This is a genomic window from Leisingera sp. ANG-M7 (assembly GCF_000813965.1).
Lineage (GTDB): Bacteria > Pseudomonadota > Alphaproteobacteria > Rhodobacterales > Rhodobacteraceae > Leisingera.
This window is the reverse complement of sequence record NZ_JWLI01000020.1, coordinates 1-57,162: the sequence shown is the minus strand read 5'-3', so window position 1 is coordinate 57,162 and position 57,162 is coordinate 1. Positions and strand designations below refer to the sequence as shown.

The window sequence follows — 57,162 nt, the reverse complement described above, 5'->3', positions numbered from 1 at the left end:
TCATCCGCGGGAACGAAGGCGAGTTGAAGGCGGTTGCCGACATGATCACCAAAGGGCCCAGCAGATAGGCAAAGAAGATCGCCAGATAAACCCAAAGGCTCAGGCGCATAAAGGTGAAATTCTTCATTTGCCGATATCCCCCATGTTCACCTTGAACAGGCGCATGACGGCCAGAACAAGCAGGATACAGGTGACCAGCAGAACCACCGCATAGGCTGCGCCCTGCGGCCAGTCTGAGTTGTCATTGAACTGCTGGTAGATCAGCTGTGTGAACCACAGGGAGGACGGCCCGCCCAGGATTTGCGGCGCAGCCAGGGCACCCGCCGACAGCATGAACACCATGGTGCAACCCGAAGAAATCCCCGGCTTGGCATAGGGAATGACCACTCGGCGGTGGATCATCGGCCAGCTGGCGCCCATGTCGCGCGCGGCCTCGATCTGGTTGCGGTCGAGGCTCTCGATCACGTTGTAGATCGGGAAGATCATCAGCAGGATGTAGGCGTAGCCCAGGCCTGCATAGAGCGCGATATCATTGCGGATGAAGTCGAAGGGCGTGTCGAAAATACCCAATCCTACCAGCATGTTGTTCAGCACCCCGGTCTCACCGAAGATGATCCGCAGCGCAAAGGCCCGCAGAATCTCGTTGATCCAGTAGGGGATGATCAGCATCAGCGCAAAAATGCGGATGTGATTGCCCTTGGACTGGGCCAGGTAATAGGCGATCGGGTAGCACAGGATCAGGTTGAAGATAGTGACGCAGACCGCCGCCACCAGGGTGCGGAAGAACACCTTGAGGTCCACCGCGTTGTAATCCTGGCTGCCGCCCTCGGGGCCGTAGATCAGGTATTTGTAGTTCTCCAGCGTATAGACGTCCTTGGGGCCGCCAATCTCTGGCGGCGGCAGGTTTGGACGGAACGAGAAGTCGAGCATCGACAGCTGCGGCAGGATGATGAGGCCGATGGTCCAAAACAGGACCAGGCCCAGCATCAGGCTGCCCATGCCGGTGCCGTTGCGTTTGAAGAACTCCCTCAGGAAGCTTGGCATGGCTTGGGCCTCCTTATTCAGCGGCCAGCTCACCAGCCGGAACACAGACGGCGTTCTTCGTCTCGTATTCCAGGGTGATGTTCTGGCCAGTGTGATCGTCAAACGACTGGCCGAGGTTGGGGATGGAGACCTTCAGCTCCTTGCCGCCATCGCCTTCCATGAAGATGTTGAAAACATTTCCTTCGAATTCCTCGTGGTTGACCTTGGCCGTCACGAAATGGTCGCCGGTCGCGCCCTGCGGCGCCAACGCAAAGGCTTCTGGGCGGATGAACATCATGGCGGCGTCGCCTTCCTTCATCTTGCCCTGGTTAGCGGAGGAAATCCGCGCCACCAGATCGCCTGAACGGTTGGTGGAAATCAATGCCTCATTGCCCATGATGCGCTTGACCTTGCCGCGGAAGACGTTGTTTTCGCCGACGAATGACGCGGCAAAAGCGGTCGACGGGTCATTATAGATGGTCTTGCCATCGGCGATTTGGTCAATCACGCCCGCCTTCATCACCGCGATGTTGTCGGACATGGTCAGCGCCTCGCCCTGGTCGTGGGTGATATAGATGAAGGTGATGCCGACCCGTTGCTGGATCTCGCGCAGTTCTGTGCGCATGTGCTGGCGCAATTTCAGGTCCAGCGCCGACAGCGGCTCGTCCAGCAGCAGCACATCCGGCTCTGCGCAAAGCGCACGCGCGATTGCCACCCGCTGGCGCTGCCCGCCTGACAGTTCCGACGGCAGCTTGTCGCCCTGCCCTGGCAGCGCAATCATGTCCAAGAGTTCATCCGCGCGCTTGCGGCGCTCCTTGGCAGAGGCGCCCTTGATCTCCATTGAGAAGGTGATGTTTTCCCAGATTTTCATCAGCGGGAACAGCGCCAGGTTCTGGAAGATCAGCGCGGTCGGGCGCTTGTTCGGCCCGATCCCCTTCATGTCGTTGCCGCCGATCAGCACACGCCCGTCGCTTGGCTCCAGAAAGCCCGAAACCGCGCGCAGGATCGTTGTCTTGCCGCAGCCCGAAGGCCCCAGAAAGGAAAAGAAGTCCCCTCCATTGATGTTCACATTGGCATCGCGCACGGCGACAAAGTCACCGAAACGGATCCAGAGATTCTCGAGATCAACGCCGACCCCAGCACTCATTTGGCTTCTCCCCAGGGTGCAGGCCCCCAATCCGGTGGCACGCCACCGGCCCCGCTAGGCCTGCTTCCTGTTTCTATTCTTTTGTGATTGCGCCGCGCGGCACGTGGCTGACCCCCGGAGGAGCTCCGGGGGTCAAGTGTTTCAGGCGCAGATGTTACGCGCTCTTGAACTTGTTGACGAACTCAGTGCGCACATCGGCGTACCAAGGCGCCTCTGCCGGCCAGGGGTTCAGGTTGGCCAGCGAGTTGCCCGGATAAGCCTCGGCAAAGTTCTTCTTGTACACATCACCGGAGAAACCGTCTGCACCCAGCACCGGCGAGTTGTAGCCGTGGCTGTCGATCGCCTTGCCCGCAGGCTCCTGCTCATAAGCGTAGGAGATGAAGGCATAGACCTGCTCTTCGTTCTGCGCCCCCACTGGCATCGAGATGCCGTCGACCCAAGCCATCGCGCCTTCGACCGGTGCCTGGTAGTGTACTGGCTCGCCAGCAGATTTCAGCGCCAGCGGCGGGCCGTCCCAAGTCTGGCCAACCACAACACCTTCGTTCAGCAGGCCGTTTTTCTGGGTATCCGCATCGTTCCAGATCAGCTTGATGCGGTTCTTGCGCGCCACGCACCAGTCGGTGACCTGCCCCCAAACCTTCCGCATAGTTTCTTCGTCGTCATAGGCCGCCCAGATCGATCCGGGCTCCATCTCGCCCGAGGCTTCCATATAGAGACCCGCACCCAGCATCATCGAATGTGCCCGGCCCATGGTTTTGCCTGCGTTTTCTTCCGACCAGACGTCGCCGTAGGAAGGCGCATCGCCTTCGGGCAGCCAAAGGTCCGTACGGTAAGCAATACCCTCGGTGCCCCAAATATGCGGCAGCCAGTGCACGCCGCCGCCGCCAAAGTTCCAGGCGTCGGTGCCGATCTTGGCCATCGCCGGGTTCACAGCGTCAATGTTGACCTTGCTCATGTCAAACGGCTTCAGCAGTTCCAGCGGTCCCCACTGCAGCGAGCGGTTGTTGGTCGGCGAAACAATGTCGAAGCCCTGGCCCTTGGTTGCCTTCATCTTGTTGATGATTTCTTCGTTCGACCCGATGCCGGTGTAATTCACCTTGATGCCGGTCTTGGCTTCAAAGCCCGAAATAAACTCCGGCGGAAGGTAGTCCGACCACATCAGGATGTTGATCTCGCCGGAAGATGCCAGTGCGCTTTTTGAATAAAGCGGTGCCGCAAGGGCTGCAGCGCCAGCGCTCTTTAAAACGCTTCGCCGCGTCAGCTTACCAGTGTTTGTCATTTATCCAATTCTCCCTTTGGACTGCTAATTGTTGTTCTTGTTGTTTCAACGGTGAAACCTTGCGAAGGCTTGCCCGCCGCCAACAGTGACAGTTTTCAAAAACGATAAGACCAGATAACCCATCAACTTGCGCAACATGGTGCCAGTTTCAGCACAGCTTGAGAACATCCACGACATAAGCGCGATGAGAAACTATCTCTGTAGTAGCACTCTGCGCGCCGCGGGCCGGGCCGTCAACGCTCCTGCGTCTTCAGCCAGCAGAAAGCTTTATTGCGCGGGCAGGTAAAAACATCGTGACACGGCGGGGGCATAGCACCCGGCCCCGCGCCATCGGCTCACCAAAGAGCGGCTGTTTCCTGACTGTTCCATCCGCCGCACATTCCTGCAGTAACTTCTAAAACCGCTCAATTCCGTTTTCGATTTTTTGCTAAGTGCGCCGAGCTATCTTGCCGCAGCAGCCCAGCCGCGGCCTAACTTAGAAATAACAGCCCGGAGGTCTATTCAATGAAGTCGCGCACTAAGGTTGTGGTTATCGGCGGCGGCATTGCCGGCTGCTCAACCCTCTACCACCTCACCCAGGAAGGCTGGAGCGACGTTGTTCTGATTGAACGCAATGAACTTACCAGCGGCACCACCTGGCACTCGGCGGCGCAGGTCACAAATTTCGGCACAAACCAGACCATGGTGGGACTGAAAAGCCATTCTATCGCGCTCTACAAGAAACTGGCAGAAAACCCGGAATACCCAATCAACTACCACCACGGTGACGGAGGCATCCGTCTGGCAAACACACCAGAGCAGATGCAGGGCTACCGCCACTTCACCTCCATGGCGCGCGGCATGGATGTGCATTTCGAGATAATCGATGCCTCCGAATGCGCCCGCCGCCATCCGCTGATTTCAACAGATAACCTGACCGGCGGATTGTGGGATCCGCTGGATGGCGACATCGACCCGGCGCAGCTGTGCCAAGCGCTGGCCTTTCACGCGCGCAAGGCCGGAGCCGAGGTTTACCGCAACACGCCGGTCACCGCCCTCACCCAGCACAAGGACGACACCTGGACCGTTCACACGGAACACGGCGATATCGACTGTGATATCGTGGTGAACGCCTGCGGCTACCGGGCTAATGAGGTGGGTGCGATGATGGGTGTCCACCACCCCGTCGCCTCGATGGAACACCAGTATTTCCTGACAGAGGACATTCCCGGTATCGTCGAGGCAGGTCACAGAATGCCACTGATCCGCTGCCCGATTTCAGACTATTACTGCCGCCAAGAAAAGAACGGATTGCTGATCGGCTTCTACGAGCAGGACTGTAAGACCTGGGGCATGGACGGGATCGACCCGAACTTTGTAAATGCCCTCTGCCCTGACGATCTGGAGCGTGTCATGGATGTGTTGGAGGGCGCCTTTGCCCGCATGCCTGCCCTGCGTGAGACCGGCATCCGCTCGATTGTGAATGGCCCCATAACCTACACTATCGACGGCGCACCTCTGATCGGCCCGATCCCGGGCAAGCGCAACGCCTTCTGCGCCATCGGCCTGCGTGCGGGCCTTGGAGAAGGCGGTGGCCACGGCTGGCTCTTGGCGCAGATGATCGTGCATGGCGAGTCCTGCTATGACACCTGGTGCCTCGACCCGCGCCGTTTCACCGGCCACGCCAACGTTGAGCTGACTGCTCTCAAAGCCATTGAGGATTACCAGAACGAATTCCGCTTCCACTTTCCGCTTGAGCACCGTCCGGCAGGCCGTCCAGCGAAGACCACACCGCTTACCCCCATCATGGCCGCCGAGGGTGCCGAATTCACCGTGGTGAACGGCTGGGAGCGGGTTGAGTACATCAAGCCTTCGCCGGACTTCCATCCCTCGCTCAGCTTCAACTTCGACGAAGCCTTCGATGTGGTCGCCGCAGAGGTGAAGAACGTGCAGGAAAACGTCGGCCTCGCCGAGGTCAACGGCTTCAACCGCTTCGAGATTACCGGCACCGACCGCCACAGCTTCCTCGACCGCATGTTCTGCGGCGCCGTCACCAGACGCGCGGGCCGTGTCGGGCTGGGATACCTCTTGAACCACCAAGGCATGATCAAGGGTGAGGCCACCGTCGCCAACCTCCCCGCCTCGGACCGTGGGCCCAAACGGGTCTGGTACGGCTCTGCCGCGGCCAGCGAATTCCACGACATGGATTGGCTTGCCCAGCATATCCAGCCTGGAGAAGACGTCCAGCTCCGCTCCCTGACCAATGACCAGACCATCCTGGTCCTTGCCGGCCCCCGGGCGCGGGACGTTCTCTCCGCCTGCGCCCGGGGAAACTGGTCCCGTGACGCCTTTCCCTGGCTGTCAGTACGCGAATGCTTCATCGGTTTTGCTCCAGCCACGGTGATGGGCGTCAGCTTCTCCGGCGAACTGGCCTATGAAATTCATATCCCCAATGAGTCGCTCTACGCCGCCTACCTGGCACTGCGGAAAGCTGGCAAAGAACACGGCCTCAAGCTTTTTGGCGCCCGCGCGGTCGAATCTATGCGGATGGAGAAAGGCTTTCTGCACTGGAAGGCCGATCTGATCACCGAATTCGACCCGTTCGAAACCGGTCTGGACCGGTTCGTAAAGCTGGAGAAGGGTGATTTTACCGGCAGGGAGGCTCTGCTGAAACGCCAATCCGAAGGCGCGCGCAAGAAGATGGTCACCCTGAATGTGGACACCACCCATGCCCCGGCCCATGGCGGCGCCTCGCTGATGCAGGGGAACAAGGTTGTGGGCACCGTCACCTCCGGCGGCTGGGGGCACCGGGTGGGTATGAACCTTGCCTATGCGTTTATGGACCCGGAACTGGCCGAAATCGGCAGCACCATGCAGCTAGACCTTTGCGGAGATCTGGTCCCGGCCAAGGTGATCGCCCCGTCGCCTTACGATCCGGGTTTTGACCGCATCCGCGGCTGATCCTTTCCTGAACAGCAAAACGCCCGGGGAACTCCCCGGGCGTTTTGTTTTCGTGGCTGCTCTCAGATCAGCTGCGGCCTTTCCAGGGCACCAGCCAATTCTCTGCCTTGCGCATCAGAATATCGATGCCGTAGCCGATGATGCCAATCAGCACGATGCCCATGATCACGATGTCAGTCAGCTGGAACTTAGAGGCCGCGATGATCATCATGCCGGCGCCCTTTTGCGCCGCAACCAGTTCTGCGGCCACAACCGTGCCCCAGCAAACCCCCATCGCCACCCTCGCGCCGGTGAAAATCTCGGGAAGAGAGTTCGGGACGATCACATGACGCATGATCTGCCATTTCGAGGCGCCCAATGAATAGGCTGCATGGATCTTTGAGATATTCACGCCTGACACTCCGGCCCGTGCCGCAATGGTCATGATCCACAGCGCCGCAAGGAACAGCAGAACGATCTTGCCGGTTTCCCAAATGCCGAACCAGATGATTACTAGAGGAATCAGTGCCAGCGGAGGCACCGGCCTCATGAATTCGACAATCGGATCGAACCAGCCGCGGAACCAGCCGGACAGGCCCATGGCATATCCCAGCGGGATGCCCACAATGGCGCCAGTCACAAAGCCTGCCACAACCCGCAGAAGCGACCATCCCAAGTGCTGCCAAAGCGAAAAATTCTGATAGCCCTCGGATGCGATCTCAAAGAACCGCGCCACCACCGTTTCCGGGGCTGGCAACCAGATAGGATTCATTTGCATACCGCCGTGCGGAGTAAAGCTTATCGCGCCCTTGCCAGTCAGCGTGACGGTTCCATCACCGGTATCCACTGCACTGTCAGCCGCAATCGGCTCGCCGTTAATGGCGACGATTTTTGCACCGTCCCTGCGCTTGGCCTCATCGTTCTTGTCAAACAACAACGTAGTAGACCGCCCTGCCTGTGCCGCCAGCGCGTCATTTACTGCAAAGCCACCGCCTCCCTCGACTTCGAACTTCTCGACGTCCTCGCCAAATCCAAAGACCCGCACGGTGACGTCCGCATCGTCCGTGGCGCCATCGGCGTTTTCCAGCGTGTAGGTGAAGGTGGTCTCGCCGGTGAATGGCCCTGGGACGTGGATCGGGAACAATTTGGAGCCAGTAAATGCCGCCCAAATCACAAAGATCACCAGAACTGAGATAATCGACGCCGCCCGGTCCGGAGTAACCGCGCTTTCGTCGCCGAAGGTCACGGTCTTAAGACTGGTAAAATCCTGCCGCGATTGCATCCCTTTGCGGACAACCTGCACTAGGAAAAAGGCGCCGGCAAACAGCGCGATGTAGAACAGAAGTACACTCATGCCACCTGCTCCGTACGGCCCATGATTTCTTCTTCCATCTCCCAGATCATCGAGAGGATCTCATCCCGGGTCTCGGCAAACCCTTCGGATTTCTTGACGTCGCGCAGGTCGGCATTCACGCCGCGCTCAGCAAAGGGCAGGTTGTATTCACGATGGATGCGGCCGGGCCGCGGCGCCATCACGATCAGCCGCTCGCCCAGCAGCAGCGCCTCCTCCACAGAGTGGGTGATCAGGATGATGGTCTTTCCGGTCTCCTTCCACAGCTTCAGCACCAGACCCTGCATCTTCTCCCGCGTCAGCGCGTCCAAGGCGCCAAGCGGTTCATCCATCAGGATCACATCCGGCTCATTGGCTAGGCAGCGTGCCAGTGCCACACGCTGCTGCATGCCGCCCGACAGCTCGTAAACCGCCTTTTCCTTGAAATCCTGCAGGCCGACGATTTCCAGAAGGTGGTCGGAGATCTTCTCCCGCTCCGCCTTGCCCATCCCCTTCATCCGGGGGCCAAATTCCACGTTGTCGCGCACGTTCATCCATTCGAACAGTGCGCCTTTCTGAAACACCATGCCGCGTTCAGCGTCAGGGCCGGTCACCACATGGCCATTCAGCTCCACTTCGCCTTCGGTAGGGGCCAAAAAGCCAGCCAGAATGTTCAGCAGCGTGGTCTTGCCACAGCCCGACGGCCCGAGTACCGACAGCAACTCCCCCGCCTGCAAGTTCAATGAAACGTCTTTCAGCGCCTGAACAGAACTGCCATTGGGCAGGTCAAAACGCATGGAGACACTTTTGATGTCCAGTCCCGACATCGCTTCCCCTTCCTGTTAGCGCCAGTTTGCAGCCGGCCTGCAAATGCGGATGCGGGCGGCCCGGGATCCGGGCCGTCCGCTTTGGCCAAGTTGTACCAGCTCAGTTCAGCGCCGCTTCCAGCGGATCACTGTTGACGGCACCGTCATAGGAATCCAGCGCCGCCTCAATGCTTCCGGCATTTACGAACACATCCGCTACGCCCTTCATGAAGCTCTGCGCGCCGCCGCCCAGCCATTTTTCGGACAGCTGTTCCTCAGCCGAGGGAAAGCTGAAGGTTGCGATAGTGGCCTCTGCATCAGCCAGATCCATGCCCGCGTCCTTGGCAATCACCGGCAGCATATCATCCTTGTGATCGCCGGAGTTCCACATCGCATTTGCGTCTGCAGTCACTTTCAGGAACTTGCTCAGCAGTGCACTCTCATCCGCGATGAAGCCTGCAGGCGCGCTGGTCACGTCAAATACCAGAATGCCCAGCTCTTCCTTTTCGGCACCGGTCAGCAGCACATTGCCGTGCTCCACCATCCGCCGCAGCGCGCCGCCCCAGCCGCAGACCATGTCCAGGTTGCCCTGTGCAAAGGCCGCTGCGCCATCTGCGGGGGCCATGTCGACAATTTCCATCGAACCGATATCAACGCCGAAATGAGCCATCTGCGACAGGAAGCCATAGTGCGCTGCGGTTCCGATCGGCACGCCAACCTTCTTGCCATTCAGTTCGCCGGCATTTTCCTTGTCGATCTCAAGTGCTTCTGCCACCACGCAGTTGTCATTGTCTGAATAGCTGACTGCCACATCGACAGTCTGGATGTCCTGGCCCGCAGAGGTCGCGACCACAAACGGCGGCACGCCCTGGCTGACGGCAATCTGCACATCACCCGAGGCCATCGCTGCCGACATCGCGGTGCCTGTGTCGAAGGAAACCCAGTTGATCTTGACACCCATCTCTTCTTCATAGGTGCCATTGGCCTTAGCGAACTGGAACGGCATCGGCCACTCCAGGAAATAGGCCACGGTGATTTCGTCCAGGGCTGAAGCCTGTGTCGCGGAGATCGCAGCAGCGGCAGCACAGGCTGTTGAAAGCAGATACTTTTTGATCATATTAATCGTTCTCCCAGTTGTCACACCCGGCCCTTTCTGTGCGGGCCCTAAGGGTTTGATTTTTGCACGGCAAACCATATCCGGGAAGACATTTCGCAGTAGAAGAAAATTACTCTTGCAGTGATAGTAAAACTCAGTTTCGATTTTGCCGGATATGTTGGCGGATTTTTGTGGATAGCTTAAGCAAGCAGCTAGGGAGGACTGCTGATGCAAAAGGGGCTGAGTCTGCGATGGCTGGAAGTATTCCAGCTGATCTCCAAGTCTGGATCGATTCAGAAGGTCGCGGCTGAAACAGGGCTGTCGATCAGCACCGTTTCCAACCATCTGCGCAGCCTGGAAAGCGCGCTCGGCGTTGATCTGGTGGATCACACACGCCGCCCTATGGGCCTGACACCCGCAGGTGTGGTCTTTGCCCGCTATGTCTACGATGGGTTGATGACTCTCCGGCGCGGAGAGGCGGAAATACGTTCCGGCAGCTGGCAGCACGCAACCGATCTGCGGATGGCACTTCTGGATGATTTCGACAATGAAGTCGGCCCGGAACTTTTCCAGTTTCTCTCTACCGCCCTGCCCCGGTGCAGTTTCCGCCACTACACCCGCCCAAGCCACGAGATCATCGAAAAGCTGCAGGCGCAGAAGCTGGACGCTGGCGTTGCGACCCGCCCATCCGGACTGTTGCCAGATCTGATCGAATATCCCTTGATGCGCGATCCATTCATCCTGGTGGTGCCGATGGGCTACGAGGGCAGCATAGATGATCTGACCAAGGCCGATGCGCTGCTGCCTTTCCTGCGCTATTCCCGCGACCACACCATCGGCAAACAGATCGAAACCCAGCTGAGCCGCCTCAAAATCGCGCTGCCCAACCGGTTTGAGCTGGAATGCAATCAGTCCATCATTGGCTTGGTGTCAGAAGGCAGCGGCTGGACCGTCACCACCGCTGCCAGCTACCACCGCGCGCAGCGTTTCCATGAAAAGGTCAAGGTGGTGCGTTTCCCAGGTAAAAGCTTTGCCCGCACGGTCTCATTGTTCACTTCCAGCGTCTACCCTGCGGCCACCTCGCAGCTGATTCACGAGGCCCTGCAAAAGTCCCTGCGCCACCACTTCACCGACCCGATCAGCTCCCGCTTCCCCTGGCTGGCCGAGGAGTTCCGGACGCTGCCCGCTAAAGCCTCTTAGGTGCTGAGCCAATTCGAAACAAACATCCGTGTTTTTCGAAAACTGCCGGTCGCAGCTTGACGGTTTGTCCGCCTGGGCGCTGTTTTAGGCGCACCCCGCGCCGTGCCACCGCAGCACATCCAGCGGCAAGCAAACGGAAAATGAGCTGACCCAAATGGCAATCACCTATCTGAAACAGGCCCAGGCGCGCCCCGCCACTGAAAGCAGCGATATCCGCGACACCGTCGCGGTGATGCTGGCCAATATCCAGCGCGAAGGTGAGGAGGCGGTGCGCCGCTATGCAGAGAAACTGGACCGCTGGACCGGCCCGACCGTGGTGACAGAGGCCCAGCGCCGCGCCGCCTGCAACCGGGTTTCGCAGCAAACCAAGGACGACATCCAGTTCGCCCACGCCAACATTCGCCGCTTTGCAGAGGCGCAGAAGGCCACCATGGGTGAATGCCAGGTGGAGGTGATCCCGGGCCTGATCGCGGGTCAGAAGCAGATCCCGGTCTCAAGCGCCGGCTGCTACGTTCCCGGCGGCCGCTACAGCCATATCGCCAGCGCGCTGATGACCATCACCACCGCGAAAGTGGCTGGGGTTTCGCACATCACCGCAGTGTCGCCGCCGCGCCCCGGCAGCGGCATCCCCGATGCCATAATTTACGCGATGGACCTCAGCGGAGCGGACCTGATCCTGAACCTCGGCGGCGTGCAGGGCATCGCAGCTATGGCACAGGGCCTGTTCAGCGCTCAGCCCGCTGACATTCTGGTCGGTCCGGGCAACGCCTATGTGGCAGAGGCGAAGCGGATGCTGTTCGGCGAAGTTGGCATCGACATGTTTGCAGGCCCGACCGATTCCCTCGTGATTGCTGACCACACCGCGGATGTCGAAACCGTCGCCTGGGATCTGGTCAGCCAAGCCGAACACGGTGCTGACAGTCCGGTCTGGCTGGTCACCACCTGTGAAACCTTGGCAAAGGGTGTGATGGACCGCGCCCAAGCGATGATTGATCAGCTGCCCGAACCCAACCTGTCGGCAGCCCATCGCGCCTGGCAAGAGCGCGCCGAGGTGGTCCTGTGCGATACACGCGAAGAAGCCGCACAAGTGGCCGACCGCTATGCACCGGAACATCTTCAGGTACAGGCAGAAGACCTCGATTGGTGGTTGGACCGCCTCACTGCCTATGGCTCGCTGTTCCTGGGCAAAGAAACGACGGTTTCTTTTGGCGACAAGACCTCAGGCCCAAACCACGTGCTGCCAACCAGCGGCGCGGCGCGCTATACTGGTGGGCTGTCCGTGCACAAGTTCACCAAAACTGTCACCTGGCAGCGCTGCAACGCCGCCGCCTCGCATGAACTGGCGCAGCGCACTGCACGGATCAGCCGGATGGAAGGGATGGAAGGACATGCCATCGCTGCCGAAATGCGGCTGTTGCCCGAGGCCGTTTGAAACCTTGGATAGACGCTGCCCTCAGGACGGCGTCTCCAGCTTCCGGTCCAGATCAACCGGCCCCAGAACAGCATCATCGGGGATGCTCTCCAACCCGGCGACCGAACCGCCATAACGCTTGGCAAACCGCCCGGCGTCTTCCGGCGAGGCAAAGGGCACAACCTCCGGCGCCCCCATGCCGCCCGCGACATTGGAGCCGACCACGAAATGCGCGTCCTTGGCATCAATCCAGTTGTTGGTGCCCGGATGCTCCCAGCTTGCCGCCGCGCCCATGTCGCTGACATAGATCGCAGTGATCTCCGCATCCCGCTCCGGGCTTTTCACATAGGCCGCCAGGTCGCGCACCTGGGCAAAGAACAGCGGAGCCGGAAAGCCGTCCAAGTGGATCTGCCCCTTCGGGCCGCCGTGTTCAGCAACATTCATCTGGCAGAAATAGCTGAGCGCTGCTTCGGTCAGCTCCACCGGAGCTGGCGGTGCCTTGGCTTCCTCTTCCTGACAGGCGGACAAAGCCAAAGCGGCGACAAGAATCAGGCGATTCATGGTTCCACCCTCCGGAACGCGGCACAGGCCAGCAGGAAGCCAAGCGCGGGCCACAGCAGCAGCGACAGCGGGGCAGCCCAGCCGGGCAGCGCGCTGGCAGCCCCAGCCATACCGCTGGACAGCGCCACGCTTTCCGAGGCCGCTACATTCCACAGCCGGAACGCATCTGCCGGGTTTGCGACCATCACCCAGGGAAAGATTTTCTGGGTAAAGACCCCGCCGCTGTCCATCACAACGGCTCCCAGAAGGCCCAGATCATAGAGAACCACAAACACCAGCCACACGCCCGCCGACAGGCCGGCCGCAGCCGTGGCACCGCTGCTGAGAGCCGATAGTGCGTAACCCAGCACCAGGAATACAGCCCCCAGCAGGATCGAGGTCAGCACCAGCCGCCCCAAGGCCATTAGGCTCTCCGCCCCCGCGCCGCCGAACCATGCGGCAACGGCCCCCGCCGCGCCAAATCCGATGCACATGGCAACCGCCAAGGCCGCCAGATGCGCCATCAGCTTGCCCAGCAGAATCTCAGCACGCCCCGCAGGATAGGCCAGAAGCAGGGCAAGGCTGCCGCGGTCACGGTCGCCTGCTACCGCATCAAATCCCATCATCAGCGCCAGGAGCGGAGCGAGGTAGACCGACAAGGTTGTCATCGAGGCCACGGAGACCGTCAGCATGTCTACTCCCAGCGTCCCGGTCGGCGCCGATCCGGCAAAGGACAGCGCCAGCGCAAAGGCCAGCATGATCAGCGTCGCCATGAACAGCCAGCGATTGCGGCGCAGGATCAGCATCTCAGCGCGGGCAATGGCAAAGGCACGTCTCATTTGCGGTCCTCCCCGGAGTAATGGCGATAGAGGTCTTCCAGCCGCGGCGGCACCATGTCGATATCGGCCACCGCATCGCCCATAGCGGCGATCTTGCGCAGCTCGGTCATCTTGTCTTGCGGGCGGCACAGGATCTCGACCGAGGCGCCGTTGATCCGCCGCCCGCCGGTTTCCGTTGCGATCCGGTCAGCGTGCGTGCCGCTGGCCTGCACCCGCAGCTTGACCGGCAGCCCGGCCTGCGCCGACAGGCCTGCGAGCGTGTTGTCCGCCACTTTCACGCCCTTGCGCAGGATGGCGATGCGATCGGTGCGCGCCTCCACCTCCGTCAGCGCGTGTGAGGCGATCAGCACCGCCGCGCCCTGTTCGGCCAGCTCGTTGATGATGGCATAGAGGTCCTGGCGCGAGATCGGGTCCAACCCGCTGGTGGGTTCGTCCAGCAGCGCCAGTTTCGGGCGGCCCAGCAGCACCTGCGCCAGCCCCAGCCGCTGCCGCATCCCCTTGGAATAGGCGCCGATGCGGCGATGCATCGCCTCTCCCAGACCAACCCGCTCCAAAAGGCCATTAATGTCCGCGCGTTCCCCGGCAAGACGGGCGAACAGCGCCAGCTGTTCATGCCCGGTCAGTGCCGGGTGGAAGCTGACTGCTTCGGGTAGAAAGGCGGTGGCAGCCCGCGCCGCTGCACTGCCGGGCGCCGCACCGCAAATGCGGATGCTGCCGCCCTCATGCCGGATCAGGCCCAGCACTGCCTTGATCAGCGTCGACTTGCCCGCGCCGTTGTGGCCCAGCAGCGCCAGCCGCTCGCCGGGCGCGATGTCCAGGTCGATACCATGCAGCACCTGTGTCTTGCCGCGGAACTTGTCCAGTGCGCGGATTTGCAGCGGAGTGTTATCCATCTTGTTCAACCTTTCTGGCGGCGCCGGGCCGCTCTGGGCGCATCAGCGGGTGGCTGTCGATCACCCCGCCGGGCAGCAGCGCCGGGAACGCCGACTGCGACCATCGCACCAGCTGCACCGCGGGCGATCCCATCAAGAGCTTCGCCGCCGGCTGCGTCCACAACACATGGTCCATGCTGTCGTTCGGACGGTAGGGCGTATCGGCGATGCCGTCTCCGTCCACATCAAAACCCGCGAAGTCGGACCAGTAGTTGCCCTGGCCGCCCTCGCTCCACTCCACCCATTTGGTGGAGACAAATTTCACCTGATGCCGGTTGCCGACAAAGGCGTTCCCAACCATCCGGTTGCCGTCGCTGCCTGCGGTGAAGTGAATGCCGATGCCGCAGCCCTCAAACCAGTTGCCGGAAAAATCGTTCTTGTGCGCATTATAGAGGAAGGTGCATTTGTCCTTGGCCCCCTTCACATAGTTGCCCCGCACTTCGCCCTGGTTGGCATAGTTCAGCATCACCCCGTGATCGCGGTCGTTCAGCGACACATTCCCGGTCACCTTGACCCGTTTGGAGAACATCACCGCATAGCCCAGGTGATTGCCGATCGAGACATTGCCCGACACCTCTGAATTGTCGGCATACATGTAGTGCACGGCAAAGCGCAGGTCGCGGAAAGAGTTGTTGGTGAAGGCGTTCTTCTTGGAACTGTTCACAAAGATACCGTCGCGGCCAAATCGGATGTCATTGCCGTCCACCACCGCACCCGGCGCGTTCCAGACATAGACCCCGTTGCCGCGGGCATTCATGTGCCGGTCCAGGCGCCCCTCAATCCTGTTGCCCTGCACCAGGCTGTCCCGGGCGCCGTGAATATCCACACCATAAAGGTTGCCCAGCAGCACATTGTTCAGGATCCGCGGCGCCTTTGCGGTCTTGGTCAGCTTAATGCCGCTGTCGATCTCCTGATGCGAGGAGCCGGAGCCAACAACGATCAGGTTCTGAACGGTCACGCCCGGCCCAGTCACGGTGATTACCGATCCCTTGCCCTGCCCGTCTAATGTGGCTTGGCCCTGCCCGTCCAGAATGACAGGCCGGTCCAGCACCAGGGTTTCGGCATATTCGCCGGGGGCCAGGCGGAGGGTATCGCCATCCGCCGCCTGCGCCAGTGTTTCAGCGATGGCCCCTGCCCGGTTGGGCACATCCCAATCCGCCGCCCACGCGGGCGCCAGGCCGGCAAGGGCCGCAACCAGGAATATGGGCAGGAGCCGTTTCATGGGTTACGCGCTCCGCGGCTCAACCAGCATCCGGCCGCGCATTTCCATGTGCAGCGCGTGGCAGAACCACTGGCAATAGTACCAGTGCACGCCGGGACGCTCCGCCTTGAAGGTGACAGAGGCAGTGGCCAGCGGCCCGACCTCCATCGCGACGCCGAAGTTCGACAGGCAGAAACCGTGGGTCAGGTCGTCGATGTCATCCAGGTTGGTGACATAGACGGTGACCTCGTCGCCCTGCTTGACGGTGAACTTCTCAAGGCTGAAGTTCGGCGCCTGGCTCGACATGTAGACGCGCACTTTGTCGCCATCGCGGATGATGGTGTCCTGGTAGTCGTCCAGATCGACGCCATCCGCCTCGGCCTGCTTGCGCGCGTCTTCCCACATCGGGTCGTTGCGCTGCCAGGTGCTGGCCGGGTTTACCTTGGAGCGATGAACAAGGATCGAGTCATGCGGCTCGGCAAAGGTCGGGCCGTCGTGCACCACTTTCATCTTGTCGCCGGAGATGTCGATCAACTGCTCGTTCTCGGGCTTCAGCGGGCCCACGTTCAGGAACCGGTCCTTGGAGAACTTGTTCATCGAGATCAGCCACTTGCCGTCAGCTTCGGCGGTTTCACCCATGGAGGTGGAGTTGTGGCCCGGCTGATATTGCACATCGACTTTGTCCATGATCGGGTCCACATCGGCACCCGCATAGGCCTCGATCGCCTTGGCGATGTCCCATTTCACCACCTGGCTGTCCAGGAACAGGGTGGTGTAAGCATAGCCGCGGTTGTCGAAGGCGGTGTGAAGCGGGCCAAGGCCCAGCTGCGGTTCCGCCACAATGGCAGAGCGCGGATCGGCGTTGTCGCTGAACAGCGCATCGACCTTCTCAACATCAATGACCGAAACCGTCGGCGACAGCTTGCCGTTGATCATGATGTGCTTTTTGTCGGGTGCAGCGTTCACACCGTGCGGCGAGTTCGGGATCGGAATGTAGCGGGTGAAGTTCTTGCCTGACTCCTTGCGCCCGTCCACGACTTTGGCACCGTTCAGCTCCTGATAGTCGCCCGCCGCAATCGCCTCTTCAATCGCCTTAATGTTGAAGACAACAACGTGATCCAGCTCGCTCTCGGTCATCTCGGCCAGGTTCATACCCATTTCCGAGTTGTAGGAGGTCGAAAAGGCGTATTTGCCCTGATAATCGCAGTCGGTGTTGTCCAGGTTGCCCGAGACGATCACCTGCCAGGCGACTTCCATGGTGTCGCCGTCGATGGCAGAGAAGATGTTCACGTATTGCGATGGATCATCCAGGATCTGGCCATCGTTGATCAGCGGCGCTTCGTGCTCGCCGTTGGCAAAGACATAGCCGGTGCGCGGGAATTTCTGCGGACGCAGGCCATGGATATCCTTGGCGTTCGGGATCTCAATGATCTTGTCGCACTTCATCACGTCGCAGCGCACGCGGGCGACGCGCGTGTTGGCCTTGTCGTTCATGAACAGGTAGCGGCCGTCATAAGTGCCGTCGGTGAACGACATGTGCGGGTGGTGCAGGTCGCCGTTGTCATAGGTGACCTTACCATTGGCAGCCAGGAACTCCTTGGTTTCCGGCAGCAGGCCCTCAGTCAGGATTTTCAGGGACTCATTGGTCTGGCCCCAGCCGGTGGCCGAGCAGCGGTTGAACACCGGCACCCGCATCAGCTCGCGCATGGACGGCACACCCATGATCCGCAGCTCGCCGGTCTGGCCCGAGGACCAGAAGCCGTAGTATTCATCCAGCTCGCCCGGCTCCAGGCCGAAACCCGCCGCCTGCGCAGGCTTTGCGCCCAGCAGAGCAGAGCCGGCGCCGGTGGCCGCCAGAACGGCACCGGAAGCAGTGGCCCCCAGAAGGCCGCGGCGGGTGACGGGCAGTTTGTTTTTCAGGTCTTCAGACATGATGTCCTCCTTCAGGAAACTTTTGTCCTGTTCGCGTTGGGGTGATTGGCAGGCGGGCGGCCCAGAGTGACGTCCGGGGCCGGGCTGCCGGTCTTGGCCCGGCGTTTCAGCTGTTTGATCACAACCGGGCATTTGGCTTCGGATTGGTACAGAACCTGGCAATGCAGGCAGTTCACACATTCGTTCGGGTTGATCTCACCGGTCGGGTGGATGGCCTGAACGGGGCACTCGTTGGCACAGGTCTGGCAGGGGCTGCCGCATTCCTTGTAGCGGCGCAGCCAGTCAAACATCCGCACCCGCGCCGGGATCGCCAGCGCCGCGCCCAGCGGGCACAGGTAGCGGCAATAGAAGCGTTCGATGAACAGCCCGGCCAGCAGCAGCAGCACGGCAAAGACCACAAACGGCCAGTCGCGCACGAATTTCAGGATGATCGCGGTCTTGAACGGCTCCACCTCGGCATAGGTTTCGGCCAGCGGGATCGATACCATCGAAAGGCCGAACAGACCGAGGAAGATCATGTATTTCGCAGGCCACAGGCGCTCATGCAGGCCCCACGGCAGGGTGATCTGCGGCACCTTGAAGGCACGCGCGATCTTGTTGGTCAGCTCCTGCAGCGCGCCGAACGGGCACAGCCAGCCGCAATAGGCGCCCCGGCCCCAGAACAGAAGTGCGGCGGCAACGGCAAACCACTGAATGAAAACCAGCGGATCCAGCAGAAACGCATCCCAGGAAAACCCGCTGCGCAAAGACCCCGCCAGCGCCATCAGGTTCACCACGCTCAGCTGCGCATTGGCATACCAGCCCAGGAACACCAGAGTGATAGTCAGATATCCGATCCGGAACCAGTAGAAGGTGCGCGCATTCGCAGTCGCCTGGAACTGGAAGAAGAACACTCCCGTAAGCACCAAGAGCATCCCCCCCAGCACACCAATCTCCAGCGTACGGTCCTTCCAGATCCGCTGCCACAGCTCGGCTTTCGCGGCTGCTTCCCCGGTCTCATCCTCCACCACCTTGGGCGCAGGCGCGGCGGGCAGCAGGTACTGCTCGGGCAGTTTGTAACCCAGATCAAAGGTCAGGAACGTCCGCTCCAGCGCACCAACGGACCGCTGCACCAGCAATTGCAGGCGGAACGGCTCAGTCGGGTCGAACTCCGCATCTGCCGGGATCTTGAACAGGTCCAGCTCAGTGAAACTCGGGCTGTCAGCCGTTGTCAGCGCCCCAAGCCGTTTGTGCTGTTTGTCAAAGAACCGCACTGAGGCATCGCCCTGAATCAGCTGGATCCGGTCGAAGATTCCGCCCCGCACATAGCCCGAGCCCTTGAAGCTGTAGCTGCCGCGCCCCAGCACCAAAATGGCGTGTTCGCCTTCCTTCAGCCAGGATTGCAGGTTCCGGTACTCCGCCTCGCCCAGCAGCGACTTGCCGACGGAGGGAACGGAAACCAGCGCCATGTGCATGTCTATAAAGGTGTCGTCTGGCGCGCCCGGCTCCGGCCGCTTGATCGCGCGCTGATCGCCAGTGGCCTCAAAGGCCGCGTTGATCTGCCCCACGTCCAGCGTCATCCGCCGAACAGAGCCGTCGCCTGCCAGTGTGGTCCAGTCCGAAACTTCTTCGCGGGCCATATCAACCTCGCGCTTCGGCCCGTCGGCCTGCACCGGTGAAAGGCCGCCCAGACCCAGCGCGCGGGCCACTTTAATACCAGCCCGCACCAGGCTGTCGTCGATCACCATGATCGTGACCGTCGCGCCCGAAATGATGTCGAGGTCGTGGGCATCGCCGCCCGCCGCCGCCTCGGCCTTCAGGTCCAGGCCGGCATAGCTTTCGGTCAGCTTGACCATCTTGGAATTCGGAATGCCAATCAGCACGATCGGCTCGGAGTGCTTGACCAGTTTCACACCAGTCAGAACCGCATCGGTATCAATTGCCGCCACAACATGAATCGGCTTGCCGCTATAGCCAGTGGTGCCGACAAAATCAGAGGTCAGGAAGGCATAGGCAACCGTCTCACCCGCCTTCAGCACCGGTGCCACCGGCACATCGCTGCGCACCGGGCCAAACGCCTCGGCGCCGGGCACCAGGTCTGCAGGTGTTATTTCTGTCAGGAAACTGTCGAGGCTGTCAGCCTCTGCCGCCGCAGCGAAAAACGCGGCGAATGTCATCACAAGGGCTGTCAGCCAGCCCCGGAAGGCGCGTGTCAGGACCATGGCGCCTCTCCTTTGTTTTGAGTGGCTGCCACGGACGCGCGGAAAGCGCGTTCGGATTCTATCTTTGTCACCAGCGGAGGCCCGCGGCCGTCATTCCAGTACTGCGCCGGATTGGGCTGCACAGCGGCGCCCTCTGGCAACAGCACAGCGCAATCTGCCACCCGGCTGACAGCAGGAAGCAACAGGGCTGCCGGCCCGGCCCCAGTTTCGGCCGCGCACAATGCACAGGTGCTGCACTTAGGGCAATCTTGCTGCCCATTGCTGTCTTCACCTGCAACCTGGATCACCACCACGCCGAACTCGCCGCAGATTTCGATCCACTCGCCGCCAGCAGCGGCTTGTGCCGCACCGGGAAAGGCAACTTGAAGAACCAGCATGAGAATGGCGCACACACCCGCCAGCCGCCGGAACAGTCCAGCGCCGAAAGCGGAAGGTATGAGAAAGGTGCGCGGCATCTGTTACAAGAATCTCTTGCTGCATTCGCCGCTGACACTAGAGGGAACTTTAGTGCCGTTATTTGATGTATGTCAGATAAATCAGATTTTCCGGACCAAAATCATCCGGTCCGGAAAACACGCTAAATGCCCGTGTTTTCAGCCTTTCTCAAACCGGCGGAAGGCGAAGGCAATCATCCCGGCGATGGCCATGTAAACCAGTGCCAGCAGCAAAAGCGGCTCGTAGACGATGAATGTATCGGCCCGCACGCGCGAGGATACGGCATAGATTTCCATCACTGTGATCGTCGCCACCAGCGGCGTAGCCTTCAGTTGCAGGATGGTTTCGCCGCCCAAGGTCGGCAGCACATTGCGCACCGCCTGCGGCAGCCAGATCCGCCGGAACATGGTGAAACGCGGCATGCCAAAGGATTTCGCAGCTTCCAACTGCCCCTTGGCAACGCCCGAAAACGCGCCCCGCATAACCTCCCCTTCATATCCTGCATAGGACAGGGTCAGCGCCAGAACCGCATAGGGCCAGGCCTGCCGCAAATAGGGCCACAGTTCAGAGGAGCGGATCCAGGGAAACTGCGGAAACAGCGACCCCAGCCCGTAATAGAGCAGCCATATCTGCAGTAGCAGCGGCGTGCCGCGGATGATGGTGCAGAAGGTGCGTGCCGGAATGGACAGGTACCAGGGTCCCACCGCCTGCGCCAATCCCAACGGCACCGCCAGCAGGAAGCCCAAAACCGTCGAGACCGCCAGGATCCAGATCGTGGTCCAAAGCCCCTCCAGCGCCAGCGGCGCGTATTTCGGGATCCAGTCCCAGCGCAGCGCAAAGGCGCACCAGATCACCAGGGCCGCAAATACCAGCATCATTACAATACGGTGCGGCTGCATCAGATCCTTCAAACCGGTCATCGTGTGCCCCCCTTCAGCGAAGGCTGGCCGCGCCGCGCCCATTTCTCGATCCGGGCAAAGACCGCGCCGGAGCACAGCGTCACCATCAGGTACAGGAACCCGGCCGCCAGAAAGAAGGTGAAATAGGCCCGCGTGCTGCTCGCTGCCTGACGGGTTTCCAGCGTCAGCTCATTGAAGCCAACAACTGCCAGCAGCGCGGTGTCCTTGGTGGCGATCAGCCAAAGGTTTGCCAGCCCCGGAACCGCAAAGCTCATCATCGCCGGGATCGTCACCCGCCGCATGATCATGAAGGCCGGCATCCCATAGGACTTCGCCGCCTCGATCTGGCCCACAGGCACCGCCTTGATGGCGCCGCGCAGCACTTCGGTGGCATAGGCCCCCTGTACCACGCCCAAGACCCAGATGCCGGCCGCAACGCCGTTGATCTCGACCCGGCCGCCGCCCAGACCTTCAGAGATTTTGTTAATGATATCGCTGCCCACGTAATAGAGGATCAGGATCAGCACCAATTCCGGCACTGCCCGGATCACCGTGGTGTAAATGGCGAGAAGATCACGCGTGACCTTCCCGCCGTAGAGTTTTCCGTAGGCCCCGAACAGCCCGATCACCAGCCCCAAGCCAAAAGCGCCAAATGCGATCTGGAGGGAGTTGGCAAGCCCGCGCAGGAGGTTGCCGCCCCAGCCTGACAGCGACAACAGCTCTGCGCTGGCGCCGAGGCCCAGTAGTTCGAACAGTCCGGTCACGGCAGCACCTTAGTAGATGCTGGTGGTGAAGTATTTGGCGGTGATTTTCTCGTGGGTGCCGTCGGCCAGGATCGCCGCGATACCCTTGTTCAGCGCCTCGCGCAGCGCGTCGTCACCCTTGCGCACGCCTGCGCCTACACCACGGCCCAGGATTGCCGGATCATCTGCCACCGCACCCTTGATTTCGCAGCAGCTGCCGGTGTCGGAGCCGACGAAATCCGCCATCGCGATGCTGTCCGCCTGGGTCGCGTCGATGCGTCCCGCGAACAGGTCCTGGTTGGCTTCATCCTGGGTCTGATAGACCTTCAGCTCGGCATCCTTGAAGTATTCCTGCGCATAGGCCTGGTGGATGGTCGAGGCCTGGATGCCGACGATCTTGCCTGCCAGCGATTCCGGGGTTGCATCGATGTCCATCGACTTGTCCGCCACGATCACCGCGGGGGTGTTGTAATAGGGGTCGGAGAAATCAATGGTCTTCATCCGCTCTTCGGTGATCGACATCGAGGCCATGATGGCGTCGATCTGCTGCCCGGTCAGCGACGGAATGATGCCGTCCCAGGCCACCGGCGTGATCACGCAGTCCAGCTCAGCCGCGGCGCAGACCGCGCCAATCACCTCGACCTCCCATCCGACCCAGTTGCCGGAGTTGTCGAGCGAAGCAAACGGCGGATAAGGCTCGGCGGCGATGCCGATTTTCACCTGTTCCGCAGCCGCGGCACCAGCAGTCAGAGCGGCAGCCGCAGTGGCCGCGGCAAGCAATGCTTTCAGTTTCATCTTAGTCTCCCAGTTGGTTATTATCTTGATGGTAGAGGATCAGGCGACCGAGCTTAGAAATTGCTTCAGCCGCTCTGATTGCGGATTGCCAAAGACCTCGGCAGGCGGCCCCTGCTCTTCGATGCGGCCCTGGTACAGATAGACAACGTGGTTTGCGACTTCGCGCGCGAATTTCATCTCGTGGGTGACCAGAAGCATGGTGCGCCCTTCGGCTGCCAGGTCGCGGATTACCGTCAGCACCTCGCCCACCAGTTCCGGGTCCAGCGCCGATGTTGGCTCGTCAAACAGCATCGCCGACGGATCCACCGCCAGTGCCCGGGCGATCGCTGCCCGCTGCTGCTGGCCGCCGGACAGATAGGCAGGATAGGTGTCCTCCTTGCCGCCCAATCCCACCCGGTCCAGCAATTCGCGCGCACGTTCAATTGCTTGCGCCTTGGGCACCTTCAGCACATGCACCGGCACCTCGATCACATTCTCTATCAGAGTCCGGTGGGTCCACAGGTTGAACTGCTGGAACACCATCGCCAGCTTGGTCCGGATGCGTTCAATCTGTTTCTGATTGGCCGGGCTGCCGTCGCCGCGCATCGCCACTTCCTCGCCGCCGATCACGATCTTGCCGGAGCTCGGCGTCTCCAGGAAATTGATGCAGCGCAGCATGGTGGACTTGCCGGACCCGGAGCCACCAATGATGGCCACCACATCGCCCTGTTGCGCGGTCAGATCAACACCCTTCAGCACTTCCAGATTGCCGAACGACTTGTGCAGATCCTCGACCCGGATCGCCTCCCGGCGCGTATCTGTCTCCAAAGCTGATGCGGCTGCTGAGGCTGAGTCCATCTTTGCGTCTTCCCGAATTTTCCGATTGCAGTAAGCCGCGACTCGCGTAATTATGCAAGTGTATAATTTCTCCACCAGCACAAAAACAGGAGCTGAGGTGACCGACGAGCGCCGCAAATTCAAACGCGAACCCGCCGAGGCCCGGAAGGAAGCACTGATTCTCGCCACGCTGGAACTGGTGGCTGAGAACGGCGTGCGCGGCGCCACGGTGCGGGGCATCGCCCAGCGCGCTGATGTCACTCAGGGGCTGATCCGGCACTACTTCAGCTCCAAGGAAGAGCTGATCATCGCAGCCTATGAACACCATATGAACCAGATGACGGACCTGACCTTTGCACCCGGCGCGGCGGCAGGCAGCGCCCGGGCGCGGCTCAGGGCCTTTGTCGATGGCTCGCTGACGCCGCCGGTGGTCGATCCGCGCGCGCTGGCGCTGTGGGCCAGCTTCCTGAACAAGGTGCAGAACGACCCGCAGATGAAGGAAACCCACGAGCGCACCTACGCCTATTTCCGTGACCGGCTCGAGGTGCTGATCGCCGCCGCACTGGAAGAGGCCGGCCGCCCCGCTCCGGCGGCTCGGCTGCGCCAGCTGGCGATTGCCTGCAACGCGGTGATCGACGGGCTGTGGCTGGAGGGCGGCGCCCTGCCGGATGCTTTTGCCCCCGGCGAACTGGTTGAAATCGGGCGGCATTCCGTTGCCGCCATCACGGGATTGGATCTAATGCAGGAGGCTGGAACCTGATGAGGCTGACAGCAATCACCAAGCGGCTGGCCGGACTTGGCGGCGGCAAATGGGAAGTGCACGCGAAGGCGCGGGAAATGGCCACGGGGGGGAGCGATCTGGTTGAGATGACCATCGGCGAGCCTGACGTGCCAACTCCGCCGGAGCTGGTCGAGGCTGCCGCGCAGTCGATGCACGCCGGCCGCACCGGCTATTCCGACGGCCGCGGCGAGGCGCATCTGCGCGCAACCCTGGCAGAAGCCTATTCCAGCAGCCGCGGGCGGGAGTTCGGGCCGGAAAACTTTCTCTGCTTCCCCGGCACCCAAACCGCGCTCTATGCGGTGCTGCAAGGTGTGGCCGAACCCGGCACTGAGGTGCTGGTTGGCGACCCAATGTATGCCACCTATGAGGGTGTGGTCCGCGCCTCTGGTGCGGATATGGTTCCGGTTCCGCTGCGGCCTGAGGCCGGATTCCGGATGCAAGCCAGCGACATCGCCGCTCGCATCACCCCGCGCAGCCGCGCCATCCTGCTCACTACCCCGCACAACCCGACCGGCGCCATTCTGACGCCTCAAGACCTGCGCGACATCGGTGAGTTGGCCGTCCAGCATAACCTCTGGATCATCTCCGACGAGGTCTATGAGCATCTGGTGTTCGAGGGCGCAGAGTTCACCTCCCCCCTTTCCGACCCTGCCCTCGCGGACCGGGTGATCGCGGTCTCCTCGATCTCCAAGTCCCATGCCGCACCGGGTTTCCGCAGCGGCTGGTGTGTTGGACCTTCCGCGTTCTGCGCCGCCCTGCTGCCGGTCTCGGAAACCATGCTGTTCGGAAACCAGCCCTTCATCGCCGACATGACCGAAAAGGCGGTGCGCGAGGGATCCTCGGTGGCCGCAGGCATGACTGCCCGCTTCGCTGCCCGGGCTGCCCTGCTGGAACAGCGCCTGCATGCTGAGACCGGGCTGCACGTGCACCGGCCCGAGGCCGGCATGTTTGCCCTGATTGACGTTTCCGCCACCGGCATGGACGGCGATGCCTACGCCTGGGACCTTCTGGACAGCGGCGTTGCGGTGATGCCCGGCTCCGCCTTCGGCGATGGTCTGCGCAATTGGGTGCGGGTCGCGCTCACCATTGATGACAGCAGCTTTGCCACTGCGCTCGACCGGATCACTGCCCACGCAAACCGCACCGCAAGAGGCGCCGCATGACTACAAAAACAGTTGGCGAAGCACTGGTTGAAGGGCTGAAGGCGCGCGGGGTGACCTGCGTGTTCGGCATCCCCGGCGTCCACACGGTGGAACTTTACCGCGGCCTGGCCGCCTCTGGCATCCGCCATGTCACCCCCCGCCACGAACAGGGCGCAGGCTTCATGGCTGATGGCTACGCCCGCGCCTCCGGCCAGCCGGGCGTAGCATTCGTGATCACAGGCCCCGGCCTCACCAACACGCTCACACCGATTGCGCAGGCCCGCGCGGACTCGGTGCCGATGCTGGTGGTGTCCGGCGTCAACTCCAGTGCAACCCTGGGCAGAGGCTACGGTCACCTGCACGAACTGCCGGACCAGCATGCACTGGCCAAGACCGTGGCGCTGGCCTCCGAACATGTTGCCCGGCCTGACCAGCTGGAGGCCGCACTGGACCGCGCCTTTGCCCCCTTCGCTGCCGGCCGGCCCGGCCCCACCCACATCCAGATCCCGCTGGACGTGGCCGGCACCCCGTCGCAGGACGGCACCCCCGCACCAGCTCCCACGCGGCGGCCGTTCGACAGCGCGCAAATCACCGAGGCTGCATCCCGCCTGTCCAAAGCAAGCAAAGTTGTGATCCTCGCCGGCGGCGGCGCCAAGGGCGCAGGCACGGACCTGCAGGCCCTGGCCGAACAGCTTGACGCCCCGGTGGTTCAAACCGTCAACGCCCGCGGGCTGATGCACGGCCATCCGCTGACCGTCCCCGCAAGCCCCAGCCTGCAATCGGTACGCAGCCTGATTGAAGACGCCGACTGCGTTCTGGCGCTGGGAACGGAACTCGGGCCAACCGACTATGACATGTATGCCACCGGCAGCATGGCAGCCATGGCCGGTCTGATCCGGGTCGATATCTGCTCTAAGCAGCTCGCCCGGCACAGGACAGCGCTTGCAATACGAGCCCGCGCTGCTGACGCTGCAGCAGAGCTGTTCGCCGCTCTGCCCGCAACGCCCAAACAAAGCCGGGGCGCAGAACGCGCGGAACAGGCCCGCACCGCCGCATTTGAGGAGATCGGCCCGGACTACCGCCAGCAGGTTGAGGCCCTGAACGCCATGCGCGCGGTGGTGCCAAACGCCCTGATGGTGGGAGATTCCACCCAGCCCATCTATGCCGGCAACCTCTATTACGACCACGACCGCCCGGGCGGCTGGTTCAACGCCGCCACCGGTTACGGCGCGCTTGGCTATGGCATCCCCGCCGCCATCGGCGCGGCGATAGCCGATCCCTCCGTGCAGGTGATCTGCATCACGGGTGATGGCGGCGCCCAGTTTACCCTGCCGGAGGTCATGGCAGCTGTGGACGAGCAGCTGCCCATCACCTTCGTGATCTGGAACAACCGCGGCTATGGCGAGATCGCCACATCGATGGAAGCCGTGGACGTCCCTGTGGTCGGCTGCGATCCCACCCCGCCGGATTTTGCCGCCGCCGCGCACTCCTTCGGCATCCCGTACACCCGCGCACCCATGGAGCCGCAGACGGTTGCCGCTGCGCTCCTGGAATGCGCTGCACGCGGCACCCCCTCCATCCTCGAAATCGACATAGCCGGACCTGTTCCGGGCCAGGAGTAACCCATGCGAAACCCGACCTTTGAGTTCACCCGCGCCATCACCCGCCGCCCGTCTTCTACTATTGCCTCCGGCCTGCGCGCCGAAGACATTGGCAATCCCAGCCTCGACGGAATGCTGGCCGCCCACGCGGCCTATGTCACCGCCCTGCGCAGCACCGGCGCCGAAGTGATCGAACTGGACCCGCTGGAGGCCTTCCCCGACGCCCAGTTTGTCGAAGACACCGCCCTCTGCCTGCCGCAAGGGGCCATCCTGATGCGCCCAGGCGCGCCATCCCGCCTCGGCGAAGTCGCCGAAATGGCCCCCACCCTGCGCGCCTGTTACGATGTCCTTCGCGAAATCACCGGCCCTGGCCATATCGAAGGCGGCGACATCCTGGTGACCGGCAAGGAAATCCTGGTTGGCCGCTCCGACCGCACCGATGCTGCAGGTGTTACTGAACTGGCAGAGATCGCTGCAGAATGGGGCCATGCCTTGCGCGAAGTGTTTACCCCCGAAGGCGTCCTGCACTTCAAGACCGACTGCTCCCTGATGGATGCTGAAACGATCCTGTCGACCAGGCGCCTGGACGCCTCCGGTTGTTTCGAAGGCTACAGGGTGCTGCATGTGGCCGAGGGCGAGGAGGCAGCCGCCAACGCCATCCGTTTCAACAACCTGGTGCTGATGGCCGCTGGCTTCCCGCGCACGGCAGAAGTGCTGGACAAGGCAGGATATGAGATCGTCGAGATCGACAACACCGACTGCGCCAAGCTGGACGGCGGTATGTCCTGCCTGTCGCTGCGGTTTTGATCACTAGCCTCGCAGTCTCACCCCTTACCTCACGATGCCAACTATTAAAGGCAAGGGCCTCTTCGCCATCCGGCAAACTGCGCAGTTTGACTCGCAGCCTTGGCACTCCTCATGTGCCGGTTCCCATGTCGTAGAGACCTGGGAGCCGCACGGCACCTAGGCGCTGATCTTGCGATTGCCGCGAGGTGCGTACGGTCACCTTCGGAAGCCGAGCGGATTAAGAAGGAATCTTAGAAATAACGTTCCAGCACCCGCCGGGCCGTTTCCAAATAGGCGTCTTGCCGTTCAGAGCTCATCCTGTCCCAAGTCCGGTACACCTGGCGCAGGCGAGGGTTTCCACGCAGCTTGTCAGTGTTGCGCACCAGGAAATCCCAGTACAACGGGTTGAAAGGGCAAGCCCCTTCGCCGGTCTTTCGCTTCACATCGTAGCTGCAGCCTGCGCAATGATCGGACATCTTGTTTATATAGTTACCGCTGGCGGCATAGGGCTTCGACCCCAGCAGACCGCCATCGGCAAACTGACTCATGCCAATCACATTCGGCGCCTCGACCCACTCATAAGCGTCAGCATAGACCGCCAGATACCATTCATGCACCTCGCGAGGGTCGACACCAGCAAGCATGGCAAAATTTCCCGTAACCATCAGACGCTGGATATGGTGTGCGTAGGCCTCTTCCCGGGTCTGGGTGATGGCAGCCGCAAGGCAGGCCATTCCGGTCTCTCCAGTCCAATAAAAATCCGGCAGCGGACGGGAAGCGCCAAAGTAGTTCTGCTCTGTGTATCCCGGCATGTTGAGCCAATAGATCCCGCGCACGTATTCGCGCCAGCCGATGATCTGGCGAATGAAACCTTCGGCTGCGTTCAGTGGGGCATTACCTTCGTAATACGCCCGCTCGACCCGGCGGCAGACCTCCATCGGCTCCAGCAGGCCTGAATTGATGTATTGCGATATAACAGAGTGATAGAGAAACCGCTCCCCTTCCAGCATCGCATCCTGATAGTCGCCGAAGCAGGAAAGGGCCTTTTCTGCAAAATATTCCAAGGCTTGCAACGCGCCCTCTCGCGTCACCGCAAACCAGAACGGGCGCAACGTGCCGAAATGGCCGCCAAACCTTGCCTCCACCAAGTCCAGGACTTCCTCAGTAATTGCATCAGGGCGGGTTTCCAACGGGTGCGGCAGGCATAGATCTCCCTTGGCGGGTTTACGGTTTTCCTGGTCGAAATTCCACTTGCCGCCCTCCGGCTGATCCCCCTGCATTAGCAGTCCCGTTTCACGGCGCATCTCCCGGTAGAAGTACTCCATGCGCAACTGCTTGCGGCCTTCCGCCCAGCTTTGGAACCGCTCATGGGAGCACAGAAACCGGCTGTCCTGCCGCATCTCCAGGACGGCACCGGATGCTTCAGCCCAGGCATCAAGTGCAGATTTCACCCTGTATTCGCCAGGTTCGGTGATCACCACACGGGAAAACCTTTGACCGTCAAGCACACCCTCTATCTCACCGGCCAAACTACCAGAGTTTTCAGGGTCATCCAGCTTGGTATAGCGAACCTTCCAGCCATCCTCCTCAAGCTCCCGCGCGAAATGGCGCATCGCCGAAAACAGAAACGCTATTTTCTTCTTGTGATGCCGGACGTAGCCCGCCTCTTCTGACACTTCGGCCATCAGGATGATGTCCTGATCACGGTCAGCCCCGTCAAGCGAAGAGACTTTCCTGCAGAGCTGGTCGCCCAGGACAAGGATCAGGTTGCGTAACTCCTGAGCGTTCTCTTGGGATGCCATCACATGTACCCGCCAGTTCAATCCGCAGGCCGCATAGTCGCGACCAGCTCAGCCGCCTTGAGGCCAAACTTGCGCATCTCCGACTTGTTAATGATCACCCCATTGGCGGTGAGGTAAAGCCAATCGGTAGCCTGCAACGTATGGCCGCCAGAGTTCGCGGGCAGGATAATGTTATAGGTCAGCCGCACAGTTGAACCGGACACAACACCCTGTGCAACGCCATCCAGATCGTCCGCGGTTGCTGTGAAGGTGTTTCCAGAACCAAGCTCTAAATGCCATTTGCGGCTTTGGGTGGCACCGTTGGAAAAAGTGAACTCTTCACTGAGTGTGCCCGTGTCCCCCTCCCATTTACCAACCATCCGGGCGGTAAAGCTGCTTGTCATCTTGCCTGTTGGGCCAAAAACCACCCCCTCGGACAAGATCTCGCCGGACAAGTGCTCAGTCAGAACAAACTGCGGGCCGCTGCCCGCATAGTCCTGCGGCGACTGAAAGCGGAAGCTGAACACATATGTTTTCGCAATCATTACAAGGAGAGCGATCACGAGGCAGATGGTAAGGAGTTTCATTGTGTTGCTCTTTCTGATGGCAGGGTCAGGGCAAAGGCGAAGGCGACGGTCTTCAAAACGCAGGGCAGAACCGCGTAGGACAGGCTGAGGGCGCGCAGCGCTTGCTGGCTGTTCGCCGCTCCGGGCTGGAAGCCCTGCTGCTCCAGCAGCGGCAGCGCCAGGGCGGCTGCGAGCGCCAGCGCCAGCTTGCCGGCAAAGGACCAGATGCCGAAGGCGGCAGACGCGTTGAGGCCCGCGCGGGTCAGCGCGATGCTGAACATGGCGGGCAGCAGCACCATGTCGGCGCCAAGCGCGGCGCCCGAGGCGGCGCAAATGACGGCAAAGCCGATGAGGCTGCCGGGGGTGAGAAAGGCAGCGCCCGCAAAGCTGGCGATGGCCAGCGGCATGGCGATCAGCAGCGTCTGCTTCGCGCCGATGCGCTGGCTGAGCCGCGTCCACAGCGGCACGCTGAGCCCGGCGCTGAGGAAAAACAGCACCAGCAGCGGGCCGGCATGGCCGGGGAGCTGCAGGCGGTCCTCCACAAAGAACAGAAAGAGGGTGGAGGTGAGCGCCACCGGCAGGCTGTTGAGCACCGCCAGCGCCAGCAGCCGCAGCGCGCCGGCCCGGGTCAGGGCCGTGACCGACAGCGGCTGGCCGGTGACGGCCGGGCGCCGCCACAGCCGCAGTGTGGCCGCGGCGGTGAACAGGGCAAGGCCCCCCAGGACCAGTCCGAAGGCGCCATAGCCCTGGCCTGCAGCCCCGAGCGCCGCCAGAACCGCCGGTGCGATGGCGGCGAGGATCACACCGCTCAGCATTCCGGCCTCTCGGAAGGCGGCCAGTGTCAGCAGCGCGCGCGGGGTGGATTGCCTGGCCAGCGTGGCGCTGCGGCCATAGAGCAGGATCATGCCCAGGCTGTAGGCCGAGAACAGCAGCAGCAGGACCAGCACCAGCTTGGGCAGCGCGAGGGGGCCAGCGGAGAGGCTGAACAGCAGCGGAAATCCCACCGCCAGTCCGCCCGCAGCTGCCAGCGCGAACCAAAGCTGCATCTGCGGCCAGCGGTCGATGGCCCAGCCGATCAGCGGATCCTGCACCAGGTCAAACAGCCGGATTGCCAGCAGGATGCCGCCAAGTGCGGCCAGACCGATCCCCAGATTGACCGATGCGAACTGCGGCAGGTGGATATAGAGCGGTATCCCCGCCGAGGCGAGCATCATCGCATAGAGGCTGACACGGGGGTACAGCATGCTCAGCCCAGAAGCGCGCGGGTGAACCGGGCAGAGCGGGTGTTTGCGCCGACAAAGATCGACATGAAGCTGCGCTTGATGCCCGGCTGTCTGAGGGTGCAGGCGGTGCGGCCGTTGCGCAGAAACTTTACCCGGTCCGGGCCCTGGCTGACCGCGAGATACCGGTCGCCGGGAGAGACGCCTTTGAAACAGGTCTCGAACTGGGCGCGGCCCGGTGCGGCGTATCCAAGCCGCCGCATTTCGCGCAGCGTTGCCTCGGCCAGATCATCCTGGCTCAGGCGGCGCTGATAGGTGAGCTCGATGCCGAAGTCCTGCGCCCAGTCCAGCGCCGCGCCGCCGCGGGTGAACAGGCGGGCCTGATAAACCGGCAGGCCAAGCAGGCGGAAGGTGGCCGCCCCGCGCTGTTCGGCCCCCGGCAGCAGCGACTGCACCGGAGAGGCCGAACCCGCGGCAGGCAGTGCCAGCAGGCACAGGGTCAGCAGCAGCTTACGCATGGGCCAGCTCCACCTGCACCACGTTGGTGTGGCCAATGGCAAAGGAGGCGGCACAGATTTCCAGGTAGTACTGCCAGTTGCGGAAGAACGCCTCGCCATAGCCGAGGTCGTTGATCCGGCGTTTCTGCGCGGCCAGACGCTGTGCCCAGATCCGGCAGGTGCGGGCGTAATCCTGGCCGAAAGCGAAACTGTCCGCCACCTGCAGCCCTGCGGACTTGGCCTGCTGCGCGATCACCTTGTCGGACAGCAGCATGCCGCCGGGGAAGACATACTGGCGGATGTAGTCGGAAGAGGTCCGGTAGGTCGGGAAATACGCGTCGCGCACGGTGATCGCCTGCAGCAGCACCTTGCCCCCTTCGGCGAGGCTGTTCTTGAGCTTGGCGAAGTAGCCTGGCCAGTAGCGCTCGCCGACCGCCTCGATCATCTCGATGGAGACGATGTTTTCGAATTTGCCGTTGATATCGCGGTAGTCGCGCAGCTGGATGTCGGCGCGCCCGTCCAGGCGGCTTTCGGCATAGCTGTGCTGGTTGCGCGAGATGGTGACGCCGGTCACGTCGCGGCCGCCGGCGCTGGCCTGTTCGGCAAAGCCGCCCCAGCCGCAGCCAATCTCCAGCACCCGTTCGCCGTCCCCCAGCCGCGACAGGATGCGGTCGTTCTTGCGGGTCTGGGCCTGGGCCAGATCGTCGCCCTCTGCCCCGAACAGGCCGGAGGAATAGGTCATGCCGTCGTCCAGCCACAGCTGGTAGAACTCGTTGCCGACATCGTAATGGGCGCGGATGTTCTTGCGGGCGCCGCGCTTGGAATTGGCCCGCAAAAGGGTGTCGACGATGCGGAACTTGGCGCGGTTCAGCGGACTGGCCTGATCGTAGCTGCCCAGGTGATCCCGGTTGCGCATCGCCAGCTGCATCAGCCCCTCGACGCTCGGCGTATCCCACAGGCCCTGCACATAGGCCTCGCCCAGCCCGGTCTGGCCGTGCGCCGCCATCGCCGAAACAGCCGCCCAGTCGTTGATCTGCATTTCGGCCTCTGGGCCGGTTTCGCCGAAGCTGTAGCGCGCGCCGTCAGGGGTGCGCAGGGTCAGGCGACCCTCACGCAGGCGCGCGCAGGTGTTCAGGAATTCCGTCTGAAGCGCTTTGTCCGTGAAAGCCATGATCTTCTCCTTTGGCGGGGGAGGGGGTGAGGGTTGTCATCATGCGGACGATCCGCATGGCGCTGGCGATGCCGTCTTCGTGGAAGCCGTGGCGGTTGTAAGCGCCGGCGAACCAGGTGCTGTTCAGACCCTGCATGGCGCGGATCTGCTGCTGGGCGCGCAGCGCCGCCGTGTCAAAGACGGGATGGGAGAATTCCACCTGGTCATAAATCTTGTCCGCGGGAATGGGCCGGGCGGGGTTCAGGGTCACAAACAGCGGGTCGCTGTCCGGGATGTTCTGCAGCCGGTTCATCCAGTAGGTGACGCCGACCCGGCCCTCCTGGCTGCGGTAGGCCCAGCTGGACCAGCAGCTGCGCCGCCGGGGCATCTGGCCGGTGTCGCAGTGCAGCACAGCGGTGTTGGGCTGGTAGCGGATGGCCGACAGCGCCGCGGTTTCGGCAGGGCGGGCGTCGACGCCAAGGATGGCCAGCGCCTGATCGGAATGGCAGGCTAGGATCAGGTCGTCAAAATCCTGCGGCACCTGGCCCTGCGCCTGCACCGAGACACCGCCCGGGTGGCGGACGGCCTGCTGCACCGGCGCGCCGGTGCGGATGGTGCAGCCGCGGGCCAGCAGCGCTACCTCCAGCCGACGGACATATTCGATGCTGCCGCCCTTGACCGTCCACCACTGGTGCTTGCCGGTGCCTGCCAGCAGCGCGTGGTTGCGGAAGAAGCGGACCAGCGATTTCGCCGGGAATGCGTCCACTTCGGCAGCCGGGGTGGACCAGATCGCGCCGCACATCGGCATCAGGTAGTGGTTGCGGAACCAGCTGCCGAGGCCCAGTTCCTCCACAAGTTCGCCGATGGTCTTGCTATCATCGGTGGCGGCGGCCTCGGCCTGTTTGCCGAACCGCAGGATGTCCGCAATCATGCCGTGGAATTGCGGGCGCAGCAGGTTGCGTTTCTGGGCAGTGAGCGAACGCAGGCTGTTCAGCCCGTATTCCAGGCGCCCGTCGTCGATGCTGGCGCAAAAGCTCATATCGCTTTTGATGACAGGCACGTCCAGTTCGCGGAACAGCCGGGTTAGATAGGGATAAGTGGCATAATTGAAAACGATAAAGCCGGTGTCGACCGGCTGGTCGCCGTTGCGACCCGCCAGAACGGTGCGGGCGTGGCCGCCGAGCCGCGGCGCGGATTCAAACAGGGTGACGTCGTGAAAGGCAGACAGGTAATACGCCGCGGAAAGCCCTGAAATGCCGCCGCCCGCGATGGCAATCCTGCGGCGGCGTCCCTGCGTCTGATCCAGCATCTGTCTGTTTTCCTTGCTGTTGTTCTGACCGGATACGCCGCAGGCAAGAAACCGGATCACTCCGTTCGCGAAAAAACTGCAGGGCGGGTGATCCGGAACGGCAAAGCAGGCGTATCCGTTTTATGATCGAACATGTGGCAGCCCAGACCTTTCACGCGCGCAAGGGACGTTTGAAAAACGCCTTCCGCTATGGTGTCGACTACATCCTGACCGACCTCAGCCATGGCGCGCCGCCGCTTTTGTCGCGCAACCACTTCAACCTGTTCTCGATCCATGACCGCCGCCACGGCGGACCGCGCGGCAACGGGCGCGGTGTTGCCTGGTTCCGCGCGGAGCTGGAGCGGCGCGGCTTTCCCCTGGAGGGGGCACGGCTGCTGCTGCTGACCCAACCCAGTTTCCTGTGGTTCCACTTCAACCCGGTCAGCTTCTGGATTGCGGAGAAGGACGGCAGCCCGCGCGCCTTCATCGCCGAGGTGAACAACACCTTCGGCCAGCGGCACTGTTACTTTGCCGCTCACCCGGATTTCCGGCTGATCCGGCGCAGCGAAATGATCAAGGCCGAGAAACTGATGCATGTCTCGCCGTTTCAGCAGGTAGCTGGCCGTTATAGCTTCAATTTCGGTATGACGGATCAGGCTTTCAACATCCGGATATCCTACACCAATGGTGACGAAGGCGTGCTGGCGACGCTGAACGGCCTGCGCCGCCCCCTCACTTCCGGCGGACTGCTGCGCGCTGCCTTGCGTCGGCCGCTAGGGGCTGCGCGCGTGGTCGCTCTGATCTACTGGCAGGCACTGAGGCTCTGGGTCAAACGCGCACCGTTCCTGAAGAAACCAAAGCCACCGGAACCTCTGATCTCTGATAGCGTAACCTTTACGGGTGAAGAGGCGTGACGCCTTTTGCTGGCAAGACCTATTGGTTGGTCGGAGCGAGCCACGGACTGGGCCGCGAGGTCGCACGCCAGCTGGACCGAGAAGAGGCCCGGCTGATCTTGTCGGCACGTTCAGAAGATGCTCTGCAAGAGCTGACCCAAGAACTGCGCCATGCGACAGCTCTGCCTATGGATGTGACAGATACAAACGCGGTTGCAGAGGCCGCGCGTGACGCTGGACCGCTGGATGGTGTAATTTACAACGCAGGCGCCTACGAACCGATGCGGACACAGGATTGGGACAGCGGCTCCGTGCTCCAGATGAGCGATGTGAATTTCACAGGCGCACTGCGCGTGTTAGGTGAGGTCGTGCCCGGCTTTGTCAGGCAAAGGCGCGGGGAGATCACCCTCGTCGGCTCTCTGGCAGGTTACCGGGGCTTGCCGGCATCAATCGGCTACGGCGCCAGCAAGGCGGCTTTGATAAGCTTGGCAGAAACCATGCGCTACGACCTGAAGGGAAGCGGCGTTACCGTCCGCCTGGTCAATCCCGGCTTCATCAAAACCCGGCTGACGGTCAAAAACAGCTTCCGGATGCCACAGCTGCTTGAGCCCGAGGATGCCGCCCGCCATGTGGTTGCAGCGATGCGGACACGCCGCTTTCGCACGGACTTCCCGCGCCCATTCTCCTTCGCAATCAAGGCGCTTCATCTGCTTCCCGACTTGATCGTGTACCGCGGGAAATGAGAGGCACGCACCCTGTGCGCCTCCTTGAATTACATCTCAAATCCGGAACAGCGGCTGCAGCAGGCGCGGCATGAAAGCCCTGAATCGAAGTGGCGCGTCGGTGGCTGCCAAGCAGATGCACGGATCGCCGGCGTCTGCAACCGGAGTATGTTCCAGATTCTCGTCACCTATCTCAACATCGCCGACACCAAACTGCCCGGTTTCGTCGCTGAAGCTGCCCTGCAGAACCAGTGTCAGCTCCAGGCCATTGTGGCTGTGATCAGGCACCGCCTGCCCGGCCGGGATGAACAGCAGGCGGGCAGACCCTTCGCTGTCTTCAAACAGAATGTCCTGCTTCACGCCCATTCCGAGGGTCTTCCAGCGCGGCGGCCTCCCCTTCAGGCTATGTATGACAGGGCCCGGGTAGATCCCCTTTGCCTCGTAGACCGGTTCTGGGACAGCAGGCGCATCAAGTGCGGCCAACACCTTCGATTTCAGGCCTGCATCAACTGCCACGCCCTCCCCTGTCTCGAGCAGCGCTCCGCCAGCGGCCCGGTGCGCGCCAAGCGAGGCCTGGCAATCGCGGCAATAGGACAAGTGGGACGCAACAACCATGGAAAAGGCATGCGGCAAGCTACCCGATACATAGGCAACAATCATTTCATCGGGGATGTGGTGGGTGATTGCAGGCATTTAACGCAATCCTTTTAGTTCCTTGCGCAGCCGCCCGAGTCCCAGGCGGATGCGCGATTTTACAGTTCCCAGGGGCAGGCCGGTCTGACTGCTGATTTCCTGATGGGTCAGGTCACCCATGTAGGCCTTTACGATCATCTCTTTCTGATCGGGGTGCAGTTGCGCTATGGCGTGCTTCAATTGTTCTGCTTCTTGCTCCAGGCCGATAATTTGACTGGCGTCGGGCTCGGTGCCAGGATCTTCACCCAATTCGTCCGGCACGGGTCGGCTTTCCTTGCGGACAATGTCGATATGACGGTTGCGGGCGATCTGATAAATCCAAGCCGAGGCCTGCGCCTTGTGCGGATCAAACAGCGCCGCTTTGCGCCAAATGGTGAGCATTACATCTTGGACAATTTCTTCCGCCAGCGCAGGCCTTGCACCGCACCGGATTACAAAACCCTTCAGGCGCGGCGCCAGAAAGTCAAACATGTCCGCAAATGCCTCTCTGTCACGCTGATCGCGTACAGCAAGAAGCCAAAGGGTAAGTTGCGAAAACGACTGGTCTTTCGGCACGGCGGCATTGTCCTCAGGGGTTGCCCGAAGCACAATTGTTTCTCCCGGCGGCCTATCCAAGTTCAGTGTCACCATAGTCTGATTACGTGCTGTTGGTGAAGCCGGATCACCGCGCAGGAATTTTTTGAAAGTTCTTGCTTTGATGCCGAGCCTCTTTGATCAGCAGAGATCCGGTTGCAAAGTGCCCCAGTTCGAACCGTTACTATCAATGCACTTAAGAAGGTGCTTTAATCGCACCCAAAGTGCAGAAATTTAAATGCCCGCCCGAACCATATGGTACGTTAGCGATCAAAAACCTGGCTCCGGTAGAACATGCGGAACCGAATTGCGTGAGGGAAGCCCAATGAAAACCGTGGACAAAGCGATGTTTCTGCTGCGCCAGTTTTCGCTGGAGAACCTTGAAATCGGCTTGAACGACTTGGCCCGCGCCACGGATCAAGACAAAGCCGTGACTCGCAGATTGCTTCTGTCTCTCATCAATCACGGTTTCATCGAGCAGAACCCGGAAACCCGAAAGTACCGGTTGGGCCACGCCTTTCTGTCTCTGGCGCGCCTGCGCGAAGCCACTGTACCGATGGTAAAGGCAACCCAAGTAGTGACACAGTGGCTGTCCGCGCAGGCAAATGAAACCGTTCATGTCGGTATTCCTGGCGCCGTGGGCTTGGGAACTGCTTCGTTCACTCTGCCAGCACGGGGCAATGTGATCAATCTGCAGCCTGCGGAAACCTACCCCTACCACTCTTCCTCTTCCGGACTGGCGTTTCTGGCATTCTGTTCTGAGGACACCCGGGAGCGGCTGCTAAGCCTAAAACGGGAGAAACTGACACGCTTCACTGTGACAGATGAGGCTGAACTAAGAGATGTTCTCCGTGAAACCCGAAGCCGCGGCTATTCGTGCGCCCGCAACACAGTTGAGATCGGGGTCGCCAGCGTAGCGATGCCGTTTTTCACGGAAGGCAAGGACCCAGCAGGCACCATAGCGATTGCGGTTCCCGATCTAAACCTGGATGCCGCCCGCCAAGCAGAACTGGCCGCGTTGCTGGGAGCCGCAATCCGGCAGCTGGAGACCGCTTTGAACGGTGCACCATCGCCGCACAGTCCGGCCACGCAGATAGTGCAATAATCGCACCTTTGGTGCGAAACATTTCTGTGAATCGAATCTTTCTGCCACAAGTTCTGCATCTGAGCGGCTAAAGCCTGCGCTCTCCAGCGCCTCTCCGCTCCCGGTCTGAAACCTGCGGATCGCCTGCAACAGCGGGCTGAAGGACGATTTGATGGCTTACAATCTCCCGGAACAAGCCCATGTGGTGATCATCGGCGGCGGCATTATAGGTGTCTCTACGCTGTACCACCTGGCGAAACGGGGGGTGTCTGCTGTCCTGATCGAACGGCGCAAGGTCGCGAGCGGCACCACTTGGCACGCGGCTGGGATTGTTGGCCAGCTGCGCGACAGCACCGCCCAGACCGAGCTGGGCAAATACACCGCCCGTCTGTTCCGCGAGTTGGAGGAAGAGACCGGCCAGGCCACCGGCTACAAGCCCAACGGCACCATCAACCTGGCGATTGGCGACGTGCGGCACGAGCAGCTGCTGCGCGGCCATGATCACGCGGCCCGCATGGGGATCGAGAGCTTCCTGCTGTCCCGTTCGGAGCTGCAGGAGAAATGGCCCTGGATCGAAACAGACGATGTGAAATCCGCCTTCTTCGTGCCCTCCAACGGCCAGGTGAACCCGCTGGATGTGACCGTCGCCATGGTCAAAGGTGCCAAGGCGCAGGGCGCAAAGCTGTTCGAGGGGACCAAGGTCAATCAGCTGGTTGTCCGCGGCAGCAGGATTGTCGGCGTGGAAACCGACAAGGGCATGATCGCCACGGACAAGGTGCTGCTGGCCGGCGGCATGTGGAGCCATCTGTTCGCCAAGGCGCATGGTGTCACTGTGCCGCTGCACGCGACCGAGCATTTCTACATCGTGACCGAGCCGGTCGACGGGCTGCCCAAGGACCAGCCGATCCTCAACATCGCCGAGGAGCGCACCTACTGGAAGGAAGACACTGGCAAGCTGCTGATCGGCTCCTTCGAAAAGCTGGGCAAGCCCTATGGCGCCGATGGTATCCCGGAGGATTTCGAGTTCGACGAACTGCCCTTTGACATGGAGCATGTGGAGCCGAACCTGGAAAAGATGTTCGAGCGGATGCCGCCCCTGGGCGAGATGGGCATCCAAACCTTCTTCAACGGGCCGGAGAGCTTCACCCCGGACGGCCGCCCCTACCTGGGGCCGACAAGCGAGATCAAGGGCCTGTTTGTGGCAACCGGCATGAACTCCAACGGCATCCTCAATTCAGGCGGCGTCGGGCTGACGATGGCGGAATGGCTGATCGATGGCGCGCCGTCGCGCGGGATGGGGCCGATGCTGGCCCGCCGCGCGCACCCGTTCCAGCGCAACACCAAGTACAACCACGACCGCAGCGCGGAATCGGTGGGCTTCCACTATGGTGTCTCCTGGGCCGGCCGCCAGATCCAAAGCGCCCGCGGCGTGCGGCGGGTGCCGCTGCATGATCGACTGAAGGCCGCCGGTGCGACCTTTGCCGAACGTATCGGTTGGGAAATACCTATGTACTATGATCCTGAGCAGAATGGCTGGAACGAGGAGCCGAACCTGTGGTGGAAGGACTGGTCGCCGCATGTTGAGGCAGAGTGCTTGGCGGCGCGCGACGCTGCCGTGCTGATCGAACAGTCGATGTACGCCAAGATCCAGGTGCAGGGCCCCGATGCGGTGCGCGCGCTGAACCGGGTCTGCGGCGCGGAAATGGACGTGGCAACCGGCACCTCGGTCTACACCCAGTTCCTGAACTCCCGCGGCGGCATCGAGGCGGATGTCACCATCACCCGCACTGCGGCCGAGTGTTTCATGGTGATCACCGGACACCCCGGCCAGATCCGCGACCAGGCCTGGATCCGCGATCACGCTGACCCGGAGTGGCGGTTCGAGATCTTCGACGCCACCTCAGCCTATGGCCTGATCTCCATCCACGGACCGAAGTCGCGCGAGATCCTATCTGCAATCTCGGGTGATGACCTATCGAACGAAGCCTTCCCTTTTGGTTCGGCTCAGGAGATCGACATCGGCTATGCCCGCGGCTGGGCTATCCGCCGCTCGTTCCTGGGCGAGCTGGGTTATGAGCTGATGATGCCAACCGAATTCACCATCTGCGTCTACGAGGCGCTGATGGACGCCGGGGAACCCCTGGGCCTGCGCCACATGGGCATGTTTGCGATGAATGCCTGCCGCCTGGAGAAAGGCTTCCGCCATTTCGGCCACGACATCGGTGAGGACGACACGCCCTTTGAAACCGGTCTCGGTTTCGCAGTGGCGCTTGACAAAGCGGACAACTTCCTCGGCAAGGCCAAGCTGGCCGAGCAAAAAAAAGCCGACCCGGCAACGCAATACAGGACCGTCTCCTGCATCGCAGAAGGTGTCGGCGCCAAGGATGGGCCCTATCTCATCCACAATGAGCCAATATGGAAAGATGGCGGGATAGTTGGCCATGTAACCTCCGGCGATTGGGGGTTCCGGCTGCATGCAATGGTCGGACTCGCCAGCCTCCACCGCGAGGGCGGCGTCAGCAAGGCTTGGATCGATGAGGGCGGTTTTGAGGTGCAGATTGCGGGCAAAATGTACCCTCTGAAGGTGCAGCTGACCCCCTTCTATGATCCTAAGGGCGCAATCATGCGGGGCTGAAACCTTCAGCGGGAGGGAGGAATTCATGACTGATAAGACTATTCTGGTCATTGGCACATACGACACCAAGAACGCAGAGCTGGAATTTCTGGCGCAGAAGATCCGTGGCTTGGGCGGCGGGGTTTTGACCCTGGATGTCAGCGTGCTGGGCGACCCGGAGCAGCCCACCGATTTCTCTAAGCACAAGGTGGCAAGTGCCGGCGGCAGCTCTATCCAGGCGGCGGTCGACAGCGGCAGTGAACATGTGGCGATGAACATCATGTCGGCCGGAGCGTGTGCACTGGCGCAAGAGCTGCACGGTAACGGCGGCATCGACGGGGTGATCATCCTGGGTGGCACTATGGGCACTGATCTGGCACTGGACGTCTGCCAGGCGCTGCCGGTGGGGCTGCCGAAATACGTGGTATCCACCGTCTCCTTTTCGGCGCTGATCCCGGCGGAACGGCTGTCGCCGGATATCCAGATGATCCTCTGGGCCGGGGGGCTTTACGGATTGAATAGCATTTGCCGGTCCTCCCTTGCCCAGGCGGCAGGCGCCGTTCTGGGAGCGGCGCGGGCTGCTGAGCCTGCAGTCAGCGGGCGGCCGGTGATCGGGGTCACGTCGCTTGGCACCTCCTGCCTGAAATACATCAAAACCTTGAAACCGGAGCTGGAGCAGCGCGGCTACGAGGTGGCTGTATTCCACGCCATGGGCATGGGCGGCATGGCCTTTGAGCAGATCGCGGCGCAGAACGGCTTTGTCTGCGTGATGGATTTCGCCGGCTGCGAGCTGGGCAACCTGATGGCCGGTTCGGTGGTCAACGCCGGCCGTGACCGGCACCTGTCGGCAGGCCGGGCCGGCATCCCGCAAATCGTTGCGCCGGGCTGTATGGATCTGATCGACTTTGCCGGCTGGCAGGACATCCCGGCGCAGTTCGAGGGACGCCCGATCCACACCCATAACAAACTGGTCAAGAACACCTTTTACACCGCCGAAGAACGCCGCGGCATCGCGCGCGAACTGAACCAGCGGATTGGCGAAAGCAAGGCTCCCACGCATCTGATCATTCCAAAAGGCGGGATTGAGGAATGGGACCGCCCCGGCGGCGACTGCCACGATCCGGAGGGGCTGGACGCCTTCATCACCGAACTGAGCGCAACAGTTGCCCCTGCCGTCCAGGCGACGGAGCTGGAAGCGCATATCAACGACCCTGCCTTCACCCAAACGGCGCTGGAGATCCTGGACCGCTGGGTGGCGGTAGGAACTGTCCCGTCCGGCAAGGCGTGATCAACAGAACAAACAGAATTCAAAAGGGAGGAAACTATGAAACTCAAACTTGCAGCTGCCGCCGCCGTGCTCAGCGCCACTGCCGCGATGGCAGAATATCCGGAGAAGCCGGTATCCTTCGTGGTACCCTGGCCTCCGGGCGACCTGGAAGACGTGCTGACACGGATGATCGCAGACAAGTTCCAGGAAATGTACGGCGTGCCCGCCGCTGTGGTGAACAAGCCGGGCGGCGGCGGCGGTCCGTTCCCGGGCGCCGTAGAAGTCGCTAATGCGCCAGCTGACGGATACACTGTTGGCTCCTTCGTGATCGGTGTTCCGGTGGTCGGCCCCGAAATCGGTATCCCGGAGCTGAACCCCAATCCCTTTGATCCGATTGGTATCTTCCTGACCTATCCGTTTGTGGTCGCGACCCTTGCGGACAAACCCTACGACAGCTGGGAAGAACTGGCAGCCTATGGCGCGGAGAATGACGTATCGCTGGGCCATTTCGGCACGTTCCTGGCGCCGACCAAGGTGACCTTTGCAGCGGCCATCAAGTCCGGCTTCGATTTCGCCAGCGAAGCGGCCTACGACCAGCTTGACTGCAACGTGCTGGCGTCAGGCGACGTGGACGTGGTGAACGGCACCCTGCAAACCCTTCTGCCCTGCATCGACAACATCAAAGTGCTGGCGACCATAGGCTCTGAACGCACCGCATTGACCCCTGATGTTCCGACCATGTCGGAATTGGTTCCGGACCTGAAACTGTCCCTGTGGAACGGGCTGTTCGTGCATAAGGACACCCCAGCGGATGCCCGCGAGAAGATTGCCGCTGCTGCCCAGGCCGCGCTGGAATCCGAGGCCGCACAGAACCTGACAAAGGAAACCGGTGTTCTGCTCTACTGGACGGACGCTGAGGCCTCTGCCCAGCAGATCGAGAACGACATCGCCGGTCTGGCCGAGGTCAACGCTTTGGTCGGCGAATAACCTGAACCGGGGCGCCTGTTGTGCCCCGGTTTCTTCCGCGGCAGGAGGAGGACGCTGCGATGACACACATCAAGTATTTTCAGGAACTGTTTCAGCGCTACCGGCGGCCCGGCGATCTGGTTTTTGCCGTGGTTTTCCTGGTATTCGCACTGTTCCTGCTAAGCCAGCTTGGAGAACAGACCAAATGGGTGAAGCGCACCAAATGGTTCGGCCAGCCGTCGCTGTGGCCCAGCATTGCGGTCTGGGGAATGGTGATCTTCGGGGCCTTTCACCTGCTGGGCTCGATGGTGTCACCGCGCATTTACGGCCGGTTGAAAGAGATCATGTTCTGGCTGCGATCGCTTGAATACGTCGTCTACTTCCTGGCTTATGTCGCCATTGTCCCGCTCGCCGGCTACCTGCCGTCAACAATCCTGTTTGCCTTGTTCCTGACCTTGCGCGCAGGCTTCCACCGCCCGCAGCATCTGGCTTTTTCTCTTTTGTTTGCAGTCTGCGTCCCGCTGATCTTCCGCGGTTTCCTACAGGTGAAGATCCCTGCAGGCGAGATCTATCAGCATCTGCCCGATGCGCTGCGCGCCTTCGCGCTGACCTATCTGTGAGGCTCCCATGGACACGCTTCTTTCCGGCCTGCAAATTCTTGCCCAATGGCAGGTTCTGGCCGCTCTGGTAATCGGCTCCATTGGCGGTGTCGTCATTGGCGCGCTGCCGGGTGTCGGGCCTGCGGTCGCCATTGCAATCCTGCTGCCTGCGACCTTTGCCTTTGAACCGATCGTCGGGCTGTCGCTGCTGCTGGGGATCTACGGCAGTTCAATGTACGGCGGTGCGATACCCGCAATCCTGATCAATACCCCCGGCACGCCAGCCAACGCGCTGACCACTTATGACGGCTACCCGATGACCAAGCGCAAGGAAGGCCACCGGGCGCTGTCTTTGGCTTATACGGCGTCCTTCTTCGGCGGCATCTTCTCAGTCATCTGCCTGATCTTGCTGGCGCCGCTTCTGGCGCTGGTCGCCCCGCATTTCGGCAGCCGCGAGATCTTTCTGGCTGCCTTCATGGGAATCCTGCTGGTTGTGGTGGCGCACCGCGGCCAGACTTTTGCCGCTGGCATGCTGGCTTGCTTCGGCATCTTCCTCAACACCGTCGGGCTGGAGCCGGTCAAATACACCAAACGCTTCACCTTCGACCAGACATGGCTGTCCTCGGGATTTGACTTGATTGTCGTGGTCCTTGGCCTTTTTGCCCTCAGCCAGGCGTTCCTTCTGCTGATCGAAAAGGACCACGCCCCCGGCGAGGCCCATGTGCAGGGCAACATGCTCTCGGGCATGAAAGAGCTGCTGGGCATCAAGCGCATTGCCACCGTTTCCTCCTCCCTTGGTGTGCTTATGGGCATGATCCCCGGCGTCGGTGAATTCACCGCGCAGTTCCTCTCATACACCTACGCGCAGAAAAGCTCGAAGACTCCGGACGCCTTCGGCAATGGCTCTCCCGAAGGCCTTGTCGCATCTGAGGCCGCAAACAACGCTGTCCCGGGTGCGGCGATGATCCCGCTGCTGGCCCTGGGCATCCCGGGCGAGGCGCTGACGGCGATGATGCTGTCGGTGTTCTATGTTCATAACGTGATCCCGGGGCCGCAGCTGTTCGAAACCCAGCTGGATTTCGTTATGGCACTCTATCTGGCGCTGATCCTGCTCAACGTGATCGTGCTGGTGTTCCTGCTGTTCTCGACCAACCTGCTGTTGAAAATCATCCAGATCCCGACCCGGTTCCTCGGCATGATGATCCTGATCCTGTCCTTCATCGGCGTCTATTCCCTGCGCAATTCGATCACCGACTGTGCCATCGCCGCAGGCTTCGGCGTGCTGGGGCTGATCCTCAAGCGGCTGAACCTGCCGATCGTGCCGATCATCCTGGGCATGGTCCTGGGCGGTATCATGGAGGTCAAGCTGCGCGCGGCGATGGCGGCGGTGAAGACCCCGATCGACTTCATCAGCCGCCCCATCGCTGCAATCATCTTTGTGATGATCATCGGAATTCTGGTGCTGCACATCCGCACGCTGATCCGCGAGCAGAAGGCCAAGCAGAAGCCGGAACCAGTCGGGCCCGACTACGAACATTCCAGCCAGCAGGGGTAACAACATGCTGAACCAAAGCGAAATCGACACCCTCCGACAGCTGGAGGTGCCGGCGCAGGGCCATTTCATCGACGGCGAGGCGCAAGACGCCCTGACCGGCGGCACGCTAAAGGTGATCTCCCCTATCGACGGCCAAACTCTAACCCGGCTGGCCGAAGGAGCCCCCGCCGACATGGAGCGCGCCATTGCCTCTGCGCGGGCCTCCTTTGAGGCCGGGCACTGGTCCCGTATGGCCCCTGCCGACCGCAAGAAGGTGCTGATGCGGCTGGGTGACCTGATCGAGGCGCGGGCGCTGGAACTGGCGGTGCTGGGCGTGCGCGACAACGGCACCGAAATCGCCATGGCAATCAAGGCAGAGGCTCTCTCCGCTGCCGCCACCTTCCGCTACTACGGCGAGGCGATCGACAAGGTCTATGGCCAGATCGCCCCCACGGCGGAGAATGTGCTGGGGCTGGTGCATCACGCACCGGTCGGGGTGGTCGGGGCCATCGTGCCCTGGAATTTTCCGCTGATGATCGGGTCCTGGAAAATTGCCCCGGCGCTGGCGGCCGGCAACTCGATTGTTCTGAAACCGGCTGAAAGCGCCTCGCTCAGCCTGTTGAAGATCGCCGAGCTGGCGGTCGAGGCTGGTGTGCCGCCGGGCGTTTTCAATGTGGTCACCGGCAAAGGCAGCGTGGTGGGCGAGACCCTGGCGCTCAGCATGGATGTGGACATCATGGTGTTCACCGGCTCCGGCACTACCGGGCGGCGGCTGCTGGAATATTCAGCCCGATCCAACCTCAAGCGCTGCTATCTGGAGTTGGGCGGCAAGTCCCCCAACATCATCTTCAACGATGCCCCGGATCTGGTCGAGGCGGCCAAAGTCTCTGCCGCGGGTATTTTCCGCAACTCCGGCCAGGTCTGTGTGGCCGGTTCGCGCCTGCTGGTGCAGGAAGACATAGCCGAGGATTTCATCGTCGAAATGGCCCGCCACGCTGAGGCGTTCCGGGTCGGCGACCCGCTCGACCTCGCCAGCCAGATCGGAGCGGTGCATTCGCTGGCTGAGCTGGAGGCCAACCTGGAGTTTGCTGCACGCGCCGAGGCCGAGGGTGCCGAGCTGCGCAGCGGCGGCAAACGCATCCTGCAGGAAACCGGCGGTTTTTATATGCAACCAACCATAATGACGGGCGTGAAACCGCAGGACAGCCTGTTCCGGAACGAGGTCTTCGGCCCGGTGCTGGCCGTCACCACCTTTAAGGACGACGAAGAAGCAGTCCGGCTGGCCAATGCCACCACCTATGGCCTCTCTGCCGGTGTCTGGACCGCGAACCTCAGCCGCGCGCACCGGATGGTGGCTGGTATCCGCGCGGGCATCGTGCATGTGAACACCTATGGCGGCTCCGACCTGACCGTGCCCTTGGGCGGCGTCAAACAGTCTGGCAACGGACATGACAAATCCCTGCACGCACTGGAGAAATATTCCGACCTGAAATCCGCCTGGATTCAGCTTTGACGCAAGGAAGCGCCATGACCCTGCCCGCCAGATCTCAGGACCTCATCGACCGGCGCGCCCGGCTCTTGGGGCCAAACTTCTCCACCTTCTATGACGAACCGCTGCATATCGTGAAGGGCGAGGGTGTCTGGCTGTGGGATGCGGACGGGCGCAAATACCTAGACTGCTACAACAACGTGCCGCATGTGGGCCATTGCAACCCGCGGGTGGTGGAGGCGATCTGCCGCCAAGCCGCAACGCTCAACACCCACACGCGCTATCTGCACGATGGAATTCTCGACTATACCGAGAAATTGACCGGCACCATGGACGCCTCGCTGGATACTGCCATCCTGACCTGCACCGGGTCAGAGGCCAACGATATCGCCTTGCGCATGGCCGAAGGGATGACCGGCAAACGCGGCATCGTGGCCACCGACGCGACCTATCATGGCAATACTGCTCTGGTCAGCCAGCTCAGCTGCTCGAACACGCCAACGGTGGGCTTCGGGCTAGCGCAGTATTTCCGTTTCGCCGAAGCGCCCGACAGCTACCGCAACCCGGATCCTGACGGCACCAAATTTGCTGCCACCGTGGCCGAACAGATCGCTGCGCATGAGGAGGCCGGCACCGGTTTTGCCGCGCTGGTGATCTGCCCCTTCTTCCTGAACGAGGGCTTCCCGAGCCATCCGGACGGCTGGCTGAAACCCACCGCCGAGGTGGTGCGCAAGGCTGGCGGCCTGCTGATCTGCGACGAGGTGCAGTCCGGCTTCGGCCGCACCGGCACCCATATGTGGGCGCATCAGAAGATGGGCGTGGTGCCGGATGTGATGACACTGGGCAAGCCAATGGCCAATGGACACCCGGTCGGCGGCATCGTCACCCGCAGCGAAATCCTCCAGACATTCCGCTCGGGTTACCGCTATTTCAACACCTTCGGCGGCAACCCTGTGTCCTGCGCTGCGGCAATGGCCGTTCTGGAGGAGATCGAGGACAAGAACCTGCTAACCCATGCCGAGGCGGTCGGCGCCCATGCCCGCGCCCGGCTGCGCGCATTGCAGGAGAAATATGATGTCATTGGCGATGCGCGCGGTTCCGGCATGGTGTTTGGCGCGGAAATGGTGTTGGACCGCGCCAGCAAGGAACCGGCCGTTGCCTTCACCGACCTGGTGATCAACGCCATGCGCCACCGCGGCATCATCCATTCCAAGCTGGGCCGCCACAGGAACACCTTGAAGATCCGCCCGCCGATGCCTTTCTCCAGGGGAAATACGGACCTGCTGTTCGACACCCTGGATGAAGTGCTGGCAGAAACCCCGGTGCAGCCATGACAGCGGCAGCCGTGGAGCAATCCCTGACGCTTTGGGGGATGGAGGGTGCGGAGACCAGCCTGATCGCCACCCGCGAAAACCAGGTCTACCGGGTCGATCACGCCGGGCGCGCCTATGCCCTGCGCCTGCACCGCCCCGGCTACCGGACCGATGCAGAGCTGTGGTCGGAACTGCAATGGATGAACGCCACGGCAGCGGGCGGCTTGCATGTGCCTGCCCCGGTCGCCGCCGCCTCAGGAGAGTTCTTGCATAGGGCCGACGGGTTCCAGGCAGATATGCTGACCTGGCTCTCCGGCGCCCCGATCGGCCGGACTGGTGGCGGCCTGAACTCGGAAGACCGCACTAGCCTCTTTTATGGAATCGGCCGCGAAATGGCCCGGTTGCACACGGTCTCCGACCGCTGGATCCCGCCAAGGGGTTTCAGCCGCTGGTCCTGGGACCGGGCTGGCCTGCTTGGTGTCAATCCGCTTTGGGGCCGGTTTTGGGAAAACCCCAGCCTGACCAAAGAGGACCGTGCGCTGTTTATTGCCCTGCGCGGCGAAGCTGATGCTGAACTGCAGCAGCTGGAAACAGCCCTGGACTACGGGCTTATCCACGCAGACCTCGTGCGCGAAAACATAATGAAAGACGGCGGCAAGCTGCAGTTGATCGATTTCGACGACAGCGGATTTGGCTTCCGCCTCTTTGATCTAGCCACCACCTTGCTTAGAAACATACGGGAGACCGACTACCCGGCGCTGCGTGATGCGCTGATAGCCGGGTACCTGTCAGTGCGGGCGATCGACTTGACCTCACTCGACCTTTTCCTGGTGCTGAGGTCAGCGACATATGTGGGTTGGATCATTAGCCGGATGGATGAGCCCGGATCCAAGGCCCGCAATCAACGGTTCATAGGAACTACCCGCGTGCTGGCACGACAGTATCTGGCAAGGAAAGAGATTCACGAATGAAACGGCTCGAAGGAAAGACTTCGCTTATCGCAGGCTTGCGCCGTGAACGTGGGCTGACAACAAAGCCGGGCAACGCAGATGGGGCTGATCAACACCTAAGAAAGTACTCCAAATTCCCCGATTTTTCATATTCAGCAAATAACGGTTTCCGCGAGGACGATGGCTTAGAGGAAGACCTTTGGCCAACGATCATAGTGGGGCGCTATGCGCCTCCAATCCTTGGCCCTGCCGGGCATATTCTCGAAGCAGCTGTGCCGCCTGCATCTGTGCTTGATTGCATTTGTCCGGCGTTTTGCGTTGCCCCAGTCCGGAATGCAGGCGCGTAGGTGCAAATGACGTAACCTGCCCCCAGCTGGCCCCTCGTTCACAACGAGAGTTTTTGAGGGGCAGGGCATTTGGTTTTGGTAGTCGTCGGTTTCGGGCTGGGCAAGCGCGCCGGGCGCGGAGCCCTCAAATTGCTCAAGCGTCCGGCGCGCTTCGGCCGGTGTTTTGTTCCCGAGCGATGAGTGCGGCCTGACGATGTTGTAATCGTAACACCAGAGCACCAGCTTCCGGCGGGCGTCGTCCAGGGGGTCAAATATCTCCTCGTTCAGCAGTTCGTCGCGCAGGCTGCCGTTGAATGACTCGATAAAAGCGTTCTGCTACGGCTTCCCTGGGTCGATATAGTGCCGCGGAATTGCGTTCTGATCGGCCCACCTCAGAATGGCCCGGCTCGTGAACTATGTCCCCCTCGCCGTTGGGCTCAAACCAATGGCGCCACAATGGCTCGATCGCTGACTTTGCATCCGGGTTTACCGTAGATCCGCACCAGCGTATCCAGCTCACGCGCAACACGTGCGCCGGAGATGCTGGTGCCGGCAATCAGGCACAGGTTTTCGCGGCTGCAATCGTCTATCGCCTCCAGAATGCGGAATTTCCGGGATGGGCCGAAGCTGTCAGCCAGTAAGCCAAGTGACCCGCGCGCATTGGGATAAGCAGCCTCCGGCATCGGTGTGCGAGATCCGCGGGCCCGCTTGCGGCCGCGCCGCCGCTTCACCGACAGGCCTTCCTCCCGTTAGAGCCAATACAGCTTCTTGTGGTTCATCCTCATGCCCTTGCGCTCAAGCAACACGCCGATCCGGCGGTAGCCGAAACAAAACACTGCTCCGCCGCCTGCTTGAAGTGCAGCATTTCTGTGAGTGCAAGGAAATACCGTATCTGGTTAAAGTCAACTTAGACGCATGTTCCCTAGAGTATTCGGGGGCATGCGGTTAGCAAATGGCGTTTAAAGAAAAGTTGCCGGACGGGCTGCTCAAGGTGCAAGGGCCAAAGCCCCAACTTTCCTAGTGCCGAAAGCCAACAGTATTCACAGTTTCCAGCCGATAGGAACGGCCCAAACCGGACATTTATTATAGGCTCCAGCACCTGCCCATCGCCACCGGGACGAAGTCAGCAATTTCTAGCCAGCTAACCTTCAACCTCGGGCGACCAAGGTTGCGCGCGTGGGGGAGATACAGCCAGGAGGTCGACTGCTCGTGCCGCAATCTGTCTGGCAACTTCTGTCAACGTGGTGTGTGGGAGATAGAATGCAGGAACCGGTGGCATGACGATGGCGCCCATCTCAGCTGCCGCGGTCATGTTCCGAAGATGAGCCAGCGTCAGCGGGGCTTCGCGCGCCAACAGCACCAGGCGCCTGCGCTCCTTGAGCTGTACCCCCGCTGCCCGTGTCAGCAGATTATCGTCGAGCCCATGCGCTATAGCGGCCAGGGAGCGCATCGAACAGGGAGCAATGATCATTCCTGAAACCGGAACCGAGCCTGACGCAATGGCGGCGCCGATGTCATCGATTGCATGACTGCGGGTGACCAATGCTTCGAGGGTTTGCAAAGCTTCCGAGCCGCATTCCTCTGCGAGGGTGCGCTTAGCGGCGGAGCTGGCAACCAGGTCGGTCTCAATCCCAAGGGAGGCCAGATGCCGAGCAGCTTCCAAGCTGAGCATGGCGCCGGAAGCGCCGGAAACCCCTAGCACCACCCGCCGGGTGCTCATGCCCCCAGCTCCGGCATGAGGCGGGCAACGAGGTCAGCGGCAAACGCCTGGTCTTCTGCCACGCCGCGCATGACACGCCCCCATTCCCGGGTAGTTTCACTGCCAATCTTCGTTGTGGCGTCAATGCCTATCTTGCCGGCCAGGCCTGGCTGGGGCGACGCGAAGTCGAGGTAATCCATTGGCGTGTTCTCCAAAATCATCACATCGCGGGAGGGGTCCATGCGTGTCGCCAGCACCCAGGCGATGTCATCCCAGTTCCGCGGGTCAGCATCGGCATCGACGGCAACAATCATCTTTGTGTAGCTGAATTGCGGCAGCATTCCCCAAAGCGCCATCATCACCCGGCGGGCCTGGCCGGGGTAGCGTTTTTCTATGCTGACAACGGCAACGCGGTAGGAGCAGGCGGCCGGAGGCAGCCACAGGTCCCGGATTTCGGGGATTTGCGCCTGCACCGTTGGCAGGGCCAGCCGGTTGAACACCTCGCCGATGATGGCGGGTTCATCCGGCGGTCGGCCGGTATAGGTGGACAGGTACAGCGGATTTTCGCGATGCGTCACTGCACTCATCTGCATAACGGGAAAGGGTTCGGCAGGATTGTAATAGCCTGTGTGGTCGCCAAAGGGGCCTTCGGGCGCGGTTTCGTCCGGTGATACCCAGCCCTCCAGAACAATCTCGGCATCGGCGGGCACCATCAGGGGCACGCTCTTGCACGGGACCATGCGCGGCCGGGCTCCGCCAAGCGCCCCGGCAAAGGTTAGCTCGGACACGGTTTCCGGCAGCGGCAGCGCCGCCGACAGCAGCGTTGCCGGGTCCGCACCCAGTACCACCGCCACCGGCATTTTTGCGCCTCGTGAAACCCAGCTTCTATGGTGCGCGGCACCGCCCCGGTGGGGCAGCCAGCGCATGATCAGCCGGGAGCGGTCCAGCACCTGCGCCCGGTAGACGCCGGCATTGCAGCAACTTAGGTCCTGCGGGCTGCTGCCATGCGGCCGGGTGATCACGACCGGCCAGGTGATCAGCGGCCCCGCATCGCGAGGCCAATGGGTCTGCACCGGAAGCTTGGAGAGATCTGCAACCGCTCCTTCGCGCACAACGGCCTGCACCGGTGCCGTCTTGACCATCTTTGGCCGGGTGGCCAATGCGGCCTTGAGCATGGGCCAGCGCGAAAGCGCATCCCGTAATCCCTCTGGCGGAGCGGGTGACCTGAGCGCCGCGAGAAAGGCACCCAGTTCATCAAGCCGGTCCAGTGAAACCCCAAGGCCGGCCGCAACCCTCTCAGCCGTGCCGAACAGGTTCACAATAACCGGAATTTCCGAAGCCAGCCCGCTGTCCAGAACCGGGCGGCTGAACTGCAGGACCGGACCGCCGGCCTCCAGCACAGCGCGATGCACCGCCGTCATCTGATGCTGCACGGACACCGGATCCGCGATTTTCTGAAACTGTCCGGCTCCTGCGCACCAATCAAGGAAGTGGCGCAGGCTGGGGTATGGCGGAAGTGTACGAATGGTACTGCTCCATTGCTGGCTTACGGGGATCCCTAGCAGAGATTTACGCCCTGAATTTGTTCGCGCTCAAACTCGGGAGGCCTGCTGCAGAATAGAACCGCTGTGATCGAAACCACCGGCGGGAAAGGAAAAATATTTGCCACAGCCCCAAGTTCCCCATTGCCCGGCTGCTCTGGCGCGCATTCTGCGGGTGGCGCCGCTTGTGCCGTTATCCCTTGCGCTGACCGCCTTCTGCCGCCACATCGGCAAGCGTCACCCGGGATTGTTCCGCCGCCTGGGCGAGCACAGCCGCGTGCGCTTCGTCCTCAACCCTGTCGATTTACCCATCATGCTCTGCCTGGCCCCCAACGGCGGTGCCCCTACCGTGCGCGCACTGCGCGGAAATTGTGAGGGAGAGGCGCGCATATCCGGCCCGTTTGCTGCGTTGCTGGGGCTGGTCCACGGGGCCTATGACGGGGATGCGCTGTTTTTCTCCCGCGATTTGGTGATTGAGGGTGACACCGGCGCCGTCCTGGCACTGCGCAATGCGGTGGATGATGCCGAGCTGGACTTGTCGCAGGAAATCGCCGCCCTTTCCGGGCCGTTTTCCAGCATTATCCTTCAGACCGCCGCCTTTGCCGAACGGCGTACCGGCGTCAGCATGGCCCGGCCGGAGGAGGATTTGGCATGGTGATGGAAATTGTCTGCCCCGCCGGCACCCCTGCCGCGCTGCGTGCCGCAGTCAGGGCCGGGGCGCATACCGTTTATTGCGGCTTCAATGATGAGACCAACGCCCGCAACTTTCCCGGCCTGAACTTTGACCGCAGCGAAATGCGCGAGGGGGTGGATTTTGCCCATGCGCATGGTGCCAGGGTGCTGGTGGCGATCAACACCTTCCCCCGTGCAGGCGATCAATCAATCTGGCACCGTGCCATTGACGACGCAAAACTCTCGGGCGCGGATGCCGTGATCCTTGCAGATGCCGGACTGCTGGACTACGCCGCACGCACTCATCCTGGTTTGCGTCTGCATCTCTCGGTTCAGGCCGCCGCCGCCAATGCCGATATCATCAATTTCTACGCCGGTACCTTTGGCGTGAAACGCGTGGTTCTGCCGCGTGTGCTGTCGGTGCCGGAAATCGCTGCCATCAATGCCGAAACAGATGTGGAAACCGAAGTCTTTGTGTTTGGCGGCTTGTGCGTCATGGCCGAGGGGCGCTGCTCGCTGTCTTCCTATGCAACTGGTCTGTCTCCCAATATGAATGGTGTCTGCTCGCCTGCAAGCCATGTGAAATACCACGACAACAACGGAGAGCTGGATGCCAAGCTGGGCGGGTTCACGATCCACCGGGCCGCAAAGGATGAGCCCGCCCCCTATCCGACCCTGTGCAAAGGCTGCTTTTCGGCGGGCGGCCAGACTGGGCATCTGTTCGAAGACCCTGTCAGCCTCAATGCCGAACAGCTGATCCCTCAGCTGCAAAAGGCCGGCGTCAGGGCCTTGAAGATCGAAGGGCGCCAGCGCTCCAAATCCTACGTCGCGCAAGTGGTGCGCAATTTCCGCGCCGCGGTTGATGCGCTCGAGGCAGGCAGGCCCTTGCCCGAGGGGATGCTCGCGCGGCTGTCAGAAGGCCAGGCCATGACCACCGGCGCCTACAAGAAAACCTGGAGGTAACAGCATGGAACTGACTGTCGGGCCAAACCAGTTCTTCTGGTCGGCCGAAACCTGGAGCGCGTTTTACGAAGGCCTGGCTGATGCCCCCGTTGACCGCGTCGTCCTGGGTGAGCTTGTCTGCTCCAAACGCCTGCCATTCTACCAGGACCGCATTCCTGAAGCACTCACCGCTCTTGCCAAAGCCGGCAAGGAAGCGGTTCTGACCAGCCTGGCGCTTGTCACTCTCAAGCGTGAACGCAAACTGACAGCGGAATTGGCCGAAATAGGGGTGACAGTTGAGATAAACGACATGACCGCCCTGGCGCATTTGCCCAAGGGCGTGGGCTTTCACGTTGGGCCGCTGGTCAATGTCTATAACGAGGGCACCCTTGCCTGGCTGGCGTCGCTGGGCGCCAGACGGATCTGCCTGCCGCCTGAATTGCCTCTTGCGTCAGTTGAATCACTTGCCCGCGCCGGTACCGGCCTGGGCGTGGCCATCGAGGTCTGGGGACATGGCCGGATGCCGCTAGCGATATCCGGGCGCTGCTATCACGCGCGGCTGCACAAGCGGACCAAGGACAATTGCCAGTTTGCCTGCGAGGAAGATCCGGACGGGCTGGAAGTTCGGACGCTGGAGGGCCGCCCCTTCATGGCGATGAACGGGGTGCAAACACTGTCGGATAGCTATGCCTGCGCCGACTACCAGGTCGAAGCCCTTGCCGCAGCAGGCGTCTCTGCCCTGCGGCTGTCACCGCAATCACATGGTTTCGCCCGGCTTTACCAGCTTTACCGGGAGCGGTTAGACGGCACGCTGCCCGCAGGCGCAATTGCTGACGAGGTCCGGCGAACTTCACCGGAAACCCGCCTGAGTGACGGATTTCTGGTAGGACCCAGCGGCGTATCCTGGTCCGCGGTGCCTGCTTTGCCATGATGCCAATGCGTGATTTCAGCGCGTTGTGGGATGCTCCATACCGCCCCTTGTTTTCCGCAGCTTTCCTTTGCGCGCTACTGTCTGTGGCCTGGTGGCCGCTGGGAGTAAAATTTGGCCTGCCCGCCCCGGGTTTTACACCTGCTGTTTTGTGGCATATACATGAGCTGTTCTTTGGCTTTGCCGCTGCGGCGATTGGCGGCTATCTGCTGACAGCCCTGCCAGGCTGGACGGCGCATCCTCCCCTGCAAGGTGCGGGTTTGAAGGCACTGGTGCTCGTTTGGATCTTTGCACGGATCGCAACCGCCAAATTCGATGCGCTCCCCGTGGCCATTCCTCTTTTCCTAAATGCGGCCTTCTTTGCCGGGCTCGCGGGCGTCCTTTGCCATCAACTGGCCGCTGCCGGATCCTATCGCAAGCTGTGCTATCCAGCTGTAGTTCTGGGTCTTGGCATTTGCGAAGCCGCGTTCCTGGTTGAAGCGGCTGCCGGCAGTGTCTGGAGCTGCCTTGCCCTGTCACGCACTGCCCTGGCGGGCCTGATCCTGCTGTTGTTCAGTGTAGGCGCGCGGGTAATACCCGCCTTTACCCGCAACTGGCTGGCCCAGCAGGGTGATGCTGGCCCGCCAGTCCGGGATGCAGCCCAGCTGTGCTGTCTGCTGCAGGGTCTGCTGCTCTTGGGACTGGCATTGAAACCAGCTGGGTTTGCTGAGGCGGCCTACGCCACTTGGATCGCAGCAGGTGCAATGATGCTGTGGACCATGCGGGGATGGAGAACTGGCACAGCGTTCTTCAATCCTCTGCTGGCTGCGCAGCATATGGCATTTCTCTGGCTGCCCTTTGGCACTCTGGCTTTCGGGGTTATCGGGCTTGACCTCATCGCCTACCAAATGCCTTCGGCAGTTCACGCCATTACCATCGGCGGCATGTCCGGACTCATCATGGCCATTTCCGGCCGGGCGGGCTGTCATCGGCCCGAAGGAATAATGCGCGCAGGTGCCGGTTTCACGGCTGGGTGCTTGCTGATCTGGCTAGCGACCTGGACCCGTTTGGCCCTTCCGTTTTCTTCGGCCTATGCCGAGAGCCTGATCACAGCCGCTGCCGTGCTTTGGTGCATTGGCTGGCTAACCTTCATTACCGGTTTTCTGCCAGCCCTCTCAGGCCCGGCCCGCCGACCTGTCCTTAGCGGCCGGAGCTTCGGGCAGCAGTGACAGAGTTTCAGTAGAAAGGAGAGCTGAATGAAAATTGCCTATGTGACTTCGCAGAGACGTGGTGAAACTGATCGGTTGCTGTCTGAGATTGCAGAAACCCTTCAAGCTGCCGGGCTGCGGCTGGCGGGCATCGTGAAAGACCTCAGCTATACAAGCCGTCATGCCAACGGCTGTGATATGCGGGTCCGCGTATTATCTGAAGGAAGCGTAATCAAGATCACCCAGGATCTCGGCGAGGGATCGGGCGCCTGCCGTCTGGATCCTGCTGCAATCGCTGAAGCGATTTCCCGTGTTGAAGCTGACCCTATGGAAGGCGCCAGCCTCTTCATCCTGAACAAATTCGGACCAGAAGAGTCTGCGGGCCGCGGTTTTTGCCCGCTTATCGCCAGCGCGCTGGAACGTGGAATTCCGGTTCTCGTGGGGGTCGGTAGCGCCAGCGAAGCGGCCTTCTCGAACTTTTCAGGCGGAATGGCCAAATCTCTGCCTGACAATTTGGAAGATATTCATCACTGGTGTGCAGCAGTGATGTAAGATTGAAATGCCTATTAACAGTTATTGTTTCTACGCATACGGCCTGCCGCGCCAATGTCACAATAAAGCGTAGAAGCGACGACGGGCCATTCGTCTCTTCGGCCCAGAACATCCGCTTAAGCTGAAGCTAAGTGTTGCGATGCAACTTTTAGACATCAAAGCGTAAGCGCCTTCGTAAGGTGTCACTGCGGGCACTTATTTCGGGGGTTCGGATGGTTCCGGACGCTGATGCGCCGGAGGTCATCAGCTTGAGCTTTTTGGA

At 61.5% G+C, this 57,162-nt stretch carries 50 protein-coding genes and 2 pseudogenes (1 of these 52 only partly in view); 24 read left to right on the top strand and 28 right to left on the bottom strand.

What is annotated here, in order from left to right; genetic code table 11:
- From RA26_RS19405 to RA26_RS19390, 4 genes are all read right to left on the bottom strand, one after another.
- Positions 1-127, bottom strand: the 5' portion of a protein-coding gene (locus tag RA26_RS19405; protein ID WP_039186607.1) for an ABC transporter permease. It extends 1,169 nt beyond the left edge of the window; the window shows 127 of its 1,296 coding nt (coding positions 1-127); its start codon is at positions 125-127; the stop codon falls past the left edge of the window.
- Positions 124-1,044, bottom strand: coding sequence for an ABC transporter permease (locus tag RA26_RS19400; protein ID WP_039186642.1), 921 nt, complete (start codon positions 1,042-1,044; stop codon positions 124-126). Before RA26_RS19400 ends, RA26_RS19405 begins: the two co-directional genes overlap by 4 nt.
- A gap of 13 nt (positions 1,045-1,057) precedes the next feature.
- A complete protein-coding gene (locus RA26_RS19395) occupies positions 1,058-2,170 on the bottom strand; it encodes an ABC transporter ATP-binding protein (RefSeq protein ID WP_039186606.1) in 1,113 nt (370 codons plus the stop codon).
- Between the two features lie 154 nt (positions 2,171-2,324).
- Entirely contained in the window at positions 2,325-3,449 is a 1,125-nt protein-coding gene (locus RA26_RS19390) for an extracellular solute-binding protein (RefSeq protein ID WP_039186604.1), read from the bottom strand.
- A gap of 504 nt (positions 3,450-3,953) precedes the next feature.
- On the opposite strand from RA26_RS19390, the gene RA26_RS19385 reads away from it, so the two are divergent.
- Positions 3,954-6,389, top strand: coding sequence for a GcvT family protein (locus RA26_RS19385; protein WP_039186602.1), 2,436 nt, complete (start codon positions 3,954-3,956; stop codon positions 6,387-6,389).
- A gap of 67 nt (positions 6,390-6,456) precedes the next feature.
- On the opposite strand, the gene RA26_RS19380 is transcribed toward RA26_RS19385, so the two are convergent.
- From RA26_RS19380 to RA26_RS19370, 3 genes are all read right to left on the bottom strand, one after another.
- Complete coding sequence (locus tag RA26_RS19380; protein WP_039186599.1) at positions 6,457-7,722, bottom strand: ABC transporter permease subunit; 1,266 nt, start codon at positions 7,720-7,722, stop codon at positions 6,457-6,459.
- Positions 7,719-8,525 carry a taurine ABC transporter ATP-binding protein gene (locus RA26_RS19375; protein WP_039186597.1) on the bottom strand — a complete coding sequence of 269 codons (807 nt, stop codon included), beginning with the start codon at positions 8,523-8,525 and terminating at the stop codon, positions 7,719-7,721. Before RA26_RS19375 ends, RA26_RS19380 begins: the two co-directional genes overlap by 4 nt.
- Positions 8,526-8,625: 100 nt before the next feature.
- Complete coding sequence (locus RA26_RS19370) at positions 8,626-9,621, bottom strand: taurine ABC transporter substrate-binding protein (protein WP_039186594.1); 996 nt, start codon at positions 9,619-9,621, stop codon at positions 8,626-8,628.
- 207 nt (positions 9,622-9,828) lie between these two features.
- Between RA26_RS19370 and RA26_RS19365 the strand changes: the two genes are divergently transcribed.
- Both RA26_RS19365 and hisD read left to right on the top strand, forming a co-directional pair.
- Entirely contained in the window at positions 9,829-10,800 is a 972-nt protein-coding gene (locus tag RA26_RS19365) for a LysR family transcriptional regulator (protein WP_039186592.1), read from the top strand.
- A gap of 154 nt (positions 10,801-10,954) precedes the next feature.
- Complete coding sequence (hisD, locus tag RA26_RS19360) at positions 10,955-12,232, top strand: histidinol dehydrogenase (protein ID WP_039186591.1); 1,278 nt, start codon at positions 10,955-10,957, stop codon at positions 12,230-12,232.
- A 21-nt stretch (positions 12,233-12,253) separates the two neighbouring features.
- Here the strand turns inward: hisD and RA26_RS19355 are convergent, their stop codons facing one another.
- From RA26_RS19355 to RA26_RS19305, 10 genes are all read right to left on the bottom strand, one after another.
- Positions 12,254-12,772 carry a nitrous oxide reductase accessory protein NosL gene (locus RA26_RS19355; RefSeq protein WP_039186589.1) on the bottom strand — a complete coding sequence of 173 codons (519 nt, stop codon included), beginning with the start codon at positions 12,770-12,772 and terminating at the stop codon, positions 12,254-12,256.
- Positions 12,769-13,590 (bottom strand): ABC transporter permease, encoded by an 822-nt coding sequence (locus RA26_RS19350; protein WP_039186586.1) that lies wholly within the window; start codon positions 13,588-13,590, stop codon positions 12,769-12,771. The genes RA26_RS19355 and RA26_RS19350 overlap by 4 nt, the downstream gene beginning before the upstream one ends.
- Positions 13,587-14,483 (bottom strand): ABC transporter ATP-binding protein, encoded by an 897-nt coding sequence (locus tag RA26_RS19345; RefSeq protein ID WP_039186584.1) that lies wholly within the window; start codon positions 14,481-14,483, stop codon positions 13,587-13,589. The genes RA26_RS19350 and RA26_RS19345 overlap by 4 nt, the downstream gene beginning before the upstream one ends.
- Positions 14,476-15,744, bottom strand: a complete 1,269-nt coding sequence (locus RA26_RS19340) for a nitrous oxide reductase family maturation protein NosD (protein ID WP_039186582.1) — start codon at positions 15,742-15,744, stop codon at positions 14,476-14,478. Before RA26_RS19340 ends, RA26_RS19345 begins: the two co-directional genes overlap by 8 nt.
- Before the next feature lie 3 nt (positions 15,745-15,747).
- Positions 15,748-17,655, bottom strand: a complete 1,908-nt coding sequence (gene nosZ, locus RA26_RS19335) for a TAT-dependent nitrous-oxide reductase (protein ID WP_039186579.1) — start codon at positions 17,653-17,655, stop codon at positions 15,748-15,750.
- A gap of 11 nt (positions 17,656-17,666) precedes the next feature.
- Positions 17,667-19,856, bottom strand: a complete 2,190-nt coding sequence (locus RA26_RS19330; protein ID WP_039186575.1) for a NosR/NirI family protein — start codon at positions 19,854-19,856, stop codon at positions 17,667-17,669.
- A 593-nt stretch (positions 19,857-20,449) separates the two neighbouring features.
- Positions 20,450-21,211: an ABC transporter permease gene (locus tag RA26_RS19320; RefSeq protein ID WP_039186570.1), complete on the bottom strand. Its 762-nt coding sequence runs from the start codon at positions 21,209-21,211 to the stop codon at positions 20,450-20,452.
- Positions 21,208-21,954: an ABC transporter permease gene (locus tag RA26_RS19315; protein WP_039186569.1), complete on the bottom strand. Its 747-nt coding sequence runs from the start codon at positions 21,952-21,954 to the stop codon at positions 21,208-21,210. The genes RA26_RS19320 and RA26_RS19315 overlap by 4 nt, the downstream gene beginning before the upstream one ends.
- A gap of 9 nt (positions 21,955-21,963) precedes the next feature.
- On the bottom strand, positions 21,964-22,728 hold the full coding sequence (locus RA26_RS19310) for a transporter substrate-binding domain-containing protein (RefSeq protein ID WP_039186567.1): 765 nt from the start codon (positions 22,726-22,728) through the stop codon (positions 21,964-21,966).
- A gap of 39 nt (positions 22,729-22,767) precedes the next feature.
- On the bottom strand, positions 22,768-23,565 hold the full coding sequence (locus tag RA26_RS19305) for an ABC transporter ATP-binding protein (protein ID WP_039186565.1): 798 nt from the start codon (positions 23,563-23,565) through the stop codon (positions 22,768-22,770).
- Positions 23,566-23,662: 97 nt separating this feature from the next.
- On the opposite strand from RA26_RS19305, the gene RA26_RS19300 reads away from it, so the two are divergent.
- From RA26_RS19300 to RA26_RS19285, 4 genes are read left to right on the top strand one after another with little or no spacing between them, the layout of a single operon-like run.
- Positions 23,663-24,304 carry a TetR/AcrR family transcriptional regulator gene (locus RA26_RS19300; protein ID WP_039186639.1) on the top strand — a complete coding sequence of 214 codons (642 nt, stop codon included), beginning with the start codon at positions 23,663-23,665 and terminating at the stop codon, positions 24,302-24,304.
- Positions 24,304-25,488 (top strand): pyridoxal phosphate-dependent aminotransferase, encoded by a 1,185-nt coding sequence (locus RA26_RS19295; RefSeq protein ID WP_039186564.1) that lies wholly within the window; start codon positions 24,304-24,306, stop codon positions 25,486-25,488. Before RA26_RS19300 ends, RA26_RS19295 begins: the two co-directional genes overlap by 1 nt.
- Complete coding sequence (locus RA26_RS19290; RefSeq protein ID WP_039186562.1) at positions 25,485-27,089, top strand: 5-guanidino-2-oxopentanoate decarboxylase; 1,605 nt, start codon at positions 25,485-25,487, stop codon at positions 27,087-27,089. The genes RA26_RS19295 and RA26_RS19290 overlap by 4 nt, the downstream gene beginning before the upstream one ends.
- A 3-nt stretch (positions 27,090-27,092) precedes the next feature.
- Complete coding sequence (locus tag RA26_RS19285; protein WP_039186560.1) at positions 27,093-27,875, top strand: arginine deiminase family protein; 783 nt, start codon at positions 27,093-27,095, stop codon at positions 27,873-27,875.
- 230 nt (positions 27,876-28,105) lie between these two features.
- Here RA26_RS19285 and RA26_RS19280 read toward each other — a convergent pair whose 3' ends face one another.
- From RA26_RS19280 to RA26_RS19255, 6 genes are read right to left on the bottom strand one after another with little or no spacing between them, the layout of a single operon-like run.
- Positions 28,106-29,656, bottom strand: a complete 1,551-nt coding sequence (locus RA26_RS19280; protein ID WP_039186559.1) for a cryptochrome/photolyase family protein — start codon at positions 29,654-29,656, stop codon at positions 28,106-28,108.
- Between the two features lie 17 nt (positions 29,657-29,673).
- Positions 29,674-30,222 carry a DUF3833 family protein gene (locus RA26_RS19275; protein ID WP_039186557.1) on the bottom strand — a complete coding sequence of 183 codons (549 nt, stop codon included), beginning with the start codon at positions 30,220-30,222 and terminating at the stop codon, positions 29,674-29,676.
- Entirely contained in the window at positions 30,219-31,445 is a 1,227-nt protein-coding gene (locus tag RA26_RS19270) for an MFS transporter (RefSeq protein ID WP_039186555.1), read from the bottom strand. The genes RA26_RS19275 and RA26_RS19270 overlap by 4 nt, the downstream gene beginning before the upstream one ends.
- 2 nt (positions 31,446-31,447) lie before the next feature.
- Positions 31,448-31,939: a hypothetical protein gene (locus RA26_RS19265; RefSeq protein ID WP_039186553.1), complete on the bottom strand. Its 492-nt coding sequence runs from the start codon at positions 31,937-31,939 to the stop codon at positions 31,448-31,450.
- On the bottom strand, positions 31,932-33,089 hold the full coding sequence (locus RA26_RS19260; protein ID WP_039186552.1) for an SAM-dependent methyltransferase: 1,158 nt from the start codon (positions 33,087-33,089) through the stop codon (positions 31,932-31,934). Before RA26_RS19260 ends, RA26_RS19265 begins: the two co-directional genes overlap by 8 nt.
- Positions 33,028-34,377 carry an NAD(P)/FAD-dependent oxidoreductase gene (locus RA26_RS19255; protein ID WP_039186551.1) on the bottom strand — a complete coding sequence of 450 codons (1,350 nt, stop codon included), beginning with the start codon at positions 34,375-34,377 and terminating at the stop codon, positions 33,028-33,030. The genes RA26_RS19260 and RA26_RS19255 overlap by 62 nt, the downstream gene beginning before the upstream one ends.
- A 122-nt stretch (positions 34,378-34,499) precedes the next feature.
- Between RA26_RS19255 and RA26_RS19250 the strand changes: the two genes are divergently transcribed.
- Together RA26_RS19250 and RA26_RS19245 are read left to right on the top strand one after the other, a co-directional pair.
- Positions 34,500-35,270, top strand: a complete 771-nt coding sequence (locus tag RA26_RS19250) for a DUF1365 domain-containing protein (protein ID WP_039186550.1) — start codon at positions 34,500-34,502, stop codon at positions 35,268-35,270.
- A complete protein-coding gene (locus RA26_RS19245; protein WP_039186549.1) occupies positions 35,267-35,992 on the top strand; it encodes an SDR family NAD(P)-dependent oxidoreductase in 726 nt (241 codons plus the stop codon). Before RA26_RS19250 ends, RA26_RS19245 begins: the two co-directional genes overlap by 4 nt.
- 36 nt (positions 35,993-36,028) lie before the next feature.
- Here RA26_RS19245 and RA26_RS19240 read toward each other — a convergent pair whose 3' ends face one another.
- Positions 36,029-36,664, bottom strand: coding sequence for a ChrR family anti-sigma-E factor (locus RA26_RS19240; RefSeq protein ID WP_039186548.1), 636 nt, complete (start codon positions 36,662-36,664; stop codon positions 36,029-36,031).
- The gene (locus tag RA26_RS19235) at positions 36,665-37,294 is read right to left on the bottom strand and encodes a sigma-70 family RNA polymerase sigma factor (RefSeq protein WP_082015885.1); all 630 of its coding nucleotides are present in this window, start codon (positions 37,292-37,294) and stop codon (positions 36,665-36,667) included.
- Between the two features lie 268 nt (positions 37,295-37,562).
- Between RA26_RS19235 and RA26_RS19230 the strand changes: the two genes are divergently transcribed.
- The 10 genes and pseudogenes from RA26_RS19230 to RA26_RS23455 all read left to right on the top strand — a co-directional run bounded on the left by RA26_RS19230 (position 37,563) and on the right by RA26_RS23455 (position 49,400).
- A complete protein-coding gene (locus RA26_RS19230; protein WP_052272497.1) occupies positions 37,563-38,342 on the top strand; it encodes an IclR family transcriptional regulator in 780 nt (259 codons plus the stop codon).
- A gap of 151 nt (positions 38,343-38,493) precedes the next feature.
- On the top strand, positions 38,494-40,956 hold the full coding sequence (locus RA26_RS19225; RefSeq protein WP_039186547.1) for an FAD-dependent oxidoreductase: 2,463 nt from the start codon (positions 38,494-38,496) through the stop codon (positions 40,954-40,956).
- Positions 40,957-40,981: 25 nt separating this feature from the next.
- Complete coding sequence (locus tag RA26_RS19220; protein WP_039186546.1) at positions 40,982-42,223, top strand: Tm-1-like ATP-binding domain-containing protein; 1,242 nt, start codon at positions 40,982-40,984, stop codon at positions 42,221-42,223.
- Between the two features lie 36 nt (positions 42,224-42,259).
- Positions 42,260-43,189: a tripartite tricarboxylate transporter substrate-binding protein gene (locus RA26_RS19215; protein WP_039186545.1), complete on the top strand. Its 930-nt coding sequence runs from the start codon at positions 42,260-42,262 to the stop codon at positions 43,187-43,189.
- Positions 43,190-43,248: 59 nt separating this feature from the next.
- Positions 43,249-43,788 (top strand): tripartite tricarboxylate transporter TctB family protein, encoded by a 540-nt coding sequence (locus tag RA26_RS19210; RefSeq protein WP_039186543.1) that lies wholly within the window; start codon positions 43,249-43,251, stop codon positions 43,786-43,788.
- 7 nt (positions 43,789-43,795) lie between these two features.
- Positions 43,796-45,322 (top strand): tripartite tricarboxylate transporter permease, encoded by a 1,527-nt coding sequence (locus RA26_RS19205; RefSeq protein ID WP_039186542.1) that lies wholly within the window; start codon positions 43,796-43,798, stop codon positions 45,320-45,322.
- Between the two features lie 4 nt (positions 45,323-45,326).
- Complete coding sequence (locus RA26_RS19200; RefSeq protein ID WP_039186540.1) at positions 45,327-46,814, top strand: aldehyde dehydrogenase; 1,488 nt, start codon at positions 45,327-45,329, stop codon at positions 46,812-46,814.
- 158 nt (positions 46,815-46,972) lie between these two features.
- Positions 46,973-48,124 (top strand): annotated as a pseudogene (locus tag RA26_RS19195) (aspartate aminotransferase family protein); the annotation flags it as partial.
- Entirely contained in the window at positions 48,121-49,074 is a 954-nt protein-coding gene (locus tag RA26_RS19190; RefSeq protein WP_241482696.1) for a phosphotransferase enzyme family protein, read from the top strand. The pseudogene RA26_RS19195 and the gene RA26_RS19190, both read left to right, overlap by 4 nt.
- A complete protein-coding gene (locus RA26_RS23455; protein WP_193747644.1) occupies positions 49,071-49,400 on the top strand; it encodes a hypothetical protein in 330 nt (109 codons plus the stop codon). The genes RA26_RS19190 and RA26_RS23455 overlap by 4 nt, the downstream gene beginning before the upstream one ends.
- Positions 49,401-49,472: 72 nt before the next feature.
- Here RA26_RS23455 and RA26_RS19185 read toward each other — a convergent pair.
- The 3 genes and pseudogenes from RA26_RS19185 to RA26_RS19175 all read right to left on the bottom strand — a co-directional run.
- A pseudogene (locus tag RA26_RS19185) lies at positions 49,473-50,206 on the bottom strand (integrase core domain-containing protein); the annotation flags it as partial.
- 314 nt (positions 50,207-50,520) lie between these two features.
- Positions 50,521-51,099, bottom strand: coding sequence for a UbiX family flavin prenyltransferase (locus RA26_RS19180; protein ID WP_039186536.1), 579 nt, complete (start codon positions 51,097-51,099; stop codon positions 50,521-50,523).
- A complete protein-coding gene (locus RA26_RS19175) occupies positions 51,096-52,604 on the bottom strand; it encodes a UbiD family decarboxylase (RefSeq protein ID WP_039186534.1) in 1,509 nt (502 codons plus the stop codon). The genes RA26_RS19180 and RA26_RS19175 overlap by 4 nt, the downstream gene beginning before the upstream one ends.
- 136 nt (positions 52,605-52,740) lie before the next feature.
- On the opposite strand from RA26_RS19175, the gene ubiT reads away from it, so the two are divergent.
- The 5 genes from ubiT to RA26_RS19150 are packed head-to-tail and all read left to right on the top strand — an operon-like array spanning position 52,741 to position 56,900.
- On the top strand, positions 52,741-53,277 hold the full coding sequence (gene ubiT, locus RA26_RS19170; protein ID WP_052272496.1) for a ubiquinone anaerobic biosynthesis accessory factor UbiT: 537 nt from the start codon (positions 52,741-52,743) through the stop codon (positions 53,275-53,277).
- Positions 53,277-54,254: a ubiquinone anaerobic biosynthesis protein UbiU gene (ubiU, locus tag RA26_RS19165; RefSeq protein ID WP_039186628.1), complete on the top strand. Its 978-nt coding sequence runs from the start codon at positions 53,277-53,279 to the stop codon at positions 54,252-54,254. Before ubiT ends, ubiU begins: the two co-directional genes overlap by 1 nt.
- A gap of 4 nt (positions 54,255-54,258) precedes the next feature.
- Positions 54,259-55,164 carry a ubiquinone anaerobic biosynthesis protein UbiV gene (gene ubiV, locus RA26_RS19160; protein ID WP_039186531.1) on the top strand — a complete coding sequence of 302 codons (906 nt, stop codon included), beginning with the start codon at positions 54,259-54,261 and terminating at the stop codon, positions 55,162-55,164.
- Entirely contained in the window at positions 55,161-56,369 is a 1,209-nt protein-coding gene (locus RA26_RS19155; RefSeq protein ID WP_082015883.1) for an NnrS family protein, read from the top strand. The genes ubiV and RA26_RS19155 overlap by 4 nt, the downstream gene beginning before the upstream one ends.
- Before the next feature lie 27 nt (positions 56,370-56,396).
- Positions 56,397-56,900: a DUF2478 domain-containing protein gene (locus RA26_RS19150; protein ID WP_039186527.1), complete on the top strand. Its 504-nt coding sequence runs from the start codon at positions 56,397-56,399 to the stop codon at positions 56,898-56,900.
- Positions 56,901-57,162: the final 262 nt, after the last annotated feature.

What these genes read in the sequence shown, in the direction of transcription:
- RA26_RS19400 (WP_039186642.1), bottom strand. Translation starts at nt 1,044, where the DNA reads ATGCCAAGCTTCCTGAGGGAGTTCTTCAAACGCAACGGCACCGGCATG.
- RA26_RS19395 (WP_039186606.1), bottom strand. Translation starts at nt 2,170, where the DNA reads ATGAGTGCTGGGGTCGGCGTTGATCTCGAGAATCTCTGGATCCGTTTC.
- RA26_RS19390 (WP_039186604.1), bottom strand. Translation starts at nt 3,449, where the DNA reads ATGACAAACACTGGTAAGCTGACGCGGCGAAGCGTTTTAAAGAGCGCT.
- RA26_RS19385 (WP_039186602.1), top strand. Translation starts at nt 3,954, where the DNA reads ATGAAGTCGCGCACTAAGGTTGTGGTTATCGGCGGCGGCATTGCCGGC.
- RA26_RS19380 (WP_039186599.1), bottom strand. Translation starts at nt 7,722, where the DNA reads ATGAGTGTACTTCTGTTCTACATCGCGCTGTTTGCCGGCGCCTTTTTC.
- RA26_RS19375 (WP_039186597.1), bottom strand. Translation starts at nt 8,525, where the DNA reads ATGTCGGGACTGGACATCAAAAGTGTCTCCATGCGTTTTGACCTGCCC.
- RA26_RS19370 (WP_039186594.1), bottom strand. Translation starts at nt 9,621, where the DNA reads ATGATCAAAAAGTATCTGCTTTCAACAGCCTGTGCTGCCGCTGCTGCG.
- RA26_RS19365 (WP_039186592.1), top strand. Translation starts at nt 9,829, where the DNA reads ATGCAAAAGGGGCTGAGTCTGCGATGGCTGGAAGTATTCCAGCTGATC.
- hisD (WP_039186591.1), top strand. Translation starts at nt 10,955, where the DNA reads ATGGCAATCACCTATCTGAAACAGGCCCAGGCGCGCCCCGCCACTGAA.
- RA26_RS19355 (WP_039186589.1), bottom strand. Translation starts at nt 12,772, where the DNA reads ATGAATCGCCTGATTCTTGTCGCCGCTTTGGCTTTGTCCGCCTGTCAG.
- RA26_RS19350 (WP_039186586.1), bottom strand. Translation starts at nt 13,590, where the DNA reads ATGAGACGTGCCTTTGCCATTGCCCGCGCTGAGATGCTGATCCTGCGC.
- RA26_RS19345 (WP_039186584.1), bottom strand. Translation starts at nt 14,483, where the DNA reads ATGGATAACACTCCGCTGCAAATCCGCGCACTGGACAAGTTCCGCGGC.
- RA26_RS19340 (WP_039186582.1), bottom strand. Translation starts at nt 15,744, where the DNA reads ATGAAACGGCTCCTGCCCATATTCCTGGTTGCGGCCCTTGCCGGCCTG.
- nosZ (WP_039186579.1), bottom strand. Translation starts at nt 17,655, where the DNA reads ATGTCTGAAGACCTGAAAAACAAACTGCCCGTCACCCGCCGCGGCCTT.
- RA26_RS19330 (WP_039186575.1), bottom strand. Translation starts at nt 19,856, where the DNA reads ATGGTCCTGACACGCGCCTTCCGGGGCTGGCTGACAGCCCTTGTGATG.
- RA26_RS19320 (WP_039186570.1), bottom strand. Translation starts at nt 21,211, where the DNA reads ATGACCGGTTTGAAGGATCTGATGCAGCCGCACCGTATTGTAATGATG.
- RA26_RS19310 (WP_039186567.1), bottom strand. Translation starts at nt 22,728, where the DNA reads ATGAAACTGAAAGCATTGCTTGCCGCGGCCACTGCGGCTGCCGCTCTG.
- RA26_RS19305 (WP_039186565.1), bottom strand. Translation starts at nt 23,565, where the DNA reads ATGGACTCAGCCTCAGCAGCCGCATCAGCTTTGGAGACAGATACGCGC.
- RA26_RS19295 (WP_039186564.1), top strand. Translation starts at nt 24,304, where the DNA reads ATGAGGCTGACAGCAATCACCAAGCGGCTGGCCGGACTTGGCGGCGGC.
- RA26_RS19290 (WP_039186562.1), top strand. Translation starts at nt 25,485, where the DNA reads ATGACTACAAAAACAGTTGGCGAAGCACTGGTTGAAGGGCTGAAGGCG.
- RA26_RS19285 (WP_039186560.1), top strand. Translation starts at nt 27,093, where the DNA reads ATGCGAAACCCGACCTTTGAGTTCACCCGCGCCATCACCCGCCGCCCG.
- RA26_RS19280 (WP_039186559.1), bottom strand. Translation starts at nt 29,656, where the DNA reads ATGGCATCCCAAGAGAACGCTCAGGAGTTACGCAACCTGATCCTTGTC.
- RA26_RS19275 (WP_039186557.1), bottom strand. Translation starts at nt 30,222, where the DNA reads ATGAAACTCCTTACCATCTGCCTCGTGATCGCTCTCCTTGTAATGATT.
- RA26_RS19270 (WP_039186555.1), bottom strand. Translation starts at nt 31,445, where the DNA reads ATGCTGTACCCCCGTGTCAGCCTCTATGCGATGATGCTCGCCTCGGCG.
- RA26_RS19265 (WP_039186553.1), bottom strand. Translation starts at nt 31,939, where the DNA reads ATGCGTAAGCTGCTGCTGACCCTGTGCCTGCTGGCACTGCCTGCCGCG.
- RA26_RS19260 (WP_039186552.1), bottom strand. Translation starts at nt 33,089, where the DNA reads ATGGCTTTCACGGACAAAGCGCTTCAGACGGAATTCCTGAACACCTGC.
- RA26_RS19255 (WP_039186551.1), bottom strand. Translation starts at nt 34,377, where the DNA reads ATGCTGGATCAGACGCAGGGACGCCGCCGCAGGATTGCCATCGCGGGC.
- RA26_RS19250 (WP_039186550.1), top strand. Translation starts at nt 34,500, where the DNA reads ATGATCGAACATGTGGCAGCCCAGACCTTTCACGCGCGCAAGGGACGT.
- RA26_RS19240 (WP_039186548.1), bottom strand. Translation starts at nt 36,664, where the DNA reads ATGCCTGCAATCACCCACCACATCCCCGATGAAATGATTGTTGCCTAT.
- RA26_RS19235 (WP_082015885.1), bottom strand. Translation starts at nt 37,294, where the DNA reads ATGGTGACACTGAACTTGGATAGGCCGCCGGGAGAAACAATTGTGCTT.
- RA26_RS19230 (WP_052272497.1), top strand. Translation starts at nt 37,563, where the DNA reads ATGAAAACCGTGGACAAAGCGATGTTTCTGCTGCGCCAGTTTTCGCTG.
- RA26_RS19225 (WP_039186547.1), top strand. Translation starts at nt 38,494, where the DNA reads ATGGCTTACAATCTCCCGGAACAAGCCCATGTGGTGATCATCGGCGGC.
- RA26_RS19220 (WP_039186546.1), top strand. Translation starts at nt 40,982, where the DNA reads ATGACTGATAAGACTATTCTGGTCATTGGCACATACGACACCAAGAAC.
- RA26_RS19215 (WP_039186545.1), top strand. Translation starts at nt 42,260, where the DNA reads ATGAAACTCAAACTTGCAGCTGCCGCCGCCGTGCTCAGCGCCACTGCC.
- RA26_RS19210 (WP_039186543.1), top strand. Translation starts at nt 43,249, where the DNA reads ATGACACACATCAAGTATTTTCAGGAACTGTTTCAGCGCTACCGGCGG.
- RA26_RS19205 (WP_039186542.1), top strand. Translation starts at nt 43,796, where the DNA reads ATGGACACGCTTCTTTCCGGCCTGCAAATTCTTGCCCAATGGCAGGTT.
- RA26_RS19200 (WP_039186540.1), top strand. Translation starts at nt 45,327, where the DNA reads ATGCTGAACCAAAGCGAAATCGACACCCTCCGACAGCTGGAGGTGCCG.
- RA26_RS19190 (WP_241482696.1), top strand. Translation starts at nt 48,121, where the DNA reads ATGACAGCGGCAGCCGTGGAGCAATCCCTGACGCTTTGGGGGATGGAG.
- RA26_RS23455 (WP_193747644.1), top strand. Translation starts at nt 49,071, where the DNA reads ATGAAACGGCTCGAAGGAAAGACTTCGCTTATCGCAGGCTTGCGCCGT.
- RA26_RS19180 (WP_039186536.1), bottom strand. Translation starts at nt 51,099, where the DNA reads ATGAGCACCCGGCGGGTGGTGCTAGGGGTTTCCGGCGCTTCCGGCGCC.
- ubiU (WP_039186628.1), top strand. Translation starts at nt 53,277, where the DNA reads ATGGAAATTGTCTGCCCCGCCGGCACCCCTGCCGCGCTGCGTGCCGCA.
- ubiV (WP_039186531.1), top strand. Translation starts at nt 54,259, where the DNA reads ATGGAACTGACTGTCGGGCCAAACCAGTTCTTCTGGTCGGCCGAAACC.
- RA26_RS19155 (WP_082015883.1), top strand. Translation starts at nt 55,161, where the DNA reads ATGATGCCAATGCGTGATTTCAGCGCGTTGTGGGATGCTCCATACCGC.
- RA26_RS19150 (WP_039186527.1), top strand. Translation starts at nt 56,397, where the DNA reads ATGAAAATTGCCTATGTGACTTCGCAGAGACGTGGTGAAACTGATCGG.